Origin of the sequence: Micromonospora sp. NPDC005291 (assembly GCF_040607415.1) — a bacterium.
GTDB lineage: Bacteria > Actinomycetota > Actinomycetes > Mycobacteriales > Micromonosporaceae > Micromonospora.
The window spans coordinates 227,892-282,004 of sequence record NZ_JBEXGR010000003.1 but is presented as its reverse complement, the minus strand read 5'-3'; the positions used below and the strand labels follow the sequence as shown (position 1 = coordinate 282,004).

The window sequence follows — 54,113 nt, the reverse complement described above, 5'->3', positions numbered from 1 at the left end:
GGGCGGTCTGTGCCCGCTGGGCCCGGGCCAGCGCGAGCGGCCCGGCGCCCATCTCGGCGCTCAGCATCCGGTGCAGGTGCCGCTCCGTGTAGCCCAGGCGGGAGGCCAACCCCGGTACGCCGTCCCGGTCGACGACCCCGTCGGCGATCAGCCGGATCGCCCGGCCGACCACGTCGGCGCGGACGTCCCACTGGGGTGAGCCGGGCGTGGCGTCCGGCCGGCAGCGGCGGCAGGCGCGCAACCCGGCACCCTGTGCGGCGGCCGCCGACGGGAAGAACCGGACGTTCTGCCTCTTGGGGGTGGTCGCCGGGCAGGACGGCCGGCAGTAGATCCCGGTGGACGTCACGCCGGTGTAGAACCAGCCGTCGAACCGCTGGTCACGGCTGTCCACGGCCCGGTAACACCGCTCGAAGTCCATCTCCATGTCACCGATGATGCCCCGCGCAGCGGGCCTCCGGCTGGCGGGAATCGGACCTGGGCGTGCCGCCGGGTCAGCCGCTGGCCCGACGGCCCGACGATCAGCGGCGGCGTCGGTGGGGCTGCCCCGACCGCGTGGGCTGGCCGGACCGGGAAGGCTGCCCGGATCGGGCGGGCTGACCGGACCGCGTGGGCTGACCGGATCGGGAAGGCTGCCCGGGTCGGGCGGTCAGCAGGGCCGACCGGAACACGCCGTCCGGGTCGTACCGTCGCCACAGCCGCCGCACCCGGGCCCCGGTCTCGCCCGGGTAGATCCGGTCGAACGCCGCCGGGTCCGGCCGGCTCTCGAAGTTGACGTACATACCGTCGGCACGGGCGCCGGCGGCCCGCCAGGCGGCGTCCAGCGCCGGGCCACCCTGCGGTGGGAACACCGAGGCGATGACCATCGTGTCCTGATGCCGGTGCGGGTAGGCGGTCGCGTCGGGGGCGACATCGTTGACCGCTCCGCCCAGCGAACGGAGCTGGATCACCGCCCGCCCCGGCCCGGTCGCCGCCCGCGTCACCGCCCGCGCACCGGCCTCGTCCAACCCGCTGAACAGGCCGTTGGTGGTCGTGCCCCGCTGCTGCCCAACGTTCGGGTGCAGGTGCGCGGTCGGCACCAGGGTCGGGTACGGCATCAGGTCGGTCCGATGTTCGAGGACCTTCCCGATGGCCAGCAGCGGCTCCACCACGGGCCGAACCCGGCGCAGGCTCTCGGCGGCGACCACGGCGGTGATCGACATGAGTGCCGACCGGCCTTCCGCGTACAGCATGGCGGCCGCGGACAGCTCCCGCGGGGCCTGCGCCAGGTACGCCGCCCACTCCCGAACGGTTCGGCCATCCGGGTGCGCCTCGACGACCAGTTGTGCCACCCCGACGTTGCGCTGCTCGGTGGCCTCGATCTCGAACGCCACCACGATCCCCGCACCCGCGCCGGCACCCCGGACCAGCCAGAACAGCTCCGGCTCGTGCTCCGCGTCGGCGCGTACCTCCGTCCCGTCCGCGAGCACCACCTCCACCGCGCGAACGCGGTCGATGGTGAGGCCGTAGGAGCGGACCAGCCAGCCGACCCCGCCACCGGTGGCCAGGCCGCCGACGCCGACACCGCCGTGGTCACCCGAGCTGATCACCAGGCCGTACGGGGCCAGCGCCTTCGCGACATTCGCCCAGCGGGCACCCGCCTCGACCCGGACCAGCCCGGACCGCTCGTCGAGCACCTGCACCCGGTTGAGCATCGACAGGTCGATGACCAGCCCGCCGTTGTTGGACGAGACGCCGGAGAAGCCGTGCCCGCCGCTGCGGACGGCGATGGGCAGCCGCTGTTCCCGCGCGTAACGGATCGCCGCGACCACCTGGGCGGTGGTCTTCGGCAGCAGGACGGCGGCCGGTGACGCGGTCGTGGTGTACGTCGAGCGGAGTTGCGCGTACCGGCGATCTCCGGGTGTGACGATCTGCCCGGTGAGTGACCCAGGCACCCGGGCCAGGGCGGCGCTCACCCCTGCCCCCGCAGCTCGCGCGTCGTCGGGTGTCCGTGCTCGGTCATGGCTCAAGAGTGGGTCGGCCGCGCCGGCCTTGGCAAACCACGCCCTGTTCGCCGTGCTGGGCAGCGCATGCCGGTGCGGGAAATGCCGGGTGATGGTGACCGGGATCTCCGACGGCTCCTCGCTCGACAGCTCAGGGGGCGGTCGGACCGGGCGGGAGACCGCCCGGCCCGACCGGATCTGATCAGCTCGCCGGGGCGGGCCCCCCACCCGGCTCGGCGGGGACCCGGGTGACCGACGCCCGCATCGGGCTCGGCTCGCCGGGCGGGACGGGTGGGCTCAGCGATGCCGACGGTCGCATTGGGCTCGGCTTGCCCGGCACGCCGGGTTCGCCCGGCCTGCCAGGCATGCCGGGAGGTCCCGACGGGCTCGGCGTGCCTGGCAGCACCGGGCCGGGCTGGCTGGGCACGCCGGGCGGCCCGGACGGGTTGGGGACTGGCGCGCCCGCCGGGCCCGCCGGGCTGGGCGCGGCCGGTGGAGGTCCGTCCGAGCCGGTCGCGGCCAGGGCGATCGGAGTGGCGATCAGGATCGCCGCCAGGGTGCCCACCGCCCCCATCGTCACCGTGGTGCGGCGCCGGTTGCGCACCCGCCGTTCCGCTCGATTCAACTGGTCATGCACGATCGGTGCCTCCTCGGCCAGGTCGATGAGGGTGGTGCGGATGAGGTGCTCGACGGGGTCGCTCATCGCCGTACCTCCAGCAGTTCGATCTCCGGCAGGAGCGCCCGCAGTCGGCTGACCGCCCGGTGGGTGCGGCTGCGCACCGTGCCCACCGAGCAGCCCAGCAACTCGGCCACCTGGGCTTCGGGCAGGTCCTCGTAGTAGCGCAGGACCACCACCGTCCGCTGCGCCGGTGGCAGGTGGCCCAGCGCGGCACGCATCGCCAACCGCACGTCTGAGCCGCCGCTAGGGTCGGCGCCGACCGGTTCGTCGGCGGGGTTGAGCGGCGTCTCCCGCCACCGACGCAGTCGCCGCCACCAGCTGATCTGCTCGCGGTACATCACCACGCGCAGATACCCCTCCGGGTCGGCGTGCCGGATGCTTCCCCACCTGGGGATGGTCCGCGCCAACGCCGACTGGAACAGGTCCTCGGCGGCGCTGCGGTTCCCGGTCAGCAGGTACGCGACCCGCATCAGCGCCGGAGTCCGGCTGGCGACGAACTCGGCCAACCGGGCTCGCTCGTCCTCGTCCACCCACCACCCCATTTCGTTGTCACCCAGACAGACGCCCCAGGTCATCCTGGCTATCCACGGTGGAGGGCGGATTTTCCGCCCGAAAGTGTCGGTCGTGGCGGGTAACGTCCGGCCACCAACTCAAGAAGGGGTGCGGCGAATGGCGAGCGTGGCGGGTCGGGCGGCGGCATCGACACAGGGCGCGTTCCCGCCGTTGCCTCGCGCGGTGGCGCAGTCCTTCTACCGCCGGATGCGGGCCGTGGCGCCGGCCGCGGTCGGCGCCATCGAACGGGACCGGGCGGGCGATCCCGAGCAGATCTTCTCCGACACCGCCTGCGGCCGGTTGGCCGGCTCACTCGACGACGCGGGCCTGCGGGCGCTCGGCATGTGGACGCACCACTGGTGCATGCGCTTCTACGACGACGACACCCGGGCCGGCCGACGGTTGGTCCGGGAGATCGCGGCCCGGCCAGCGCTGGGCTGGACGGCCGACGAGGTGCGCTGGATGCTGCGCGAGTCGGTCGCAGCCGGCCCGGCCGCCGCCGAACGGTTCACCCTGCCCCGGGCCGCCGCCGCGCAACTGCCCCCGGCCGACCGGCCGCTCGACGAGCTGCCCCCGGGCCATTGGCCCGAGGTTCAGGTGCCCCGCCAGCGGCGGCCTGACTGACTGAGGTTGCGGTGACACATCGCGGCTCCCTGGCTGGGTCGGTCGTGTTGCGGGCGGACGACCGGCCGCCAGGTGGCTGCGGCAGGATGGACACCGCACCGCCCCAACGGAAGGACGCCCACAGTGCCCGCCAGCGAACCGACCATCGTCGCCACCAGCATGGGCTTCTTCCGGGGCGACCGGGGGCCTTACGACATGCGCCCCAGCCCGGTCTTCGAGCTGGCGGCCGAGCTGGCCGAGGCCGGTCCGCAGCCGCGGGTCTGCTACCTCGGGCAGGCCGTCGGCGACCAGCCCACCTCGCTGACCGCCGTCTACGGCGCGTTCGCCGACACCCGGTTCCGGCTGTCGCACCTCGCCCTGTTTCCCATGCCGAACGTCGAGGACGTCCGCGCCCACCTGCTCGCCCAGGACGTGATCTGGGTCGGCGGCGGCAGCGTGGCCAACCTGGTCGCGGTCTGGCGGGTGCACGGGCTCGACGAGATCCTGCACGAATGCTGGCAGGCCGGCGTAGTGCTGGCCGGCGTCTCCGCCGGCTCGATCTGCTGGCACGTCGGCGGTGCCACCGACAGCTTCGGCACGCGGCTGCGCGGCTTCACCGAGGGCCTGGCCTGGCTGCCGTACGGCAACGGGGTGCACTACGACAGCGAGGGTCAGCGGCGCCCGCTCATGCACGAGCTGGTCGGCAACAGGACGCTGCCGACCAGCCACTGCACCGACGACGGGGTCGGCCTGGTCTACCGAGGCACCCGGCTCGTCGAGGCAATCGCGGACCGCGAGGGCGTTTCGGCGTACGAGGTCAGCCGCGGCGCGGACGGCAGCGTCCGGGAGGCGGTCATCGCTCCGCGCCTGCTCGGCTGAGAGCGGGTCAGACCCGGTCCTCGAACGCGGCGCACACGGTCGCCCGAGCCTGCGGGCCCTCGATCGCCCGCAGCAGCTCTCGGGCCAGGCCGATCTGGTGCCCCTCGTCGACGGTGTTGTCCATCGGGGTCAGCTCCACCCGCCACCGGAAGTAGAGGTAGTCGTCCTCGTCCGTGGCAGCGAGCTGCGGGTCGGCGTCCTCGTTGGGGTTGATCTCCAACAGGTTGCCGCGTACGTCCACCGAGTCGCGCCGGTAGGGCACCGCGTCGGGCAGCCGGGTGCGGATCCGGTCCAGCAACTCCGCCGCCGTCAGCGGGCCGTCGACCATGATGAGGAACTGCAACGTCGTCTGCACGTCTGCCACCTTGCCAGATGCGGGTCCGCTCAATCGAGCGGGAGGAACGGGCCGTTGTCGAACTTGCCGCCGCGGCGCAGCACCGAGAACTGCACCTTGTGCGGCACGTGCGAGTCCATCAGCTCGCGGCGCAGATGGGTGAAGTCGGTGCCCAGGTCGAAGCTGGCGAGCTGACCGTTCACGTTGATCCGGCGCAACATGGTCTTGCGCAGCCGAGTCCCGTCCGGCGCCCGCGACAGGGAGCGTTCGGCGAGGTTGAAGAAGGTGTCGTCGTCGACGATCAGCGCCACGTCGATGTCCGAGTCGGGGCGGGCGGTGCCGCGTACCCGGCTGCCGTGGGCGACCAGGTCGCCGTCGGGAAGCCCGGCCTGCCGCTGGGTCTGCCGGGCGCCTCGGGCGAACCGGGTCCACTGTCGCTCGGTGAAGCCCTGCGGAACTCGCCGGGCGGCCCGGGTGGTCGCCTGCTCCGCCGCCTCGCCGGCCACGTCGTCGGCCTTGCGCATCATGCTCCGGGCGGCCTTCGCCACGATGCCCCGGGCGGCCGCTGTGGCCCCGTCCGGCAGGTCCCGGCGTCGCCCGGTCACGCCGGCTCGTCCGACTGCCGGCGGCGCAGCACCGCGTCGAAGACCTGCGCCAGCTCGGCGGCGTCCTCCCCGGCGTGGTGTGTGTGGGGCACGTCGTGCAGGCCCAGCTCGTGCTTGATTTTGCCTTTTCGGGTCTGGACCCACTCGCTGCCGGTCAGGCCCATCCAGTAGCTCCGCAGGTCGACGCCCGAGCCGGTCGCACCGAACGGGCTGTGCCCGACGAACCGGACGAAGTACCAGTGCACGAACATGCCGTCCCAGACGGCCGGTGCGGCGAGGAAGACCGGGCGCCCGACCCGGCGTAGCCCGTTGACCCAGGCCGCCGCCGCGGCCATCGCCTCCTGCGCCTGGGGTGCCTCCCGGAGCAGACGCTCCCGGTCCAGCCCGGACACGGCGAGGGCCGCCGGCACGAACTCGTCGGAGATGGGACGCAACTCGGTGTAGAAGGCCATGTCCGGGTGACCGGTCACGGCCATCCCCAGCGAGATCATGCTGTACGGCCCGGGGATCGGGCCGTCTGCCTCCACATCGACGGCGATGTAGAGCTCGGGCAGCGGAGAGGTCATCCCAGCACCACCCCGATGGCCTGGTCGATCAGCATGTTGAGGACGATGTCGGTGAGCTTCTTGAAGATGGGGATCTCCAGCAGAGAGGCACCGAACGTCGGCGCGGCCGTCGCGATCGCCTGGATGATCTGCACCAGCAGGATGATCAGCTGGACGATCACGTTGATCTTCAGGGCGAGGACGATGAGCGCGCACACGAAGAGCGTCGCGGCCACCATCTGCGCACCGGTGCCCCCGTCACGGAGCACCGAGATCGCCGACCCGCCGGCCTCCCAGCGCTGCTGGAACGCGGCCAGCGCGTCGCCCTGGTTGCCGTCCAACACCCGTTGCGCCGCCGCCGTGCCCTCTGCCGCCGCACTGTTCAGCGAGTCGGCCATCTCCATCCACATCTGCCCGAGCTCGAACATCTTCGTCTCGTCCGACTTGGGCCACGTGTAGCCCAGCTCGTTGAGCAGGCCGGCGAGTTCGCCCGGCAGCATGATGCCCATCGACCCGCCTACCAGCTCATCGTCGTGAACTGGGCGTCGTTGTCCTGCTCGACCAGGTCGTACTGGTCGGCCATCAGGCTCAGGCCGTCACCGAAGCCACGCAGCCCGTCGACGACCGACCCGAGGCACTCCGCCGCGATCTCCTCGGCCGCCTGGTACGACATGCCGATCAGGCCGCCCACGTCGTCGTCACCGAAGATGTCGCCCATCGAGGCCGTCCGCGCGCGCAGCGCCTCCCACTGCGCGGCGAGCTGCTCGGCCACCGTCGTCAGGTGGCCGCCGCCCTGGCGCAGCGCGGGTGGATGCACCTGTAGGCCGTCGCGCATGTCGTCACCTCGCTGACTGCTGGATGCGCCGCACCGCATCGGTGAGGGCGTCGGTCATCGCCGCCATGCTGCGCACCGACTCGTTCTGCAACTCGTCGAGCTTCTCGCCAAGGACCACCGGGTCCACCGGCGGCGCGTCCACGGCCGCCTCGCCGGCCTGGAGTCGCAGGTCGTCCAGTGCGGCATTGACCGCCAGGGTGATCTGCTCGCCGAGCAGTTCGGCACCCATCCGCAGAGCGCGAGGGTCCACCGTCACCGACTCGACCCGCTGGCCGACCATGACCACCTCGACCTGGCCGCCCGCTGCGGATCCCGTGCCCCGCGCCTGCTCGACGGCCAGATCGTCGCCGGGAACCTGACCTGTCGACCTCATCGACGCCAGTGCCTGTCGGGTCTGCTGGAACAGTCGGTCGAATTCCGTCACCTGGTCCACAACGCCCCCTAACGCCGCACGCGACATCGAAAAGGGTAGCAACGGGACCGCGCCGTCGGGGTCCGCCGACGCGGCGACCGGTGGTCCGGTGCGACCCGATCGGAGCCGCCTGGACCGGTCTGGACGCGACCGGCGTAAGCTGGCCCGTCGTGAGTCTCTCCATCGGCATCGTCGGCCTGCCCAACGTCGGCAAGAGCACGCTTTTCAACGCGTTGACCAAGAACGACGTGCTGGCGGCGAACTACCCGTTCGCCACCATCGAGCCCAACGTCGGCGTGGTCGGGCTGCCTGACGAGCGGCTGGGCAAGCTGGCCGAGATCTTCTCCTCGCAGAAGGTGCTGCCGGCCCCGGTGTCGTTCGTCGACATCGCCGGCCTGGTTCGCGGTGCGTCCAAGGGGCAGGGTCGGGGCAACGCCTTCCTGGCCAACATCCGGGACGCCTCGGCGATCTGCCAGGTCGTCCGGGCCTTCTCCGACCCGAACGTGGTCCACGTCGACGGCAAGATCTCCCCGGCCGACGACATCGAGACGATCAACACCGAGCTGATCCTCGCCGACCTGCAGACCCTGGACAAGGCGCTGCCCCGGTTGGAGAAGGAGGCCAAGCTCCGCAAGGACCGGGCCGCCGCGGTCGCCGCAGCGAAGGCGGCCATCGAGGTGCTCGACGGCGGCACCACCCTCTACTCCGGGGCCGCCGCCGCCAAGATCGAGCTGGAGCACCTGCGCGAGCTGCACCTGCTCACCACCAAGCCCTTCCTGTACGTCTTCAACGTCGACGAGGCCGAGCTGGCCAACGCCACGTTCCTCGACGAGCTGCGCGCCCTGGTCGCCCCCGCCGAGGCCGTCTTCATGGACGCGAAGATCGAATCCGAACTGGTGGACCTGCCCGACGATGAGGCCCGCGAGCTGCTGGAGTCGATCGGGCAGAACGAGCCCGGCCTCAACCAGCTCGTCCGCGTCGGCTTCCGCACCCTCGGCCTCCAGACGTACCTCACGGCCGGCCCCAAGGAAGCGCGCGCCTGGACCGTCCCGGTCGGCGCCACCGCGCCGGAAGCCGCGGGCGTCATCCACAGCGACTTCCAGCGCGGCTTCATCAAGGCCGAGGTGGTCTCCTACCACGACCTGGTCGAGTTTGGTTCGATGGCGGCGGCCAAGGCGGCGGGCAAGGTCCGCATCGAAGGCAAGGAGTACGTCATGCAGGACGGCGACGTGGTGGAGTTCCGCTTCAACGTCTGAATCGGGCCTGTTCCCGCAGGTCAGGCGGTTGAGCCGTGGCCCGGGGGCACGTCGGGGGCACAACCCCACGCGTCATCGACGGCGCGGCGGGTGCGTTCTTCCGAGTCCGGCATCAGGTGGCCGTACGTCGACAGGACCAAGGTCGCGTTCTCGTGCCCCAGCCGTTCAGCGACCACGATGACCGACTCGCCCTGCATCAGCAATACCGAGGCGTAGTGGTGCCGCAGGTCGTGACTCGTGGTGCCCTTGGGCAGCCCGGCCCGCTCGACGGCCGCCGAGAAGATCAGCGAACCGTAGTAGTCGTGCCGGTACGGGCCGGCGAAGCGGGTGGTGAAGATGGTGCCGTCAGCAGCCGGCGGGAACTGCGCCGAGTGCTCGCGGATGGCAGTCGCCACCACCTGGGGCAGTGGGACGGTTCGGCGGGAGCGGCGGGTCTTCGGCTCGGTGCGCACCTTGGACTGTGGCGCGAACTGCCATTCGATCCGAACCGTCCGGGCGACGTAGTCGACATCCTGGACGCGCAGTGCAAGCAGCTCGCCGAGGCGAAGTCCGAGGCCGGCTTGCGCGATCACCATGGCCTGATTGCGGGCGGGCATCGAGGCGGCGAGGTCGCGCACCTGGTCGACGGTGAGCGGCACGATGCGTTCTCGGTGGGCTGACGGCAGGCTAATTCTCACCACGGGAGAGCGGCCGACAAGCCGATCCAGCACCGCAGCCGCGTAGACCGACCGCAACAGGCCAACCAGGTTCCGCAGGGTCGATGGCGCGAGCATCTTGGACCGGTCAGCCGCCCACGCCTGGACCTCGGAGGGCACGACGGCCGCCAGGCGACGAGAGCCGAGCGGAGTGCCGGCGATGTGCGTTTCGATCAGCCCGGACACCCGGCGGGCGGTCGTCGGCCGGTGGGCGCGGCCAGCGGCCCAGCGTCGGGCGTACTCGACGACGGTCGTCTTATCGGACGGGTCGACGTACTGGCCGCGCAGGATGTCGCCTTCGACCTGAGCGAGGAACCGGTCAGCGTCGCCCTTGCGGGTAAAGGAGCGCTTCCGCTGCCGGCGAGCGTCATCCCGCCAGCGGGCAAGGTAGCTGACTTTGCCGTCGCGGAGGCGCTTCTCGACGCTGCCCATGTCAGGCCGCCTGTCCGGCGAGCCAAGTCCGGACGTCGACCGGGTCGTACCGCAGGTGCCGACCGACCTTGAAGGCACGTGGACCCGTCCGGCGATAGCGCCACTGATAAAGCGTTCCCACCGGCACCCGGAGGAACGCAGACACGTCCTCGATCGACCACAGATCATCAGTACTCATTGCTGCTCGGCTTGCCAACGTCAGTCCTCCTTGTCGGTGCTATCTAGGCGGCCGGCGACAGACCGGCGGGGGTGGCGCTGAGTTCGTGGGCGAGTTCTTCGCGGCCGGCGGCGTGTCGGGCGCGGGCCATGGCGGCGGCGGTGTTGGCGAGGAGTGCGTCTCCGGTGGTGTGCCAGCCGACGCCGGCGAAGGTGAGGGTGCCGACGATGAGCGGGGTGGTGTCGTCGAGGTGGTCGACGGCGCGGAGGGTGCCGGGTTTCTCGTCGGCCTGGTCCTGGTGCTCGTGGCGTCGGAAGCTGACGCGGGTGTTGCGCAGGAGTTGGAAGGTGACGGAGTAGCGGCGGGCTTTGGTGAGGAAGTGGCCGCCGTAGCCGAGCATGTGTGCCCATCGCCGCAGCCGGGCGTAGGGGTTGCCCGTCGTTGGTTTCGTCGGTTCGGCGTCAAGGGTGGCTTGACGGTGGGCGACGCAGACGGGGCAGGCGGCGTAGCGGGTGTGGGTGCCGCAGTCGGGGCATTCCCAGCGCTTCACGAAGCCGGGTGCGGGCCGGTGGTCCCGGGGCCGCTGTGAGAGCGGGACGGGTGTGCCGACCGGTCGGCCGATGCGCCAGCAGGCGTCTATGAGGCGGGCGATGTGGTCGCCGTCGGGGTCGGCGTAGTCGCCGATCGAATCGGCGTCGAGCCTGACGGAGCGGTGCCCGGTTACCTCGGTGCTTTTGGTGGCGTACTTGGCAAGGTAGCCGGCGACGAGGCTGTCGGTGACTTCTCCCGCGCCGCTGGTGGTGATGGGCTCCAGGTCGAGCTGCTCGCCCCAGATGATCGACCAGCCGCCGGCCCGGTCCGGGTGTGGTGGGGTGGTGTAGGCGATCTGCGTGGCGGCGTGGCGCAGCGCGTCGACCAGATCGTCGACGGTGAACCCGGGCGGCGGGGGGACGATCGCGTCTGGGTCGGCGGGGTTGACACCGTCGAGGCGGGCGATGGCGTGGAAGTGCACCGCTGCCCGAGCTTGAAGCTCAGCGACCTTCCCGGGTGAGAGCCGGACCGGGGCGACTTTGCGGGTGTTGCCGGAGGCAGTGACCACCTCGACCGGTGGGATGCCGCGTTGCCGGGCGAGGTGGGCGAGGTGGCGTTCCGCGGCTTGCTTGGTGCGGTGCCACAGCTTGCCGGAGAACACGTTCCACACGACCTGGTGGTCGTGGTCGTAGCAGTCCAGGCACAACGGCCGACCGATCACCAGGTCGCCGGACTCGTGGCGTGCCCAGCACACAGCCGGGCGACCATGGGTGCAGAGGCCGGCGGTGGGATCGGTGGTACGGCGGGCGTGGCACGGTTCGGCCCGGCAGTCGCAGCGTTTGCGGTTGGCGCAGGTGTGCCGCTTGGCCGACCGGTTGTGCACGGTGCCGAAGGACGGGGCGGTGAACGTGGCGAACACCGCCGGGTGCGCGGCGACCGTTTCGGGGATGCCTTTGCCGCCGACGAGGCCGGCGCGCAGAAGTTGGTAGGCGTCACGTTGGTAGGTCTGGGCGCAGGCGGGACAGACCGTCGCGCGGCGGTTGCCGCACGCCTTGTAGATCGCGGCGTCGGGCATGGCGTCGGTGTGCCGGGCGTGAAGGAGTCGGCCGGTGGTGGGTTCGACGGTGAGGAGTTGGCCGGCGAGGCGGATGGGTCGGGTGCAGGCGGCGGCAGCCCGGATGTGTTCCAGCCAACCGAAGTAGTCGGGGTGCTGGGCGCGGGTGAACGCGGAGCCGGCGGCGGTGTAGCCGACATAGGGACCGGTGGTGTCGGCGTTCGAGCCCACACCCCGGGCCGAAGCGCGGGGTGTGAGGTCCAGCGTCGAAACCATCAGGCAGCCTCACCGGGGAGGTGCCGGGTGGTGATGGTGTGTTGGGTGACGATGATGCGGCAGGCGCCGCACTGGCGGTCGGCCGGTTCGTGCCGGTGGCACGCGATCGTGGCGGTCGTTTCGCCGCAGCGGATGGTGACCGGAGTCCGGCATGCCCCCCCGGGGATGACGTGGATGACGGTGCGTCGGGTGTCGTAGGGGTGCGCCTGGGTGAAGGCCGGGCAGGTGTGGGTGACCTGCTCGATGTCGACGACGTGAATGGTCATCGGGTACCACCGACCGGGGTGCCGTTGACGGCCGGGGTGTGGCCGGTGATGGTGTGCAGCAGTTCCCGGGCGATGTCCGGGGTGACCGAGAGCAGGCCGCCGAGTTCATCGGTGGTGATGGGTCGGCCGGTGCTCTGCTCGTGGCGTCCGATGACGAACCGGGCGGTGGGCATCAGGTGCGCCGGAACCTCGGGCCGGGCGACCGAAATCGGGGTGAAGGCAGGGGCCTGGACGATAGCCGGCGTCGGTGCCTGCGGGGTGTCGACGACCGGCTCAGATGCCGGCGGGGTGTCGACGGCGGGCGGAGTAACCGAAGTGATTTCGGCAGTCCGGGTCGTCGCCGGAGCGAGGACGAGTTTGACCAGGGCCATGAACGCCAGGGCGGGGACAGCGGACAGGAGCCACCCGGATGGGCCGGGCTTGGCGACCGCGAGTTGCGCAGCGAGGGATAGGCCGGCGGAGCCGATGAGCAGAAGCATCGGGTAGGTGATGGATGCACCGACGCGTTGGCGTCGGCGGATCGTCAGCAGCGCGGCGACGGGGACGAGTTCGGAGATGACGGCGTTGGCCCAGCCGAACCACTCGCCGGTGCCGGTGGGGGAATTGGCGAGGGTCCAGTCTTTGACGTGGGTGAATGAGGCCGCTCCGGCGAAGCCGGCGACGGTGAGCAGGATGAGGACCAGGGCGACGCCCTCGATGCGAGGGCCGGCAGGTTGGCGGGTCATCGGACACCGCCCATGTAGGCCATGGCGATGCCGATGAGCAGGATGACGGCGAAGGTGATCAGGACAGCCATCAGTGGCCTCCGTGGCAGTCGAGGCAGCAGCCGTAGCGGCGGGGGATGTAGTAGGGCTTCACCTGGTCGCAGTAGCGACAGGTCCGGCGAGCCAGCAGGGCTTTGGCGATGGCCTCCCGCTGCGCGGGTGTAGCGGTGCGCTTCGGTGCGGCGAGGTCGGTGCGGTAGAGGTAGGCGACCCGGCGGTTTTTGCGGTGCCGCCAATAGATTTGGGCTACCGGGTCTTGTCCTCCGGGGCGAAGGCCGGCGGCGCGGAGCTGCCGCACGGTGGCCAGGCCGGACGGTGCCCCTTGGTAGGGAAAGGTGGGGAACCCGTAGCGGGTGCCGAGCGGGTCGTAAAACTCGACCCGAATGCCAGTGCGGTCGGCGAGGTTGTCGAGGTCGACGCTGCGAAGGTTGGTCATGGCTTGTCTCCCCAGCGCTGTTGGGCGGCTTGGCGGGAGATGCCGAGGCGGGAGCCGATTTCGGCCCAGGAGTAGCCGAAGGCCCGCAGGCCGATCACGGCTTCACCGATCGCGTCGTCGATGACGGATGAGAGGGCGACGAGGTCGCGGAGTGCTTCGACGTCTCCGGTGGCGACGCGGCGGCCGTGGGCGCGGATGATGCGTCGGGCGAAGCCGGCGAACTGGTCGTTTTCGACGACGTCCCGACGCTGCTGGCGCGGAATGGATGTCAAGGACTGCTTGACGGTGTTCATCGGATCTCGCCTCCCCCGTTGTGGAGGGAGTCCCATTCGGTGGCAGCCGTCTCAAGGGCGGTGATGACCTGCTCGGCGGTGCGGGTCGGGTCGTCGTTCCACGAGTACGGGGAGGTGTGCTCGTCGAGCAGGTAGCCGTCCTCGTCGATGAAGAACACGGGCGCGGTGGTGTCGAGGTAGTCGACGAGCACGCCCAGGGTGTTCAGGTAGTCGGCGAGGGCGTCGGGGTCGAGTTGGGAGAAGTGCTCGACGCGGTGTCCGGCGCAGGCGATGCCGATGGCCCCGGCGGCGCAGGCCGGCGGGGTGAGGGTGCCAACGCTCTTGGCGTAGTAGGTGCCCTGGTGCCAGCCGTGCCGGCGTAGGTAGAGGGCAGCCATCCGCAGCAGGTCAGCGGGTGTGACCGGTGCTGTGGTGGGTGGGTTGTGGGTAGCCTTCATGGCAACCACGTCCTTTCGGGGGCTGTCGGTTGGTGGTCGGCAGGACCAGCGGTTGCTGGCAGGCGTTGACTGGTCCTGTCGGCCGGTTAGCGGGCGCGTAGCCGCAGGTAGCGGCGGTGCCTGTTGTCGTCACCCGGCATCTGGGTAGGTGCGGAGACGTAGACGAGTCGTCCGCTGCGGGCGACGGCCTGGACCATGGCGGCGATGTCCTCGGGACTGCCGGTGATCCACAGTTCGGTGAACTGCGCGGCCCGCTGGTTGTTGGCCTTGGCGTAGGTACGTTCGCGGGTGGTCATGCCGCCATCTCCCACTCGGTGGGGTTGACCGCCGGGATGCTGGTGGCCGAGGTGGGGCGGCGGGTCCAGGCGGCGTAGTCGGCGATGTTGTAGATGTCGGTGTCGGTGAGGTAGGCGGCCTTGATGCGGCGGGGAACGCCGCCTTCGGCCAGGAGGTAAGCCGCGCCCTGGTTGGTGGGTGAGATGTCGGAGGCGGTGTAGCCCTGCTCGGCCCAGCCCTGACCGAGGATGATGTTCGAGCTGTTCAGCGACGTGCACCGGAACGCGGCCCGGTAGCCGAACAGGTCCCGCAACGAGGCGGGGATGATGTCCCAGCTCGGGCGTTGGGTGGCGGCAACCACGGGCATGCCGCAGGCGCGGCCGAGGGAGACGAGCCCGCGCAGGAGGGTGGAGAACTCTTCCTGTTGCTGCTTGGTGCCGAGGACGGTGGAGTACATGGCGAGTTCGTCGATGATGGTGACGATGACGGACATGCCGTCGCCGTCGGCGAGCTTGCGGCGCCGGTTGGCCAGCAGCCAGGCGTAGCGGTTGGTGGCGACGACCAGGAGGCGACGGAGGACGTCGATGGCTTGGTCGATGTCGGGGCCGATGAACGCGTCGGCGAGGTCGCGCCAGGGGCCGAGTTCGACGAGTTTGGCGTCGAAGAGCACGAGGCGGGTGTTGTCGGCCAGGGCGGCGTGGCCGCAGATGTTGTTGATGAGGCCGGATTTGCCGCCGCCGGGTTCGCCTGCGGTGAGCAGGTTGCGGTAGATGACGTCGAGGTAGACGGGTTGGCCGAACTCGTCGATGCCGATGAAGATCGGGTCGAACATCGACAGGCCAGGACCCACCGGCACCGCATCAGCAGTGGTGGGAATCGTGGTGCTCATCAGGTGCCCTCCTGGGCGTTGTGGGCGCGAGAAGCCACACGAACGAGCCGCCATGGCTCCTCGCGTCCTTGGTTGGGTTGGGTCAGATCCAGTCGGAGGTGTCGTCGTCTTCCACGGACGACGCAGACGAAGCCGCAGGCTTACTGCCGTTGGCCGTAGTAGCGGCCGGCTTCTTGCCGGCGGGCTTGCCCTGAGTGGGGAGGGTGACCGTCGGCATGTGAACGTCCGGCAGGTCCAGGGCGGTGGGGACCGTCAACGGCGAAGCCGAGACGGGGGCGGTCGGGTCGATCACGTCGACCAGCGGTGAACCGACGTGGGCGGTCAGCACCTCGCGGCGCTTGATGTCGAACCGCAGGTAGGCGGCGTTGTTCTCCGAGGCGCGCTCGATGAGCACGGTCGAGGCGTGGCAGGTGACCGCGATCTTGTCGAGGCGTCCCTCCAGGTCCTTTTCGGACAGGCCGGGGCGTAGGTAGACCCAGACCCGCTCGCCGACAGGGGTCGGCTTGGCCCAGAGGATCAGCGGCAGGCTGCCGGATTGGTTGGCGATGATGAACTGCGCGAAGCACACGCGCAGTCGATGCCGAACGATCAGGCACCAGGTCCAGGCTTTGACCTGGCGGCGAACCGGGCGGATGGCGGCGGGGACGCCGACGACCAGGGCGACCACGAGCAGGGTCACCACGGTTGGGGTGTGGTCAGCGAGCTGTACCCACGCGGTGAGCAGCAGGACACCGAGGATGGTTTCCGGGGTCCACCACCAGAGCAGCCGGATCACCGGCCAGATGCGGACGAGCACCCAGACGAGCCCGCCGGTCGGTACGCCGATCAGCGCGCCGACGAAGACGGCGAGAATCGGGTGGATGTAGGCAGCGGCCACCACGGCCGACAGGATGCCGACGATGACCGCCGTCAGGATGAACGCCATCCGGGCGTTGCGCGCGGAGGAACGGTGAACCTTGGCCTCGATGACCGTCACCGTTCCGGTTGACCTGCCAGCGAACCGGCGGGGGCTAGACTTGGACACGACGAGTCCTCCCAAGCACATTGGGTTGGATGAGTTGGAAGGCACGGGGTCGGGTGATGTAGGAGTCAGACCGACCCCGCGCCAGCTCTTACGGGGATGCCACCACCACAGGTGATGACCAGGCTCGGGAATGTAGGAGTCAGATTCACTCCCGGACCCATGGTGTGGATTGGTTCAGCGGACCATCAGGCCGCTTCGGCGAGCCACGGACACCTGCGGCTCACACAGCACAGCGTGCGAGGGACCTACTTGGCCGGAGAACCAGTCTTCGGCTTCAGCGAGACCGCCCGGAACGCGACGCCGTTGCGCCCGTTGGTCGCCCACGGAATGGCCTCCAACTGCTCGACAGCCAGGAAGTCGCCCACCTTCACGCTCGGCTTCTCTCCCGCCGTGGTGATGGTGATGACCTCCCCACCGTTCTCGTCGAGCACGAAGACCTGGGTAGACCACATGAGCCGGCCCGTGTTCTTCTCGGACTTCTGATTGCCGTTCTGGTCGTTCTTCGGCTCCGGGTCCTTCGACGCCGTCACCTGCTTGCTCGTGGTGTCCACGTACAGCTTCACGACAGACCTCCTGTGTCTGAGCGCATCCCTTGTTGGATGACTGCTCGGCGATGAGTCCACTCTCGCCAAACTCCGGGTCACGACGTCACTACTAGTGCTGTACGTCTTGGGACGTCCCCGTTATGCTCAAGTCGTCCCTCACGTCCAAGGGAGTAGACGATGGCAAATGAACGCCTCCGCGAAGCGATGCTCAAGACTGGTCTGTCCACGTACGAGCTGGCCGAGAAGCTCGATGTCAACCCGAAGACGGCGGAGCGATGGGTGACCTTCGATCGCGCCCCATATCCACGTCACCGGCATGCGATCGCCGCCATCGTCCAGGAGCGCGAGGCGTACTTGTGGCCGAAGGCCGTTTCAGCGGAGAGGGCCACGCGCATCGCAGACTCGGAGCTCGTCCACGTTTACCCGCGTCGCGCGGCCGTTCCGTTGGACCTCTGGGGCCGACTGATCACTCAGGCCACCAAAGAGATTGGGGTCTTGGTCTACGCCGGCTTGTTCCTGCCGGAACAGGTCCCAACCATCATCAAGGATCTGACTGCCAAGGCGCAGGCAGGAGTCCGGGTACGCATCCTGCTGGGTGACCCGGACTCGGAAGCGGTCGCGGCGCGAGGAGCGGAGGAGGGGATCGGGCACGCTATGGCAGGGAAGGTGCACAACGTCCTGGCGTTCTACAACCAGCTTCGCGGTGTTGAAGGCGTCTTCGCACGGTTCCATGGCACCACGCTCTACAACTCGATCTACCGGTTCGACAACGAGCTACTCGTCAACACGCACGCCTACGGATTTCCAGCGGCCCATGCTCCGGTGCTGCACCTTCGGCGACTCTCGGCAGGCGAGTTGTTCGATACCTACGCCGACAGCTTTGACCGCGTGTGGTCGAGCGGACACCCGATCTGGGCACCAACCGTGGCAGCCTAGAGGGATGGCGAGGATCGAGCACTACGACGACCCGGACGCGCCGAAGGCCAACAGCATCGTGGTAGCTGTGACGGTCTTCGTTCAGGACGAGCACGGGCGTGTCCTGCTCATTCGGCGCACCGACAACGGCCTGTGGGCGCTACCGGGCGGCGCCCAGGACTTCGGTGAGTCCATCGCCGAAACAGCCGCGCGTGAGACTCGGGAAGAAGCTGGTGTCGACGTTGAGGTCGTCGACGTCGTGGGAACCTACACGGACCCGAAGCATGTGGTGGAGTACAGCGATGGCGAGGTCAGGCAGCAGTTCTCCATCTGCTTCCGCGCCCGTTACGTCGGCGGCGAGCTGCGCACCAGCGAGGAGTCAGCCGAGGTGCGATGGGTGTCCCAGGACGAGCTGGATAGCCTGCCGATCCACCAGTCGATGCGGCTTAGGATCGATCACGGGTACGAGCATCGAGCCAAGCCCTACATTGGCTGAGCGGCGAGTGTGGCTTCGGTCCGTTTGACAGCTTCAAGAAGCGTCGGCGTTGCCCGAGCCCAGAAGCGAACCACGATGCTGTCTGGCTCGTAACGCTGGTGGATCTCGGCCAACCGATCCAGCACATCCAGGTCCTGACCGTCGGGACCGGTGGTCATGTCAGCGAACCAAAGGGCATCCGCGGTTGACGACTGCTCCTGGTCGAACTCCTCAGCAAGGACACTGCCGAGCCCTCGCTCGTCGGCCTCGAACTGAGCGCAGGAGTGATGGGCGACCAACGCAGCAATCCTGCGAGGCCAACCGTTGGCCAGTAGCCAACGACCACCATCGAGAGCGTGTAGGCCGGTGTCTGCAATGCCAGGGGCGTAGCCCAGGTCGTGTAGCCAGGCCGAAGCCACTAACGCCTGAGCATCAGTGTCGTCAAGAACATGAGCGATGCGGTCAGCCTTCAAAGCGACAGCCTGCACATGCTTCCACCTACGCGGCAGTCCACCAGCCAGGTGACGCCCTGCCAGCTCAGCGGCCTGCACTAGAAGGTCGTCCACGCATTCAGGCTACGCGTCCCGAGACGTCTCCGGCATCAGCCCATCGCTGCCTTGAGGGTGCCGGCTGGCTGCCGGACACCGACAGGGTCAAGCCTCAGTCGCCAACCTGGCGTCGCTGCGACTCACGGCGCAGTGGGTCGAGCAAGCTCCTCCATGTGCCGGCGGACAACGTCATCATGCGTTTGACCACGTCCCGTGCCCGGTCCTCGTTGTCGAACTGGTGCCTCACCTCCTGGCCCTCGTCACCTCCGAGGCGGCCCCGGACGATCCAGCGATCCCCGTCCGACATCAACCAGATGTCGCGCCGTCCCATCCGGCCCCACACGCCGTTCCACCAGCGGCCCTGCACGTCCACGGCGAGAGTCTATCGAACGCATGTACGAGCCGGCCGGCTGCCGGCGATGTTGTGCAAAGTTTCTGTACGTCTTCAAGGCGGCCCTGAACGGGCCGCACGCGCCGCCGCCTGGGCGCGCGTCCGTCGCTCCGCTGGCGCTCCGACTCCGGCCACGCAACACGCCCGGCGGCTGGCGCGGAAAGCGGAAAGCCCAAGGGGCCGCCGCAGAACGACAGGCTGGTGGGTGGTGGGTGTATGAGCCGGCAGCCGGCCGGGCCGCGCGGCCAGGACCCGCGCGGCGCAGGGGAGCGCACGTCGGCCGCGTCGGCGGGCTGGCGGCGGTCGTGGGACGCGGCTACTGCGCCTCTGGCGGGGGCGCTCCGGCTCCAGGATGGCCGGGGCTGCGTCGGCGGGGCGCGGTCCGTGGGTGGTTGCGGTAGGCCATCCCGCCTGCCATCGACCCGGGCAAGCCGAGCACACCACCGCCCGACCCGCCAGCGTCCGAACCTGCGTCAAGGCCCGCTTGACGTGGCGGGCCGGGCGGTGGCCCGCTCCCCAGGTGGGCGGGTCGATGGCAGACGGGATGGCAGGTGGGCGCTGCGGGACGTGCCCGATGAACGGGCGGCTGCGCATGGGGACGGCGGCGGAGGTGCGCGAGCGGTGACGGCCGGGTGTGCATCCGGTAGCTTGGCGGAAAGATCAGGCCCAGGTTCATCAGCGGGGGTAAGGGTGCCAGGGACAGCAGGGTGGTTGGACAGCGCTGTCCGCGACTTCAGCGCGGCGTGTGCTTCAAAGCTCGCCGGCCCTGGCGAGCGTGAGGCCGCGATTCGCAGCCCGATAGAGATGCTTCTCGGAGCCGCCGGCAAGCAGTTAGGCGTGACGGCCGTCTTTCACGATGAGGTCCGCGACACCGAGCGACAGGTCCGGCCGGACTACGGCGTCAGTGTCGGCGGGGCAATCACCGGATACGTGGAAATCAAGGCACCCGGCAAGAGCATCGATCCGGGCGGGCTGCGCGGCCATGACCGGGTGCAGTGGGAGCGCCAACGCGACTTACCGAACCTGCTCTATACCAACGGCACGGATTGGCGGCTCTACCGCGACCAGGAGTTGGTCGACGCGCCGGTACGGTTCACCGGCAGTCTCGACGGCGGCAGCATCACCGCCCCGCCGGCCTTCGAGAAGCTGCTCACCGAATTCCTGAAATGGCGGCCAGCGCCTATCAACAGCGTCGGTGCGCTGGTACGGGCGGTTGCCCCACTAACGCGGCTACTGCGCGGCGAGGTACTGGACCAGCTTGCCGCCGAGCGAAAGGCTGTCCGGGGAGGGGCCGAGCGGGAGGTTCAGCCTTTCCTGGGACTGGCGCAGGACTGGCGGCGAATGCTGTTCCCGCAGGCTGACGACGCCACCTTCGCCGACGGATACGCGCAGACGGTGACGTTTGCGCTGCTGCTGGCCCGCACCAACTCGATCACCGTCACGGGTCACTCACTGCACACCATCGGCGAACAGCTCCGTGCCGAGCACTCGCTCATGGGCCGGGCGTTGCAGCTACTCACCGACGACCTCGTCGCCGCCTTCAAGGTCACCCTCGATCTACTCGCCCGGGTCGTCGACGCCGTCGACTGGACGAGGGTACGGCGAGGCCGCCGCGACACCTACCTACACCTGTACGAGCACTTCCTCGACGAGTACGACGCCGACCTCCGAAGAGCATCCGGGTCGTACTACACCCCGCTCGAACTGGTCGAGCAGATGGTCCGGCTGACGGAGAACGTTCTCGTCTCCCGGCTGGACAAGCCGCGAGGCTTTGCCGACCCGGACGTGCTCACCGTTGACCCCGCGATGGGCACCGGCACATACCTGCAAACCGTTCTTGAACGCATCGCCAAGGTCGCCGAAGCTCACGACGGTCCGGGAGCCGTAGCCGGAGCGGTCAGTCTGGCCGCCGAGCGGATGATCGGCTTCGAGCTTCAGATGGGTCCCTACGCGGTTGCCGAGCTGCGCGCGGCAGACCTGCTCGCATCGCACGAGGCGTCTCCTCCACCAGGGGGGATGAAGCTGTTTGTCACCAACACGCTCGACGACCCCCACGCCAGTGACGTCCAGCTCGGCTCGGGAATGCAGCTCATCGCCCGCGCCCGGCGCAAAGCCAACGAGATCAAAGCCCGCGCCAACGTCACTGTGGTCATCGGGAACCCTCCATACGCGGAACTCGCCAACGGCGACGGCGGCTGGGTCGAGAACGGCACGACCGGCCTCGACAGCAAGCGACGCGCTCCAGCTCTCTTAGAGGATTGGTACAACCCGGGTATCGCACGGTTCAAGGCGAAGCTGAAGAACCTCTATATCTACTTCTGGCGCTGGGCCACCTGGAAGGTGTGGGAGTCGACGCCTGACCAGGTTGACGGAGACGCCGGGGTGATTTGCTTCGTCACCACCTCCGGCTACCTTTCCGGGCCAGCTTTCACGGGCATGCGCGAGTACCTACGCCGGCACGCCTCCGAGGGCTGGATCATCGACCTCACGCCCGAGGGACAGACCCCCGACATTCCAACCCGCATTTTTCCCGGCGTCCGGCAGCCGCTCGCCATTGGCATCTTCGTCCGAACCGCTGACGCCACCCGGGACAAGCCAGCGCTGATCCATCACCGGAGCCTGACCGGTCGCAGAGCGGACAAGCTAGCCGCGTTGGCAGAGGTGCAACTCGACGACGACGGCTGGCGAGATTGCCGGACCGAGTGGGAATCTTCGCTCACTCCGGCCGCCGCCAGCAGTTGGGACACCTACCCCGCGCTTGACGACCTAATGCCTTGGTACTCCCCAGGGCTGTTCCCCACTCGCACGTGGGTCTATGCGCCCAGCCGGGACGTGCTGAGGCGGCGTTGGGCGAAGCTCATTGGTGAGACAGACCGTGAGCGGAAGGCCGAACTGTTCAAGGAAGGCAGTGACGCCAACCTCGTGAAGGTGAAACCTCGCCTGCCGGGTAACGACACGCACCCGAACCCGAGGGTACCGGTGATTGACGAGGTTGAACCGAATGTGGCCTTTGTGCAGGTTGGCTACCGAGCCTTCGACCGGCAATGGGTGCTCGCCGACCCTCGCCTGATGGACAGACCCCGGCGAGAGCTCTGGTCAGCTCGGATGCCCGGCCAGGTCTTCGTCATCGAGCAGCACCGCAAGGCCATTCAGTCGGGTCCAGCGGTCGTCTTCACGTCCCTAATCCCAGACTTCGATCACTTCAAGGGATCGGAAGGCGGCCGGACGCTACCTCACCTGCACCCGGGCGGTACCCCGAATCTCGCCCCAGGGCTCCTGTCTGCACTGACTGAACGAATCGGCGTAGAGGCCCGCGGTGCAGACGTTCTCGCCTACGTCGCCGGGGTCACGGCTCACCCGGCCTTCACCGCTACCTTCGCCGACGAACTGACCACGCCCGGCGTCCGAGTACCCATCACCACCGATTCCGCGCTCTGGTGCACCGCAGTCGAGGTTGGCCGCCAGGTCCTCTGGCTGCACACCTACGGCGAAGGGTTTACAGCCCCGGAGCGGCCAGCCGGCTCGATCCGGTTCCCCTCCGGCGATGCGCGACAGCCGCTGTCGCTGACCCCGGTCACGCTGGTGCCTGAAACGATCAGTTACGACCCGCAACGGCAGGTCATCGCCGTCGGTGACGGCGAATTCGGGCCGGTCGGGTTGGACGCGTGGGACTACGCCGTCGGTGGTCGGAACATCATCAAATCCTGGTTCAACTACCGCAAGAAGGAGCCAGGCGGGCGGCGAGGGTCCCCGCTCGACGACATGCACGTCGACGCCTGGGAGCCGAGCTGGACCGGCGAGTTCATCGACCTGCTCACCGTCCTGACCCGGCTCGTTGAACTGGAACCCACACAGACCGAACTGCTCGCGGCAGTGCTGGCCGGCGAAGTCGTCGATCGTGACCAGTTGGCCACCGCCGGGGTCCGTTGGCCCGCTGGTTCGGCAGACCGAAAACCTCTGTACGGCCTCACCAGCGATCAACACGAGGCAGCGGCCGATGGCGTCGCGAGGCTGCTGTAGCCGAAATGATGTCGGCAGGCAACGCCCTGCCGACAGCAACGGTGACAGCAAAGGGTGGAAACGAGGAAAATCAGTGGCCGTCGGGCGCGACAGTGCAAGCGCGGCTGGGGTCTCAGAGCACCGGGTCAGACGTCGGCGGTTGAAATGAACCGACTGTCGGACTGCTTCCAGGACCACTCCGCCATGATCAACGGGCACACATCGGGCACAGCCGAGCACGAGAACGGCTGTGAAACGTCGAGAGCTCGCGAGGATCGCGGCGCACGTCGGAGCGTCGATCGGTCCCTTTACGGTCGATCCGCGGACGGCTTGCGGTTTAGGGGTTCAAGCCCTCTCCATGGCCTGGCGCTCGGGCTTGGGTAGCTGCTCTACTGATGCGATGCGCGCTCGCCTCCTTCTCTGCGTCACCTTGCTGGTTGCGGGTGTGATGACGGCAGGGACCGGACTGATGGTCGCGTTGGGACACGTCGAGCAGCCAGGGCCCTTCAACGAGGCGATACTGGGCGCGTTAGGCGGGAGCATGGCCGGGGCGGGTTTCCACCGTTGGAGGAAGTACCACTCCTCGGGCTTGGGGCACACACGGGGCACAAGACAGCGTGAAACGTCGGCAACCAGCCACCAATGACGTGAGGCCAAGACGGGACGTGACCAGCATGCCGGCCAGCCTGCCGCAGGTCACGCGAGGGCGGGTCTAAGTTCCGCTTCAACGTGTGATTCCCGGGCCGGCGTCGGCCGCCTAGGCTGCCCTCGTGGAGTGGGCTTTCGACGGTGAGATCATCGAGTGGCGTGGACCCGCGCCGTACTTCTTCGTGGCGATGCCTGAGTCCGACAGCGCCGAACTGAAGGAGGCGACGCGGTCGCTCGCCTACTGGGGCCAGGTGCCGGTGCACGTCGTCATCGGGGGCACGGAGTTCAGGACGGCGCTGTTTCCCAGGCAGGGCCGCTACCTGGTTCCGCTCAAGGACGCCGTCCGAAAGGCCCAGGGCATCAGCGAGGGTGACGTCGTGACGCTGCTGCTGCGGCCCGCTCCGAGGATCTGATGTCTGGTCCGGCCCGGGCCGGACAAGGCCCGCCATCGACGGCGACCCCTTCGAGTGCCTCAGCCGGCCAGCCGCAGCGGCACGGCGATGACCACGCCGGCCACGGCGACGGCGAGCAGGACACGCGGTACGCGTAGACCACGCCACCAGGGCACCAGCCAGAGCAGCAACCACATCCCGGCGGCGACCGCCAGGTGCGCGCCCAGCACGGTCAGCGTGGCCTCCTCGCAGCCGTTCTCGGAGCGGACCGCCTCGCACAGGGCCGGCGGCTGATCGGCTCCGAGCACGGTGACCATCGCGGTGCAGCCGGCCAGCACCGGAGTCACCACGAGTGTGACGAGCGGAGTCAGCACCCAGCCGGCCAGATCACGACGTCGGTCCAGCCAGTTGGCCCGGCCCGACCCGGCGTCGTCAGTTTCCGACATGGCGAGGACGGTACGGCCCCGCCCCGCCCACCGTTGCCCGGTACCCGGGACCGCCGGGGGCGACCCGGAGACGGCTCACCGCGTGTGTCTCTGCTGGGGCGGCGCGGCCATCGTGAATTCCGCCGGCCGGCTCGCACGCGACCCTAGCGGCCGTCAGCAACGCCTCCCGCTGTCAAGTGCGCACCCGGCAGAGCAGGCAGGTCTGCCGGGACGTGTTACCTCAGCCCGCCCAGGGATCCTCCCGACGCCACAGGGTCGGCAGGTGAAGCGCGACCCGGTCGTGTTCGGCCAACCGGCCGAGGACCCGCATCGTGAAGTCGAGGTCGTCGCCCGCGTACGGCAGGGCGCGCAGCGGCTGGTCGAGCGGGCGGAAGAAGTCGTCCCAGTGGACGAGGACCACGCGACGCGCCCCGACGGCTCGTACGGTCTGCGCCCAGTACGTGCGGAGGTAGGTTTCGTCCTGCCCGCCGAGCTGGCCGACACCGAGGTAAACGACGTCGGCCCGGTATCCGTCGAGCCCTCCTGGCCGGTAGCCGGCGCTGCCCTGGACCAATGCGGTCCGGCCGCTCGCGTGCGCGACGAGCACTGACCAGGCTTCACCGCACCGGTAAGCGGACGCCCTGGCCGGGGGCACCACGGGCGCGGTGATGGTGCCAGGGAAACGATCCGGTGGGCAGTGCTCAGACTCGACGAACGTGAGGGTGAAGGCACCCAGGGACATCGGCTCGTGGGGGGTGACGACGTGGATGCGTTCGTCGGTGAGCCCGGCCCCTCGGCCGACGTTGGCTGTGGAGTGGCCGCCGGCGAGCACCGCGCCGGTGCGCAGGGCGACGGTCGCGGAGTCCATGACGTGATCGAAGTGGGTGTGCACCGGGATCACGGCGGCCAGCCGGCGGCCCCCGTGGTCGAGGCCCAGTCGGGCGAGCGCGGAGTCGATGCGGGCCTCGTCGGGTGCGAGCCTGCCGAGGGCGACCCTGAGCAGGGACGGCCGGGAGAAGAACCCGTCGGTCAGCACCGCCGTGTCGCCGTCGTCGAACAGCAGGCTGGAGACGCCGAGGAACGTGACGTTGAAGCCCTCCGCAGCGGGCGGGACGTCGAACCGGTCGGCGTACGCGGCCAGGTCGGGCCGGCCGAGCTTCATGCGCATGGGGTGGCTACCTTCTGACGGGTGGTCGGCGGGTCGGTCGGCGTACCGTCGCGGTCTGCTCCACCTCGCCCACCGTCCGGGCGAGGTGGAGCAACAGGTTGGGTCATCATCCGCTGCGGTTCTGATCGTCAGCGAATACGACGGTGGGGAGAGTGCCTGTCATGGACGCAGAGGTCATCGTTGTCGGGGCCGGGCTGGCCGGGCTGGTCGCCGCCGCCGAACTCGCGGAGGCGGGCCGCCGGGTGATCCTGCTGGACCAGGAGCCCGAGACGAATCTGGGTGGGCAGGCGTTCTGGTCCTTCGGTGGCCTGTTCCTGGTCGACTCGCCGGAGCAGCGCCGGATGGGGATCCGGGACTCGCGCGAGCTCGCCCTGCAGGACTGGCTGGGCACGGCCGGGTTCGACCGGCCCGAGGACGAGTGGCCGCGCAGGTGGGCTGAGGCATACGTGGACTTCGCGGCCGGGGAGAAGCGGTCCTGGCTGCACGCCCAGGGCGTTCGGTTCTTCCCGGTGGTCGGCTGGGCCGAGCGCGGCGGGTACGGGGCCACCGGGCACGGCAACTCGGTTCCACGTTTCCACGTCACCTGGGGCACCGGACCTGCGGTCGTCGCGCCGTTCGCGCGTCGGGTCCGCGACGCCGCCGCGAAGGGACTGGTCACCTTCGCGTTCCGGCACCGGGTCGACGAACTCGTCGTGACCAACGGTGTGGTGACCGGCGTACGGGGTGCTGTCCTGGAGCCGAGCGACTCCGCTCGCGGGGTGGCCAGCAGCCGCACGGTGGTCGGTGACTTCGAGTTGACCGCCCAGGCCGTCCTGGTGGCCTCCGGCGGCATCGGTGCCGACCACGACCTGGTCCGCAGGAACTGGCCAGCCCGGCTCGGTACCGCACCCGAGCGCATGATCACCGGTGTCCCCGCCCACGTGGACGGGCGGATGCTGCGGATCACCCAGGACGCTGGCGGCACCGTCATCAACCCCGACCGGATGTGGCACTACGTCGAGGGCGTGCAGAACTGGAACCCCATCTGGGCGGGCCACGGCATCCGAATCCTGCCCGGGCCCTCCTCGCTGTGGTTCGACGCCACCGGCAAGCGGCTGCCCGGACCGCTCTACCCCGGTTTCGACACCCTCGGCACGCTGGCGCACCTGCGGACCACCGGGCACGACCACAGCTGGTTCGTACTCACCCAAAAGATCATTGAGAAGGAGTTCGCGCTCTCCGGGTCCGAGCAGAATCCCGACCTCACCAACAAGTCGGTCCGGCAGACCCTCGGCCGCATCCGCCCCGGCGCACCCGCACCCGTCGAGGCGTTCAAGCAGCACGGCGAGGACTTCGTCGTCGCCGACACTCTCGACGAGCTGGTCGCCGGCATGAACGCACTGACCGACACGCCCCTGCTCGACGTCGAGGACATCCGCCGCGAGGTCGTCGCCCGCGACCGGGAGTTGGACAACGCGTTCACCAAGGACGGCCAGATCTCCGCCATTCACAACGCCCGCCGGTACCGCGGCGACAAGCTGGTCCGTACGGCGACCCCGCACAAGATCCTCGACCCGAAGGCCGGTCCGCTCATCGCGGTCCGGTTGCACGTGATCACCCGCAAGACCCTCGGTGGCCTGCAGACCGATCTGTCGGGGCGGGTGCTCGGATCCGACGCGACCCCGATCCCCGGCCTGTACGCCGCCGGTGAGGCGAGCGGATTCGGCGGGGGCGGCGTGCACGGCTACCGCTCCCTGGAGGGCACCTTTCTCGGCGGCTGCATCTTCTCCGGCCGCCAGGCCGGCCGCGCGATCGCGCAGGCAACCGCGTGACGGGGGCGCGGCGGGCCGGGCGGGCGAGGGCTGGTCGACGTCCCGGCGCGGTTCCGACCAGGCCGGGATCGGCCGAGGGACGGGTTCAGCCGCTGCGCGGGGCGTACATGGATGAGGGCGACCCCGAGACGAGAAGTGCGGACTTCACCAGCATGGCAGCAATCACGGCTCGCCGTTCCGCTTCAACGTCTGAATCCGGCGCAGCAGCCCTGGGATGGCGATGGCTCTAGACCGGGTTTCCCCCGGTGTTCTCGATCATCCGTCGTAGGACCTTCAGTGCAGTAACATAATCGACGTCATCGATGCCCTGATGGATGCGCGCCCGGATGGCCGGGGCGTGGGTCTTCAAGTCGACGCGCACCTGCTCGCCGGTTTCGGTGATCCACAGTCGGCTCTCGCTGTCGCGGCTGATCCAGCCACGTTCCAGCAGCACCTGCGCCTCGGCGTGCAGGTCGTCCTCGGGCTTGATGTAGGTGGCCATGGCCTCTTCGAGTTCAGGAATGGTCATGCCGTGGCCGTCAGGCGAGATGTCGTTCTTGGACAGGTTGCGCAGCAGCCAGAACTGGGGCTGGCTGAAGCCGAGCTCGGCCTGCTGGGCGCGAACGAAGGCGATGAGGGCCTCGTAAGCCAGGCGGGTCCAGTAGGCCGCCGGCTGGGCTGCCAGTTCGGCGTCGGTCATCCGATCGGTCGTCATGGTGCCCGCCCTCGTCGAGTGAGATCGTTAGTCGCATGACCGTAGAACCTCAAGCATGGTTGAGGTCAACAGGCCGGAGGTTTGACCGCTCCCGGTAGGGCGTGCCTGGGCAGTACAGCTAGCCCCGCTACGCGGGCTGCTTCGCGTACGGGCGCGTCCGTTCCGCCCACCGCACGAAGTGCGGCGTCACCAGACCCGCCACGACGAACACCCCGCCGAGCAGGAGCCAACCAGGGGCTCCCCAGGCGATGCAGAGGAGCGCCAGTACGGTGGGAGCAACCACGTTCGCCAGGCCGGCTCCGAACCCGAACAGTCCCATGTACTGCCCCTGAGCGTGAGCGGGAGCGAGGCTGAATCGGAGTTCCAGCGAGCCGGCTGTGTGCCAGAGTTCACCGACCGTGTGGACGATGACGCCGATGACGATGCCTATGAGCGCAAGCCACGAGGGAAGTCCCGCCGCTGCGGCCATCGCCGCCATTCCGACGAAGAACGCCGCACCCGAACGCCGCATGGCTTTCCCGGCGCTGACACTGTCGTCGACCCCTCGGCTGGCCCGGACTTGCAGTAGTACCACCAGAGCGGTATTGACGAGTGCTGCCCCGCCAATCAGCCACCGGGGTGCGTCGGTGTGCCCGATTATCCAGAGTGGCAGCGCGAAGAGCAGCACCTGGTGGTGAATTGACATGATGCCGTCGAGCACGGTGACGGCAACGTATGCCCGGTCCTTCATTGCATCCCAGGGGTTGGCCGTTTGCGGTGCGGGCACGGGCGGTATCGGCGGCAGCGCCGCAACGATTGCGGCGCTGGCGACGAAACTGAGCGCATTGCCCAGCACCAGCGCCAGGTACGCCGGACGCGTGTCGTACTGCACTGCGAAGCCGGCAGCCACGGCGGCACAGCTGCCGGCAAGATTCGCGACCGAGCGTAGGTAGGCGCGGTATCTGGTGAGGTCGGCGCCGCCGATTCCGCGAACCAGCGGGCCACGCGCCGCTCCTCCCGCCGAACGAGCGAGTTCACCCACGCAGAGCGCCACCAGGACCAGCCAGAACGACTGCACGAGTACCAGTGCCGCCATCGCCACACCCTGAATGACGAGCATCCAGAGATAGACCCCTCGCGACCCTCGTCGGTCAGCGAGATGCCCGACCGGTACGCCGGCAAAAAGACCAACCGCAGCCGCGACGCCCAACCCGAGACCGACTTGACCCAATGGAAGTCCGACGACACGGGTGAAGAAGAGCGCGGCACTGACCATGAAGACGCCGCTGCCCATCATGTTGACGAACGTCGCTAGAGCGAGAATCCGCTGCGGGCGCGTCTCCGGAATGAGCCCTCGACGGACCAGCGTTGATGGCTTTTGCTTTTCATCGTCGGCCGAGTCTCGTCCGGAAGGGTGGTTTTCTTTCTGACCCTGTAGAGCCTGCACAGACTTGGGATCCCTCCCGTTGATTAGCTCGGCGAATCTAGCGAGATCGCAGTGAGCGTGTAATCAGTCTGTCGGCCGATACCGAGAGTCAGCAGCCCGTGTTAGCTTTATTAGCGTCGGAAGAAGGCGTGAAGCCCCGCCACCCCAACGCTTACGACGCCACCGCAGCGGCGAGGATCAGCCGGACGTCATATGCGATCGTGCCTCCCGTCGGAGCGCTCCGGCGTCCGCGGCCACGGCGGCCGAGCCCTCATCCGCTCGGACGGCCAATTGGAGTGACGCCGCTCAGTGCCGGTGCCGTGCCGCCTTCTCGACTTCGCGTAACACGAGTCCGAGGGTTTGTGAACGTCGGTCTGCTGGCAATGCCGCCCACGCGCGTCGTGCGTGTCCCAGTCCTCCGGAGCTGTCCCCGGCTTTGGTCATCATGAGTGCACGATGTAGCTCGATGTGGGTGGCGAAACGGGTCAGTGATGCGGGGCGGAGCCGGTCGGCGTCCGCTTGGGCTTGTTCGCCGGGGTGGATCATGCCGAGTCGGGCGTAGAGCATCGAGCGGAAGGTGGCCATGCGCCAGACAGGTACGGCGGCGTCGGAGATCTCGCTGTCGGGTGAGGCCGTGTGGTCGAAGACCCGTTGTGCTTCCTCGTCGGCGGCGATGGCTCCGGCGGTGTCGCCTCGCCCAGCGGCGACATGTGCACGAGCCATCAGCGCCTGGACGCGGCCCAGTGAGGGTCGGTCCGACATGGCGATCGCCTCGTCCGCGTAGCGCTGAGCGATAGGGAGAGCGGCGCCTTCGTAGGCCAGCGCGATAGCGGCCCGGCCGCGTACCCAGATCCGGACTGCGAGGTCGTCGCTGCGGTCGGCAGCGATCCGAGCCGTGTCGTACCAGCCGATCGCCTCGGTGGGGTCCTTGGTCGTCTTGCCATAGGTCGTCAGGGCGCGGGCTGCGGTGGCCCACATCGTCGGGCTGTCGAGCTGCTGTTGCATGACGACGAGGTCGTTGGCGAGTCTGGTTTGGAGGGAGTCCGCGCCGATTTCCATGTAGTCGTGGCCGTACTGGTCGACGCGGTCGCGCCAGCGGTCGACGCTGTCGCGGTGGTCGGCAAGTGCGGCGGTAAAACCGTTGCGAATGAGTTCGTTGGCGGCAATCGGGCCGATGGCGGCGGCGGCGAAGAGGTCTCTGCGTCTCACGTCCGCTTCTCCCAACGCTCGCGCGTAGGCGAGCACAATGTCCGGCGTCGCGGTCCGGCGTCCCGCTTCGACGTTGCTGAGGTGCGAGGCCGAGTAGCAGGTGCGAACCGCGATGGAGGCCAGCGTCACGCCTGCCTCAAAACGAGCGTGCCTCAGTTGAGCACCGAGGTCATCCATCGGATCCCCTGTGAAAGGTCCTGAAAGCATCGAGGTGCTTCCGAGCGTAGTCACGCGGTCACCAGAGTAGATCCCAAGCGCGGCAGAAGCGGAAGCACTACGGAGGTAGGGATGGGCGACGACGTTCCGGTCGACGGCGCAGGTGAGCGGGGGCAGACCGCGGAGCGAGAGGCGGCCAAGCAGCGACTCCTCGCCCAGGCCGAGGCGGAGCGAATACCGGTCGAGGAGACGACTCGGGCTGTTCCGGAGCGGCGGTGGCGTCGTGAGTAGTGACCACCTGCCGATCGGGCGGCGGGTCGCGTATCTGCGTGCCCGGCGGAAGCTGTCGCAACAGTCCTTCGCTGATCGCCTCGGCAAGTCGAAGAGCTGGGTGGACAAGATCGAGCGCGGGGTCCGATCGTTGGAGCGGGTGTCGACCATCCGAGATATCGCGACCGTCCTGCGGGTCGACACCGCAGCACTACTCGGGCGCGATGCGCAGCCCGTGGACGCGACCGAGCAGATCGAGGGCGTCGCGCGAATTCGGGCAGCGCTGTCCACGTATGAGATGGCGCTTGGCCGGCCGGCAGCACGCCGACCGACGGTTTCGGCTGACCGTCTCGCCCGGGATGTCGGGCATGCGTGGACCAGCTACCAGCACGCCCGGTATCCGCAGCTCATTGAGCTGTTGCCACAGCTGTTGACCGAGGTCCAGCGCACTCACGCATCGGATCCGGCGGCTTGCCACGTCGCACTGGTGGAGTCGTACCGGGTGACGGCGTCGTTGCTGGTGAAGCTGGACGAGGCCAACCTCGCCTGGCTGGCCGCCGACCGGGCCATGTCCGCCGCGACCGGCGATCGGGTGTTGGTGGCTGCCGCGGCGGTGCAGCTCGGCCAGGTGCTTCGGCCATCGGCGCGGGCGAGGTCGGTGATGCTCGCCGCCGCGTACCTGATCGGTCCGCGCGACCTTGATGAGGGCACGCCGCAGGAGCTGTCGCTGTGCGGGTCACTCCTGGTCCAGGCCGCACTGATGGCGGCACGAGCCGGAGATGAGCGCGTCACCGTCGACCTGTTCGACGAAGCCACCGACATGGCCGCTCGGGTGGGCGACGGGCACGACCATTGCCGGACCGCCTTCGGGCCGACCGCCGTCGAACTGGCCCGGGTCGCCGCCGCCGTCGATCTGGGTGACGGGCGGAACGCGGTCGCCCGGCACGAGAAGGCGACCCAGCGAGAAGGGTGGCGATGGTTGCCCGTCGAACACCGAGCGGCACACCTGGTCGACGCGGCTCGCGCCTACCTTCAGATCGGCGACCCCGGCAATGCGGCTCGGGTCCTGGTGCAGGCCGACAGCATCGCACCCGCGGAGGTACGGCACCGGCCGGCATCGCGGGAGGTGGTCGCGCAGGTGGCGCGTGACCCTGACGCCCCGGCGATGATCACCCAGCTCGCCTTCAGCCTCGGGGTGGTCTGAGCACTCATCGGTATGCAACAAAAGGTTGCGCGTGGACCGGCGCGTGTCGTAGGTTCAGTGCAACCAAAGGTTGCGAAAGGTTGATACGCATGGAGCAGGGAACGATCGAGCGCGACATCCAGGTCGACGCTTCACCCGAGGTGGTCTTCGAGGTCGTCAGTCAACCTGAACACATGCGGGAGTGGTGGCCCGACGACGCGCGGTTCGAACCGGTAGCGGGCGCCCCCGGCGAGTTGGTGTGGCGCGACGCGAAAACCGGCGAGACGACGACCGTCGCGCTCGCCGTCGTCGAGGTCGACCCTCCGAAGCGATTCTCCTTCCGGTGGTGTTTCACCGACCCGGACCGCAGTGGGCAGGCGCTGCTCGTCACCTTCGACCTGGTCCCGAGCGGCGCGGGGACCCGGGTCCGGATGACCGAGACCGGGTTCCGCGAGATGGGCTGGGAGGTCGCCGTCCTTGAGGAGCAGTACCGCGACCACGAGAACGGGTGGGACCTCTACATTCCCAAGCTGGGCACGTACGTCGCGCGGCTGGTTGCCACCCCATGAGTACGGCGGTCGACGATGAGCTCTGGTCGGCGATCGGCGACCCCACTCGACGTACGATGATCGATTTTCTTCTGTCCGACGGGCCGGGCACGGCCACCTCGCTGAGCAGGCGGCTGCCCGTCACCCGCCAGGCCGTCTCGAAGCACCTGGCCGTCCTGGACCGGGTCGGGTTGATCCACGCCGAGCCGGCCGGGCGCGAACGTCATTACCAGGTCGACGAGGTGCAGCTTGCCCGTGCCGTCGCCCAACTGTCGGCGGTGGGCGCCTCCTGGGACGCCCGACTCCGTCGGATCAAGCGGATCGCCGAGGCGATCGAACGCAGCCGCACCAACAACGAGGGAGACTGAGAATGGTCGACATTCTGCACCGCGTGGGCGTCGTCGCTCCGCTCGACGACGTCTACCGAGCGGTGGCAACTCCAGAGGGCCTCGCCGGCTGGTGGACGACCGACACGGTGGGCAAGAGCGAGGTCGGCGGGCAGTTGGCCTTCCGGTTCGGCGAAGCGGGCGGGTTCGACATGGAGGTCCTTGAGCTGGACCCCGCCGGCCGGGTGCGGTGGCGTGTCGTCGAAGGCCCCGAGGAGTGGATCGGCACCGAGGTCAACTGGCGTCTCGACCAGCGCGGCGAGTACACGATCGTCCAGTTCACGCACGAGGGCTGGCGAGAGCCGGTCGAGTTTATGCACCACTGCAGCACCAAGTGGGCGACGTTCCTGATGAGTCTCAAGGAGCTGGTGGAGACCGGGCGCGGCAGGCCGGCGCCGGACGACGTCCGCATCAGCGACTGGCACTGATCTCCGTAACGGCTGAATCGCCGGGGGATCGCGCGCTCCGCCGCGAGATCGCGATTCCCCCGGCGATCAGGCCGAGGGTCACGATCGCCGTGGCGCAGAACAGCAGCGTCGGGCGTGCGCCGATGGCCCCCACCAGCGACCCGCCGAGCATGGTGCCCAATGGCACCGCCAGCACGAGGATGGCACCGTTCGCGGCGAGCACCGCAGGTAACTGCACGGTCGACGTGCTGCGCTGGAACAGCGCCATCGACGTGGACATGTAGGGGGCCCAGATCAGGCCCGCGAGGGCGAAGGCCGGCAGCGACAGGCCGACAGGTACGCCCAGGCCGAGTGGCAGCATGGCGACGCCGAACGCGACGACGATGCCGATGGTGGTGGCCCGCAGCGGCAGGTGGCGAAGGTGGCCGGCGACCAGACCTCCGACGAGGCCGCCGACGCCGAAGGCGGTGTAGTAGACGCCGAGCAGCGTCGCGGAGGCGTGCAGGTCGTCGGTGATGTGGACCGGCATGGCCACGTACACCGGTCCGAAGAGGAAGAAGAACCCGAGGCTCAGCGTCAGAAGGCCCAGCAGGGCGGGGTTGTGGCGGATGACGGCGAAGCCGTCAGTCCGCGAAGCGCCGCGCTCGTGCCGTGTGGCTCTGCCGGTCGCGGGAAGGGCGAAGCGGTACGTGAGGGCCAGCGCGGCGAAGGTGGCGGCGTCGACGGCGATGACCCACACAGGCCCCGCCCAGCCGATCAGGATGCCCGCCAGCGGCGGGCCGACGATGGTGGCGAACCCTCCGATGGTGCTGAGCACCGCGTTGGCCGGCAGGTGGTGTCGCTGCGGCAGCAGTTCGGCGATCAGGGTGAACCGGCCGGCGGAACCCCACGAGTGCAGCAACGCCGACGCGGCCAACAGGATCACGTACAGCCCGATGGTGAGCACGCCGGCGAGATGCGCGAGGGGGATCGCCGCGAGCGCGGAGGCCCGCAGGATCGCGTCCCACCCGGCGAGCTGGGCGCCGCCGCGCCCGCGCAGCAGCCTGCCGAAGACGACCGTCCCGGCCGCGCTGGGCAGGGTGTACGCCGCCATGGCCACCGCGATCCATGTGCCGCGCTGACCGTGCGGAGCGAGCTGGATGGCGAGCCAGGTCACCGCGACCACCGCCATACCGTCGCCCAGTGCCGATACGGCCAGCCCGGGCAGGACGCGCCGGAGCAGTGGGTGACTGACCACCGGCCAGTACGGCGACGAGCGCGGGAAACGGGCGGCGTCCGAGGGCATGCTGCCAGCTCACCCGGCGGGAGCCCTGCGAATCAACAAAGAATGCCAGCAGCAGAATCCGCTCTGAGCACAAGGCCCTCCCGTCGGCTGACCTGACGACCTCCGCTTCGCGCTACCGCTCGGCCCAGACGCCCAGCTCGTTGCCGCTGGGGTCGGTGAACTGGAACCTACGGCCACCGGGGAACTCGTACGGCCCGTTCACCACCTGGCCGCCGGCACCCTGCACCGCCTGCACGGACTTGTCCAGGTCGCTTGAGTAGAGCAACACGAGCGGGCCGCCCGCCCGGACTTCCTGGTCCACACGGAGGCCGCCAACCTCGGGTGCGGACTCACCCTGCGGGCTCCGAATGCCGGCGTACTCCGGCCCGTAGTCGTTGAACTGCCAGCCGAAAGCTTCGGCGTAGAAGCGCTTGGCCTGCTGAAGGTCGGTGACCGTGAATTCCACGTAGTCGATGGCGTGGTGTCGCTGGGGAGAAGACTCAGGCATGCGTCGCATTGTGCGCCCCGGGTCTGACGTGCTGGCGGAGGTCGGTCGAGCCCATCTGAACCAGGGAGGCGATTCTAGGAGCGTGTAGCGGCGTGCGTGGTCCCGTGTCGGTATCCCGACTGCCGGATCGGTCAACGCCATTGGCTCGTTCCTCGCACCCGACGCGGAGGAACGAGCCAAGGCGGTGCGTCGACCAACCGTCGCTACTCCGCGCGGTAGACGGAGATGTGCGCCGTGCTCTCGGCGTCGAACGGGTGCCGGTGCCAGTCGGCGTACCGCTCGGTGAGCCGGAGCCCCGCCTGCTGCGCCATCTCATCGATCTGGTGCGGCCAGGCGTACCGCATGGCGAACGGCTTCAGGTGTACGCCGTCACCGTCGAACGTGATGGTCTGCCGGATGAACCGCTGCGCCGCCCGGTCGTACCGGTGCAGCCGGATCGTCGCGGAGTCCTCGGTCACGGCACGGACCTGCACCTGCTCGTCGGCATCGAAGTCGCGCGGGTCGGGCACGAACGTCTCGATGACGAACGCCCCGCCGGGCGACAGCACCCGGGCGACGTTGCGGAAGCAGTCCGCCTGCCGCTCGGCGTCGACCAGGTTGAACAGCGTGTTGAAGACGAGGTACGCGAGCCGGAACTCACCCGCCACTCCTACGTCCGCCATGTCGGCGACGACCACCGGGATCTGCTCGCCGCCAGGCTTGGCCCGCAGTTGCGCCACCATCTCCTCGGACGCTTCGACGCCGTGCACGGTGAGGCCGCGCTCGGCCAGCGGCAGGGCGATCCGGCCAGTGCCGATCGCTAGTTCAAGTACCGGCCCGCCGTCGGCCAGGTCGGCCAGGAAGTCGACGGCCGGAGCCGGGTCCGGGTTGGTTCCGTCGTCATAGCCGGCGGCCCACAGCCGGCCGAAGAGGCCGGGATCGTCGAAGACCGACATCAGCGGCCTCCGGTGTTGGTGTCAGTGGCGCACAACCGCGCCGTTGCCAGGGGAGCTGATCTGCTCACGAAGTCTCGATTCCTCAGGTCGGATGACGTTCGGTCGGGGGGACTTCGTTGAGTCGGGCATGGCGGTTGCTCCCTTCGCGCGGCTGTCGGGGTGAGGACACCAGAGGCCGCCGGGGCCCGGCAAGGCATTTACCTCTGCCGGGCCTGCGGCAGGCCGGATCCGTCAGGAGATGTGGTGCAGGATCACGTTGTGCACGTGGTGGCTCTTCTGCGCGCCACGGAACTCCACCTCGTACGTGTGCGTCCCGACGTGGATGGCGATCGCCCCGGTGGAGAAGAACGTGCCACCCCAGGACTTGTTGCTGACCACGCTCACGCTGGTGATCTTCGAGTACGGGATGCTGGTGATCGCATGCCGCTTCCCGACGAAGGAGCGGTCCTGGATGATCACGCGCCGGTCGGTCAGCCCGATGAACCCGGTGCCGGTGCCGACGGCGTCGTAGACGGCGATGATCTGCTCACCGTCGAGGAGCCCACTCTCGATCTGCTGGACCTGCTCCTTGCGGTCGTACGCGATGTTCGCCATGCCAACCAGGCTAGGCAACCGGTGCCAGTATCAAGTGATCATGGAGCTGTCGGTCGCGGCGCGGACGAACTCCCGCACCCGGGCGGTGCTGTTGCTGGCCAGCCAGACCGGCCCCCGCTGGATCGGCGGCGCGTCATGGATCGGCACGTACGCCACGTCGGGCCGCGGGTAGTAGCGCCGGGTGTGCTCGCCCACCGGCAGCACGCCACGGCCCAGCGCCACCTGGGACAGCATCTCGGAGAAGGTGTTTCCGGTGGGGCCCTTCGGCACGGGCCGGCCGGACGGGGTGCGCTCCGGCGTTCGGTCCCGCTTGAACTCCGCCGAGGTCACCGTCGGGTACTGCACCACCGGATGCTCGGCGAGCACCTCGAGCGACACGGACGGCTCCCGGGTGAGCGGGTGACCAGCGGCCACCGCCAGCACCCGTTCCTCGGTGAGCAGCGCCGGGCCGTTGGCCATCCCGTCGAAGGGGTACGAGGCGATCAGCACGTCGGTGGAACCGTCGAGCAGACCCGAGCGGGTGGTGGCCAGCTGTGCCTCGTGCACCTCCACCTGGCAGTCGGGGTGCCGCTCGGTGAACAGGCCAACCGCTCGGAGTAGCACCGGTGCGGTCCACTCACCCAGGAACGCCACCCGCAGCGTCCCGGTGACACCCCGCCCGGCGTCGACCGCGCGACGGACTGCTTCATCCATCTCAGCCACCAGCGGAGACAGTTCGGCGGCGAGCTGCCGCCCGATCGGGGTGAGCTGGACGACCCGACTCGTTCGGGCGAACAGGGGTGCCCCGATCCGGCGTTCCAGCTTCTTGACCACGTGGCTGACCCGGCCGGTGCTGACCAACAGCCGCTCTGCGGTCCGGCCGAAGTGCAGCTCCTCTGCGAGGGTCAGGAACGTCTCGACCTCGTACCGCTCCAGCACACCGCTCCCACCGTTGACCTGTGGGCAACGATCGTAGCGGCAACGGCTCTTGGTCGGCATCGCCCGTCAGCGGATCGTGAACGCGGCAAGGGAACCACTCGATTGAAGGGCTTCGCGATGAGCATCGACGACTACCTGGCCGGCCTTCCGGGCCCGCTGCGCGAGATCGGGGAGAAGCTGACGCCCATCATCGCGGCCGCTCTGCCCGGGGCGACCGGTGCGATGTGGCACGGCCACCCGGTCTGGAGCCTGGGCGATCGGCCCGGCCTGCGTCCGGTCTGCCTGCTCAAGGCGTACCGGACGGAGGTCACCTTCGGGCTGTGGCGTGGGCAGGAGATCACCGATCCGTCGGGGCGACTGGTGCCCGGAGCGCGGGCGATGGCGGCGGTGAAGCTGCGCGGCGTCGCCGACATCGACCCGGCGCTGTTCACCGACTGGCTGCGCGCGGCGGCCACGCTGGAGGAGGTGTGAGCACGGTGCGGGTGACGGGATTCGACCACCTGGTGCTGACCGTCGCCGACGTGGAGCGGGCATTGGACTTCTACTGCGGCCGGCTCGGACTGGAGCCGGTGCGGGTCGACGAGTGGCGGGCCGGCGCCGTTCCGTTCCCGTCGGCGCGGATCAGCCCAGAGAGCATCATCGACCTCGTTCGCGGCGACCGGCAGGGCGCGAACGTGGATCATTTCTGCCTGGTGGTGGCACCGCTGGACTGGGCGCAGGTGATCGACGCGGGGGCCTTCACGGTGCTGACCGGCCCGGTCAGCCGGTTCGGTGCTCGCGGCTCGGCGACCTCGATCTACGTGCGGGACCCGGACGGAAACTCCGTGGAGCTGCGCTGGTACCCGCAGGACTCGGGTGCCGATCGGTGAGCCGACCGGTTGGCGACAGGTGAAAGCCCCGCGCTACCCGCCCGGGGGCGGGAAGCGCGGGGCCTCGGGGGAGCGGGTACGTCAGTGGTCGCTGCGCGGGTCGTGGCTCGCGCTGCGGCTGCCGGACTTGGCCAGACCCCGGCTCACCAGGTAGCCGATGGTCAGCAGGGTGATGTACCACCAGGCCTTGTCGGCGGCGAAGTAGTCGGCACCGTTGTCCGCGGCGCCGTCGCCGACGGCGTTCGAGGCGATCAGCACGCCGATCACGGCCAGCACGTAGACGGCCAGCTCGGTGGTCTTCCAGGACGGCTTGGTCTCGTCGCCGTGCCGGTGCACGCGGCGGCCGTCGTGGTCGGCGTGCTCGACGTGGTCGGTGGCGCGGTTCTGCGTGGGAGTGCTCATGTCAGCTCCTGAAAAAGCGCGATATCAGAGGTTTCGGTCCGTTGCGGGGCCGTTGTCTGCTCCCGCACCGGATTGATACCCCCGCGTCTTTCGCGAAAACATCAGATCTCAGGAACCACTCAGGAAACTCAGGACTCGGTGACCGTCCGGTAGACGTCCTCGATCCGGGCGGCCAGCAGGACCTCGCCCTCGGTCAACGGTTCACCGTTGCCGTGCCCCACCCGGATCTGGGTGCTGTCTGCGTAACGGCTGATCTCGGGGCGCAGGTGCAGCGCGTCGGCGATCACCTTCACCCGTTCGGTCAGCGCCGCGTGTTGGGTATCGTCGATCACGAGCGTGCGTCGGATCTGCTCGTCTTCCCGCGTCCAACCCGATAGCAAGGTCAACGCGTCGGAAAGGTAGTCGTGCTTGGCTCGGCTGTTGAACAGCACGCGCATCACCGCACCCCCCAAGCGCCGTTGCCGGCTTGTGGCCAAATCGTCGCCATCCCGTGCCTTGTCGGTGCCCTCTAGTCTCTCGCCGCTCGGAAGAGGTGTCCACGCCCACACTTCCGGGTTCTGTTGGCCTAGCGGCCGGTTACGGTACCCAAACCGCCGATTGATCTGGCACCCTGGACGCCCGTGCAGACCGAACGGGCGAATGGTGGCGGGCAGGCCGAACGACGGGACCTGAAGGTGATCGTCGGTGCGGCGATCATTCAGGACGGGCGGGTGCTCGCCTGTGCGCGCTCCGCCCCGCCGGAGGTGGCGGGGATGTGGGAGTTTCCCGGTGGGAAGGTCGAGCCGGGGGAGGCCGAGACCGACGCGCTGATCCGGGAGTGCGCCGAGGAGTTGGCCGTACGCGTGGAGATCGGCGACCGGGTCGGCCGCGACGTGCGGATGGCGCACGGCCGCTCGGTGCTCAAGGTGTACGCCGCCCGCCTGCTCGACGGCGAAGAGCCGCAGGCGCTGGAACACGAGGCGCTCCGCTGGCTCGCGGCCCACGAACTGGACTCGGTCACCTGGCTTCCCGCCGACGCCCCCATCGTCGCGGCCCTGCGCCCCCTGCTAACCACCCCCTGAACCCACCTCCCCTGGCTCCCCTGGCCCCCTGGCCCCCTGACCCCTGTTGATCATGAAGTTATTGCCACGCTGTCCGGCGTGTTGCAGCAATAACTTCATGATCAACAGGGTGGGGCGAGGGGGGTGGGGCGAGCGGGGTGGGGGTATGGGACGGGGGCTACCGGCAGTGCCGGTAGCCCCCGTTTTGGTGGTCTTGTCAGTGCTTCTTGTCCTGGTCCGGGTGCGCGAAGTTGAGGTGCTCCGGAGGCAGCGGGAAGGTCACGTCGTCGCCGAACGGCGACGGCGCGGCAGCCCGGTCGAAGGTGAGCTCGGTCAGTGGCAACCTGCCCCGGTCGTCGACCGCCGGAGCGGTCGGGTGGGGCACCTCCCGGTCCCAGTTGACGCCGCTCTGCGCCTGCGCCTCGGCCCGCGGGTCGTGAGAGCCACCCGCGTGCGAGTGCACCCCGCCCCTGGCCGCGCCCGGCGACGTCGCCGAGCCCTGACGGGCGGTGGTCACGCTGGTCTGGGGCGTCTCGCCCCGACGGAAGATCTTGCTACCAAGCCACACAAGGGGATCGTACCTGCGGTCGACGACCCGTTCCTTCATGGGGATGATCCCGTTGTCAGTGATCTTGATGTGCTCGGGGCAGACCTCGGTGCAGCACTTGGTGATGTTGCAGAGGCCGAGGCCCTGTTCGGCCTGCGCGTACTCCTTGCGGTCGGTCCGGGCATCCAGCGGGTGCATGTCCAGCTCGGCCGCCCGGATGAAGTACCGCGGGCCGGAGAACGCCTGCTTGTTCTCGTCGTGATCGCGGATCACGTGGCAGACGGTCTGGCACAGGAAGCACTCGATGCACTTGCGGAACTCCTGCGAGCGCTCGACGTCGACCTGCTGCATCCGGTAGTCGCCCGGGGCCACGTCCGCCGGCGGCGCGAACGCTGGCGTCTCCCGTGCCTTCTCGTAGTTGAACGAGACATCGGTGACCAGGTCCCGGATGATCGGGAAGGTACGCAGCGGGGTGACCGTGACGGTCTCCTCGTCGCCGAAGGTCGACATCCGGGTCATGCAGCCCAGCCGCGGCTTGCCGTTGATCTCCATGGAGCAGGAGCCGCACTTGCCGGCCTTGCAGTTCCACCGGCAGGCCAGGTCGGGCGCGTCGGTGGCCTGCAAGCGGTGGATGACGTCGAGGACGACCTCGCCCTCGTTCACCTCGACCATGTAGTCCTGCAGGTCACCGCCGGTCTCGTCACCCCGCCAGATCCGGAACTGACGCTTCGCGCTCATCGGTTGTCCGCCTCTCCAGCGTCGGAGACGAGAGCGTCGAAGTCGGCGAGCTCCTCGTCGGTGAGGTACTTGCCCAGCTCCACCCGGTCGAAGAGGCCGATCAGCTCCGGCCGCATCTTCGGCAACGGCTTCCGGGTCAGCTGCACGGTGTGGCCGTCCAGCGAGCAGACCAGGTTCACCTGCCGCCACTTCGGCTCCATTGCCGGGTAGTCCTCCCGGGTGTGCCCGCCGCGCGACTCCTGCCGCTCCAGCGCCGCCTTCGCGGTGCACTCCGAGACCACCAGCATGTTGCGCAGGTCCAGGGCCAGGTGCCAGCCCGGGTTGTAGCGTCGGCCGCCAGCCGCGCTGACCTTCGCCACCCGCTCGCGCAGCTCGGCCAGCCTGACGAGCGCGTCGGCCAGCTCGCCCTCCCGCCGGATGATTCCGACCAGGTCACCCATGACCGCCTGAAGGTCCTGCTGCAGGGTGTACGGGTTCTCGCCGGTGTCCCGTTGCAGCGGGGCGAGCGCGGTTTCCACGGCTGCCTCGACCGCGTCCACGGCCACCTTCGGCCGGGCGGCCAGCCCGTCGGCGTAGCTGGCCGCGTGCCCGCCCGCCCGCTTGCCGAAGACCAGCAGGTCGGACAGGGAGTTGCCGCCGAGTCGGTTGGAACCGTGCATGCCGCCGGAGACCTCACCGGCGGCGAACAGGCCGCGTACGTGGCCGAAGGCGGCACCCGAATCCGGGTCCACCTCGACGCCGCCCATCACGTAGTGGCAGGTCGGCCCGACCTCCATCGGCTCGGCGGTGATGTCGACGTCGGCCAGCTCCTTGAACTGGTGGTACATCGACGGCAGCCGTCGGCGGATCTCGTCGGCCGAGCGCCGGCTCGCGATGTCCAGGAAGACGCCACCGGCGGGGGAGCCCCGGCCGGCCTTGACCTCGCTGTTGATCGCGCGGGCCACCTCGTCACGGGGCAGCAGCTCCGGGGGACGCCGGTTGTTGTCCGGGTCGGTGTACCAGCGGTCCGCCTCCTCCTCGGTCTCCGCGTACTGCTTGCGGAAGACGTCGGGGACGTAGTCGAACATGAACCGCTTGCCGTCGGAGTTCTTCAGGACGCCACCGTCGCCGCGTACCGATTCGGTGACCAGGATGCCCTTCACCGAGGGCGGCCAGACCATGCCGGTCGGGTGGAACTGGAGGAACTCCATGTTGATCAGAGTTGCCCCGGCGCGCAGCGCCAACGCGTGCCCGTCCCCGGTGTACTCCCAGGAGTTCGAGGTGACCTTGTAGGAGCGTCCGACGCCACCGGTTGCCAGCACGACGGCCGGCGCCTCGAAGAGAACGAACTCCCCGGACTCGCGGTAGTAGCCGAACGCGCCGGCGACCCGGTCACCGTCGAGCAGCAGCTCGGTGATGGTGGTCTCGGAGAACACCTTGATCCGGGCGTCGTACGAGCCGAACTCCCGGTGATCCTCCTGCTGGAGCGAGACGATCTTCTGCTGGAGGGTGCGGATCAGCTCCAGGCCGGTCCGGTCGCCCACGTGCGCCAGGCGCGGGTACTCGTGGCCGCCGAAGTTGCGCTGCGAGATCTTGCCGTCCTTGGTGCGGTCGAAGAGCGCACCGTACGTCTCCAGCTCCCAGATCCGCTGCGGCGACTCCTTCGCGTGCAGCTCGGCCATCCGGAAGTTGTTGAGGAACTTGCCGCCGCGCATGGTGTCGCGGAAGTGCACCTGCCAGTTGTCCCGGCTGTTCACGTTGCCCATCGCGGCGGCGGCGCCGCCCTCGGCCATCACCGTGTGCGCCTTGCCGAAGAGCGACTTGGAGATGATCGCGGTCTTCTTGCCGGCGAGCCGGGCCTCGATCGCCGCGCGCAGACCGGCGCCGCCGGCTCCGATGACGACGACGTCGTAGTGGTGTCGTTCGATGCGAGTGGTTGTGGTCATGTCAGGGGCCCTTTAGTTGATGAACCGCAGGTCGGAGAACCAGCCGGCCGCGAGCGCCATGATGTAGAAGTCGGCCAGCGCCAGGGTGCCGAGGGTGATCCAGGCGAGCTGCATGTGCCGGACGTTCAAGGCGGAGACGAACGTCCAGGCCTTGTACCGCACCGGGTGCTTGGAGAAGTGCTTGAGCCGGCCACCGATGATGTGCCGGCAGGAGTGGCAGGAAATGGTGTACGCCCAGAGCATGACCACGTTGAGCAGCAGGATGATGTTGCCGAGCCCGAAGCCGAAGCCCTCCGGCGAATGGAAGGCGAGGATCGCGTCCCAAGTGTTGATCAACGAGATGATCGCGGCGGCGTAGAAGAAGTAGCGGTGCAGGTTCTGGCCGAGCAGCGGGAAGCGGGTCTCACCGCTGTACTCCTTGTGACCGTCCGGCACGGCGCAGGCCGGCGGCGACAGCCAGAACGACCGGTAGTAGGCCTTGCGGTAGTAGTAGCAGGTGAGCCGGAACAGCAGCAGGAACGGCAGGGTCAGCGCGGCGTCCGGGATGATCCACCAGTCGGGCAGGAACCGGCCGAAGTGCGAGGCTGACTCGACGCACCGGTCGGTCACGCACGGGGAGTAGAACGGGGTCAGGTAGTGGTACTGCTCCACCCAGTACCACTTGTGCATGAACACCCGGACCGTCGCGTACGCGACCCAGGCGCTGAGCCCGATCACGGTGATCAGCGGGGCGAACCACCATCGGTCGGTACGCAACGTCTTCGCCGCGATGGCGGCGCGCGCCCGCGCTCCCCGCGGCTTCGTTGCCGTTGAAGTCATTCGAGTCGTCTCCTCGACGGGCCCGTACGGGCGGGCTGATCTTTCTCCGGTCGGCACGCGGACCGGCGAACCCGCACCCGCTGCCACGTCCATGCGCACACCAACGACCACGCCGGATCGACCGACGCAGCTAAGTGACACACGTTACGCCGATCTCTGCGAGCCGTCCGCGCAAGGGAGTGTCCCGTGTGTCTGGCCTGCGGAGAAGCCCTGGCGCGCAGATCGATGGCCGTTGTTAAGAACATCACTGCGCGTCCAGCCGGCTCAGCCCGAGGCGCCCCCGGTGAAGTGCCAGGACGCCAGTCGCAGCGAGGGTGCCGCCCACCATGCACCGTCCACCCGGTCCGGTATGCGCACCGCCCCCGCGCCCAGCCCGAGCACGGCCCCGGGCCCGAGCGCCCGCGGGTACGACTCGGTGAACCGCAGGTCGCGGACGGCTCGCACGACCGTGCCGTCCTCGATCAGCCAGACGCCGTTGCGGGTCAACCCGGTGACGACGAGGCTCTTCGGGTCGAGCACCCGGGTGTACCAGAGGTCGGTGACCAGCAGCCCGCGGCGTACGCCGGCGACCAGCGCCGCGGTGTCCGTGTCGACCACCGCACCGGCGGCCCCGCCGGTGGTGCTGCGGCCCACCGCACTGGCCGGCCCGGCCGCCGCGCCGGACAGGCGCAGGTTGCGTGCCATCGGACCCCAGGTGGCACCACCCGCGATCGCGTGGCCGGTGGACTCCGCGCCGGCCTCGGCGGCGGTACGCCGATCGTGCGCCACCGCTCGGGTGGTGCCCGCCTCGACCAGGGTCAGCGCCCGTCGACCGGTGCCCTCGGCGTCGAACGGCAGCCCCGACGCGCTCAGCGGATCGTCCACCAGGGTCACCGCCGAGTCGAACTGGGCCACCCCTGGCTGGGCGAACGACTGCCGCTCGGCGTACCGCTTGCCGTTGAAGCCGTACCAGGCGAGGTTCTGCAACAGGTCCGCCACGGCGGACGGCTCGAACACCACCTCGTAGCGTCCCGGCGGCAGCTCGACCGGGTCGGCCGCCGCCTGCGCCTTCGCTGCCGCCTGCGCGCCCAACTCGGCACCGTCGAGGTCGGAGAGCCGGTCGGCGCAATGCCGGGCCACCCCGTCCGCGCCGTCGCGGCGGGCGATGCCGTCCATCGCCGCCTCCGCGGAGCGGCCGTACGCGGTGTGCCCGGCCGAGTTGGCGAACGCCGACGAGCGGTGCGCGGTGCGGCAGTAGCCGGCGGTGCTGAGGCCCCCGGCGGCGGCCACGAACGCGCCGACCCGATCGGCCCGCTGATCCGGCTCGGCGTGCGCGGTGGCCTCGTCGACGGGCGGCGCGGCCGGCGCGGGTGTGGGCGGAGCCAGCCCCGGCCAGCCCGGGTCGGGCGGGCAGAGCCGAGCAGCGGCCAGGGTGCGCTCGACCAGCGCGCGCAGCCCGTCGGCGGTGACCACGCTGCCGCTTCCGGCGGTGGTCCGACCGTCGACGTGCAGCCGCAGCCGAACCCCGACGGTCGACTCCGCGACGTTCTGGTGGATGGCCGAGTTGGCGAACCGGGTCAGCGCCAGGTCCGCCCGCGTCACTACCGCCTCAGCCTGGGCGGTCGGGCCACCGAGCCGCCGGACCAGCTCAATGACCTGCCCCGCCAGCTCTGGCTCACTCCTCGTGTTCACTGAGCCTCCTTTGTTCGCGACTGCGGGGCTCGCAAACCCGGCTCACTCCTCGCGCTCACGCCGACACCCCTACCCGGACGTTGCGGAAGCGGGCCGGCGCGGCCGGGTGGCCGGTGTGCCCGATCTGGCCGGGTTGGCCCTTGCCGCAGTTGGGCGTCCCCCAGGAGACCGTCTCACCGGAGAGCATGTCCATCGAGCGCCAGAAGAGCGGGCCGATCCCGGTGTAGGTGGGATTGCGCAGCATCCGCCCCCGCCGACCCTTCTTGATCTCCCAGCCGACCTCACAGCCGAACTGAAAGTTGAGGCGCTTGTCGTCGATCGACCAGGAACGGTTGAGGTCCATCAGCACCCCGTCGTCGGTGGCCGCGATGATCTCCTCCAGGGTGTGCGGGCCGGGTTCCAGGCCGACGTTGGTCATCCGCACCATCGGCAGCCGGGCCCACCCGTCGGCCCGTACGCTGCCGGCGTAGTCGAGGCTGGCCATGGCTGCGGAGTCCCGGCCGGCGAGCACGCCCACCCACCGTCCATCGCGGACCGCGTCCCGCTTGACCGCGGGGGAGCCCTCGTCGTCGAAGCCGAAGCTGCCCAGCGCGCCCGGGATGGTCGGGTCGATGGTGATGTTCATCAGCTCCGAGCCGTAGCGCAGCGAGCCGAGTTGGGCCAGGTCCAGCCAGGACGTGCCGGCGAACGCGGCCTCCCAACCGAGGATCCGGTCCAGCTCGATGGCATGGCCGACCGACTCGTGGATCTGCAGGGCGAGCTGTTCGCCGCCGAGGATCAGATCCGTCTCGCCGGCCGGGCAGGGCGGCGCGGTGAGCAGTGCCCGCGACTCCTCGGCGATCTGCGCGGCGTGCGCGGCCAGGTCGAGTGACTCGACCAGCTCCCAGCCGGTGGTGCCGTACTGCCCCCGGTAGCTCGGCCAGGACCGGCGCTGCGTCTCGCCGTCGCCGATCGAGGTGGCCGAGATGCCGCCGCCGCACTCGCGGATCCGCTGGTCGATCCGGTGGCCCTCGCTGGAGACGAACCACTTCGCGGTGTCCCAGATCTGGTACAGGCCCTCGGCCAGGTCGGCGCCGTGCTCGGCCATCGTCCGGGTCGCGCCGACCAGGAGGTCGCCCTTGTCCGACAGCGGCACCCCGAGCGGGTCGATCTGACAACCGGAGGCCCAGCTCGCGGTGACCGCTTCGACCGGCACCAGGTCGACCGGCGGGCCGGGCACCCGCGCGCTCGCCATGGCGGTCCGGGTCGCACGTCGGCCGGCGTCGCGGGCGGCGGCGTCCGAGAGGTCGGGTACGGCGTGGAAGCCCCAACTCGCCCCGACCAGCGCCCGGACGCCGAGCCCGATGCTCTCGTCCTGGGTCAGCTCCTCCACGTCGCCGTTGCGCGCGGTCATCGACTCGTAACGGCGGTGCATCACCCGGGCGTCGGCGTACCGGGCGCCCGCGTCGAGAGCGGCCTGGACAGCGGCGGTGGCCGCGTCGAACTCGGTCATGTGACCGACCCTAGGCCAGCCGACCGACACCCGTCAGGGGACGAGATCCTCCGGCCGGATAGTGGCCTTCACCGGCTCCGTCAGCTCCAACGCCCCGCCGGCCCTGGTCGTCGACCGCTCCACGTAGTGGGCGCCCTGTAGCTGGAAGAGGCTCACGGTCAGGCTTTCCTGCTCGACGAGCAGATACCACCCGACTCCGGCTGCGGCGTACAGGTGCGGCTTCAGCACCCGATCGATGGTGCTGGTGTGCGGTGCGCTGACCTCACCGACCAGCAGGACCGCGTCCGCCGGCACGCAGGCCGCCGTGAGATCCAGCTCCGCCGTCACCACGAGGTCGGGGTTGAGGATCCGCGTGGGGTTCAGCCGCAGATTGATTACCGGGAGCAGAGTGCGATTCGCCGCTGCGCAGCCGGGTTTCAACGCGGCCGCCAGGCTACCGACGATGACCTGGTGCCGGACGGACGGCGGTGGTCCGCTGAGCAGACTGCCGTCGAGGAGTTCGATGCGCTGGGCCGTCTCACCGAGGGCGAGGTAGTCCGACTCGGTCCATGGCAGCGTGTGGCCAAGAGTGCCGGCGGGAATCACCCGCCCAGTGCAGCTCATTCCGGATTGCCGAGGTCGCACCCGACGTGCGAGCACTAAATGAAATGGCCGCTCAGACGGTGGAATCCTCAAGGTTCAGTTGCCAAGATCGCGCTCGATCGTAAATGTGGTTTCCCGGCGCTTCGTGGCCACAACATCCTGGTTCGATCATGATTTGACGCCCGCTGGCGTCGCCCGCTCCCAGCCCCGCCGCTCCGCCGGCCACAAGATCGCGCAACATCCTGGTTGTAGTGGTATCGGCGCATCGGCGATGCCACTAGATCCTGGTTTGAGCGTGACCTTGGTGGCGGCAGGCGCACCAAAGCCTGCTCCTGCTCTCGGGCTCGGTGTTCGTCGTCAAGATCCGCGCAGTATCGGAGATGTTGCTGTCTCCTCGCGTGTCGGAGGGCGCAACTTCGGGGAAGTTGCGGCGATCTTGGCGCGGTGCGCGGTGCGCGGTGCGCGGTGCGCGGTGCGCGGTGCGATCAGGAGATGAACGGGCGTGGATGGCGAGGTGAGGGGTGTTCAGGGCGATGCCGACTCGTTACGCTCTGGCCCGCTGACAGGTCCGACTTTGTAGCTTATTTTCACCCTCGGGACTTTCCTGTAAGTTCTCTTCGTCACTGAGGGAGGCGGTCGTGGACAGTTCTGATCCGACGCCGTCCGGGGAACCGGACGACCGCCCCGCCGTGCCGGCGCAGCGCTCCGACCAGGACGCCTACCTGCGGGTGACCGACCTGCGGGTCCGGTTCGACACCGAGGACGGCGTGGTGCGCGCGGTCGACGGGGTGTCGTTCGCCGTCGAGCGGGGCCGCACGCTCGGCATCGTTGGCGAGTCGGGCTCTGGCAAGAGCGTCACCTCGCTGGCCATCCTCGGCCTGCACGACGCCAAACGGACCACCATCAGCGGGGAGATCTCCGTCGGCGGCCGGCAGTTGGTGGGCCTCGGAGACGAGGAGGTACGCCGGCTGCGTGGCCGTGACATGGCGATGATCTTCCAGGACCCGCTGTCGGCGCTGCACCCGTACTACACGGTGGGCCGGCAGATCGCCGAGGCGTACCGGGTGCACCACCCGAAGGCCAACCGGCGGGAGGCCCGCCAACGGGCGGTGGACATGCTGGACCGGGTCGGCATCCCGCAGGCGGCACGCCGCTTCGACCAGTACCCGCACGAGTTCTCCGGCGGCATGCGCCAACGGGCGATGATCGCGATGTCCCTGGTCAACGATCCGGCGCTGCTGATCGCCGACGAGCCGACCACCGCGCTGGACGTCACCGTGCAGGCGCAGATCCTGGACCTGCTCGCCGACCTGCAGGCCGAGTTCCACTCCGCGATCATCCTGATCACCCACGACCTCGGCGTGGTCGGCCAGGTCGCCGACGAGGTGCTGGTGATGTACGGCGGTCGGGCCGTCGAGCGGGGCAGCGTCGAGCAGGTGCTCCGCTCGCCGCAGCACCCGTACACCTGGGGTTTGCTCTCCAGCGTGCCGTCGCTGCACGGCGACGCGGACGCGGACCTGCTGCCCATCCGTGGCAACCCGCCCAGCCTGATCAACCTGCCGCCCGGCTGCGCGTTCCACCCACGCTGCCGGTACGCGGACCGCACCGGCGGCCGGTCCCGCACCGAGGTGCCGGAGCTGCGCCCAGCGGGCGCGGGCGGTCACCTGGCGGCCTGTCACCTGAGCGCCGAGGAGCGCGCCGCGCTCTATGCCGAGGACATCGCATCCGTGGGGGTGGCCCGATGACGGACGAGCCGTTGCTGCGGGTACGCGGTCTGACCAAGCACTTTCCGGTACGCCAGGGGCTGCGTTCCACGGGTCTGGTGCAGGCGGTCGACGGCCTCGACTTCGACGTGCGTCCGGGCGAGACGCTCGGGCTGGTGGGGGAGTCGGGCTGCGGCAAGACGACCACCGGCCGAATGCTCGTGCGGCTGCTGGAGCCGACCAGCGGCAGCATCGAGTTCGCCGGGCGGGACATCACGCACGCCGGTCGTCGGGAGTTGCGCCCGCTGCGCCAGGAGTTCCAGATCATCTTCCAGGACCCGTACGCGTCCCTGAACCCCCGGCACACCGTCGGACGGATCGTGGCGATGCCGTTGCAGGTCAACGGGATCAAGCCGCCGGGCGGGGTCAAGGCCCGCGTGCAGGAGCTGCTGGAGCTGGTCGGGTTGAACCCGGAGCACTACAACCGGTACCCGCACGAGTTCTCCGGCGGCCAGCGTCAGCGCATCGGCATCGCCCGTGCGCTGGCCCTGCGGCCCAAGCTGATCGTCGCCGACGAGCCGGTCTCCGCGCTGGACGTCTCGATCCAGGCGCAGGTGGTCAACCTGCTGCGCGACCTGCAACGGGACCTCGGCCTGGCGTTCGTGTTCATCGCGCACGACCTGGCCGTGGTGCGGCACTTCTGCCAGCGGGTCGCGGTGATGTACCTGGGCCGGATCGTCGAGATCGGTGACCGTGCGGATATCTACGAGCGCCCGCAGCACCCGTACACCCGGGCGTTGCTCTCGGCGATCCCAGATGTCACCCAGCTCGGCCCGGTCGGCCGGATCCGGTTGACCGGTGACGTGCCCACGCCGCTCGACCCGCCGTCGGGATGCCGGTTCCGTACCCGGTGCTGGAAGGCGCAGGACATCTGCGCCACCGAGGAGCCGGCGCTGGTCCCGCGCGACGGTGGCAGACAGGCCACCGCCTGTCACTTCCCGGAACCGGCGAACGCGGGCCGGGAGGCCGACGTGATCGTCGAGGAGGTGTCGCCGTGAGCCTGTCCCCGGTGGAGGGTGTGGCGCTGGCCGAGATCGAGTCCGGCGCGGGCGCGGGTGCGGGTGGCCCGGCCACGAAGGGCGTCGTCGGCCGCTCGCCCGGTCAGCTCGCCTGGCTGCGGCTGCGCCGCGATCGGACGGCCGTGGTCAGCGGCGTACTGCTGATCTTCTTCATGCTGCTGGGGTTGGCCGCACCGCTGATCGAGATGGCCTACGGGATCGGGCCGCGGGAGCAGTTCCAGAACCTGCTGGACGGCTTCGGCATGCCACTGGGCTATGCCGGTGGGGTCACCGGGGAGCACTGGTTCGGCCTGGAGCCGGGGCTGGGCCGGGACATCTTCATCCGGTTGATCTACGGGTTGCGGACCTCGCTGTTCATCGCGTTCGCCGCGGCCCTGATCACCGCGACGATCGGTGTCATGCTCGGTGCGCTCGCCGGCTACCTCGGCGGCTGGCTCGACGCGGTGATCACCTGGATCACCGACCTGACCCTGGCCATGCCTTTCCTGATCATCGCGCTGGCGCTGACCCCCACGCTGACGCTGCGCTTCTACGGCGAGCGGGGGCAGGTGTCGTCGGCCTTCGGGGTGGGCGTGCTGATCGCCGTCTTCGCCGTCTTCGGCTGGACCGGCACGGCCAGGCTGGTGCGCGGGCAGGTGATCGCGCTGCGCGAGCGGGAGTTCGTGGAGGCGGCCAAGGCCAGTGGCGCCGGGCTGGGGCACATGCTCTTCCGGCAGTTGCTGCCGAACATCTGGGCACCGATCCTGGTGTCGTTCTCCCTGGCGGTGCCGCAGTTCATCACCAGCGAAGCCGCGCTCTCGTTCATCGGCGTCGGTCTCAGCGACGAGACGCCGAGCTTCGGTCGGATGATCTACCGCAGTCTGGACTTCCTCCAGACCGACCCGGCGTACGTGTTCTTCCCGGGCATCACGATCTTCGGGCTCGTGTTCGCCTTCAACCTCTTCGGCGACGCGTTGCGCGACGCGCTCGACCCGAAGTCGTCCCGGTAGGGGTGGACTCATGGCGCGGTTTCTGATCAAGCGGATCCTCTCCGCCCTGCTGACCCTCTTCGCGGTGAGCGTGCTGACCTTCCTGATGTTCTTCGCCCTGCCGCGCGACCCGGTCACCGGCATGTGCCCGAAGAACTGCAACCCGGAGCGGTTGGAGCGGGTCCGTACCGAGCTGGGCCTGAACGACCCGCTCATCAGCCAGTACGCCGGCTACATGAAGGGCATCGTCACCGGCCGGGACCTGGGTAGCGCCCAGGGTGGCCGGTGTGACGCACCCTGCCTGGGCTGGTCGTACGTCACCAACGAGGCCGTCTCGGACACCATCGCCCGGGTCCTGCCGGTGACGCTGAGCATCGTGATCCCGGCGGCCATCCTCTGGTTGCTGCTGGGTGTGGGTCTCGGCATGGTCTCCGCGTTGCGCCGGGGCACCTGGTTGGACCGCGTGGCCATCGGGTTCTCCCTGACCGGCGCCTCGTTGCAGCTCTACTTCGTGGGCGCGGTGCTGCTGCTGGTCTTCGTCTACAACCTGCGGGTGCTGCCGGTGCCCAGCTACACCTCCCTCTTCGACAATCCGGCGAAGTGGGCCAGTGGGCTGGTGCTGGCCTGGGTGGCGTTGGCCTTCCTCTTCTCGGCCATCTACGCCCGGCTGTCGAGGGCACAGATGCTGGAGACGCTGTCGGAGGACTTCGTCCGTACCGCGCGGGCCAAGGGCCTGGCCAAACCCAAGGTGTACGGGCGGCACGCGCTGCGCGCGGCGATCACCCCGGTGGTGACCATCGCCGGCCTGGACGTCGGCGGAGCGCTCGGCGGCACGGTGATCACCGAGACCACCTTCGGCATCCAGGGGCTGGGGCGTACGGCGGTGGACGCGGTGCGCTCGGGCGACCTGCCCACCATCATGGCCACCGTGTTGATCGCGGCCGTCTTCGTGGTGCTGGCGAACGTGCTGGTGGACCTGCTCTACGCGGCCATCGACCCCCGGGTCCGGCTGCGCTGAGCCGGGCGGTCGGCCGAGGTGTCCACCACTCGGCCGACGGCGAAATTTATCGACAACTGTTACACAATCCGTAGGTTTTCTTCCTTACGATCCTCGGGACGTCGGCGGTTCTCGCCCCGACGGACCGCACAGCACATTGGTGAAGGAGGTACTTCATGCGACCACGCGTAGCGGCTGCCGCAGGCGGCGCGATTGCTCTGGTTGTGGCATTGGGTGCGTGCTCGGAGAACACGGGCGAGGGCACCACGGTGGACACCGAGCGGCAGCAGACCGGGGTCATCGCGACCGACCCCAAGGACTCCAAGGGGCCGGCCGCCGAGGTGAGTGGGGCCGCGAAGGGTGGCATCTTCACCATCATCCGGGAGACGCCCATCTCCCACCTGGACCCGCAGCGGACGTACTCGTTCGCCGGTCTGATGACCAACCCGCTCTTCGCTCGCTACCTGACCACCTGGAAGGACGACGGCAAGGGTGGCCTGGTCCTGGTGGGCGACCTGGCCGAAACGCCGGGCACGAACGTGAACAAGGACTGCAAGGTCTGGGAATTCAAGGTCAAGGACGGGGTGAAGTTCGAGGACGGTCGGCCGATCACCTCCAAGGAGATCGCGTACGGCATCGCCCGTTCCTTCGACCCGGACCTCTCCGGCGGCCCGACCTACATCCAGGAGTGGCTGGCCGACAGCCCGGAGTTCGACACCAAGTGGGACTTCAAGAAGAACAAGACGTCGCTGCCGCCGGGCCTGAGCACGCCGGACGCCAAGACGCTGCGCTTCGAGTTCGCCAAGCCCCGCTGCGACCTGCCGTTCGCGGTCTCCCTGCCGACCACGGCGCCGTTGCCGCCCGACAAGGACACCGGCGTCAACCTGGACAAGCAGCCGTTCTCGTCCGGTCCGTACAAGGTCGCCAAGAACCAGGTCGGCGTGCAGCTCACCCTGGACCGCAACACGAACTGGGACCCGAACACCGACCCGGTCCGGCACCAGTACCCCGACCAGTTCGTCTGGGCCTTCGGCCCCACCGCGGACGCTGCCAACAACCGGGTGATCGCCGACAACGGCGCCGACCAGAGCGCGCTCGCCTTCAACGCCGTGCCGGCCTCGCTGGTCGCCCGGGTGGCCGGCGATGCCGCGCTGAAGTCGCGCAGCATCCTCTCCCCGACGCCGAGCGCCAACCAGCTCGTGATCAACAACCAGCGCGTCAAGGACCTGAAGATCCGTCAGGCGCTCAACTACGCCATCGACCGCGAGGGTCTGATCA

Annotated in this window: 63 protein-coding genes (2 of these 63 cut by a window edge); 21 read left to right on the top strand and 42 right to left on the bottom strand. The window is 69.2% G+C overall.

Going from position 1 to position 54,113, the window contains the following annotated elements; translation table 11 throughout:
- The 4 genes from ABZT18_RS05785 to ABZT18_RS05770 all read right to left on the bottom strand — a co-directional run.
- Window positions 1-424: the start of an AlkA N-terminal domain-containing protein gene (locus ABZT18_RS05785; RefSeq protein ID WP_355250636.1), read on the bottom strand. Its footprint begins 1,109 nt before the window's first position; the window shows 424 of its 1,533 coding nt (coding positions 1-424); the start codon lies at window positions 422-424; its stop codon lies beyond the left edge, outside the window.
- Window positions 425-518: 94 nt separating this feature from the next.
- Window positions 519-1,952, bottom strand: a complete 1,434-nt coding sequence (locus ABZT18_RS05780) for an FAD-binding oxidoreductase (RefSeq protein ID WP_355250633.1) — start codon at window positions 1,950-1,952, stop codon at window positions 519-521.
- 229 nt (window positions 1,953-2,181) lie between these two features.
- Window positions 2,182-2,682 (bottom strand): hypothetical protein, encoded by a 501-nt coding sequence (locus tag ABZT18_RS05775; RefSeq protein WP_355250630.1) that lies wholly within the window; start codon window positions 2,680-2,682, stop codon window positions 2,182-2,184.
- On the bottom strand, window positions 2,679-3,188 hold the full coding sequence (locus ABZT18_RS05770; RefSeq protein WP_355250627.1) for a SigE family RNA polymerase sigma factor: 510 nt from the start codon (window positions 3,186-3,188) through the stop codon (window positions 2,679-2,681). The genes ABZT18_RS05775 and ABZT18_RS05770 overlap by 4 nt, the downstream gene beginning before the upstream one ends.
- A gap of 139 nt (window positions 3,189-3,327) precedes the next feature.
- Here ABZT18_RS05770 and ABZT18_RS05765 point away from each other — a divergent pair, with 139 nt between their 5' ends.
- Together ABZT18_RS05765 and ABZT18_RS05760 are read left to right on the top strand one after the other, a co-directional pair.
- Entirely contained in the window at window positions 3,328-3,834 is a 507-nt protein-coding gene (locus tag ABZT18_RS05765) for a hypothetical protein (RefSeq protein WP_355165627.1), read from the top strand.
- A 123-nt stretch (window positions 3,835-3,957) separates the two neighbouring features.
- Window positions 3,958-4,692, top strand: a complete 735-nt coding sequence (locus ABZT18_RS05760) for a peptidase E (protein ID WP_355250624.1) — start codon at window positions 3,958-3,960, stop codon at window positions 4,690-4,692.
- Window positions 4,693-4,699: 7 nt separating this feature from the next.
- Here ABZT18_RS05760 and ABZT18_RS05755 read toward each other — a convergent pair whose 3' ends face one another.
- From ABZT18_RS05755 to ABZT18_RS05730, 6 genes are read right to left on the bottom strand one after another with little or no spacing between them, the layout of a single operon-like run.
- On the bottom strand, window positions 4,700-5,047 hold the full coding sequence (locus tag ABZT18_RS05755) for a hypothetical protein (RefSeq protein WP_354995150.1): 348 nt from the start codon (window positions 5,045-5,047) through the stop codon (window positions 4,700-4,702).
- 29 nt (window positions 5,048-5,076) lie between these two features.
- The gene (locus ABZT18_RS05750) at window positions 5,077-5,631 is read right to left on the bottom strand and encodes a nucleotidyltransferase domain-containing protein (RefSeq protein ID WP_355250622.1); all 555 of its coding nucleotides are present in this window, start codon (window positions 5,629-5,631) and stop codon (window positions 5,077-5,079) included.
- A complete protein-coding gene (locus ABZT18_RS05745) occupies window positions 5,628-6,197 on the bottom strand; it encodes an exonuclease (protein WP_354995152.1) in 570 nt (189 codons plus the stop codon). Before ABZT18_RS05745 ends, ABZT18_RS05750 begins: the two co-directional genes overlap by 4 nt.
- Entirely contained in the window at window positions 6,194-6,685 is a 492-nt protein-coding gene (locus tag ABZT18_RS05740) for a hypothetical protein (RefSeq protein ID WP_354995153.1), read from the bottom strand. Before ABZT18_RS05740 ends, ABZT18_RS05745 begins: the two co-directional genes overlap by 4 nt.
- An 8-nt stretch (window positions 6,686-6,693) precedes the next feature.
- Complete coding sequence (locus ABZT18_RS05735; RefSeq protein WP_355250619.1) at window positions 6,694-7,011, bottom strand: hypothetical protein; 318 nt, start codon at window positions 7,009-7,011, stop codon at window positions 6,694-6,696.
- 4 nt (window positions 7,012-7,015) lie between these two features.
- Window positions 7,016-7,435: a YbaB/EbfC family nucleoid-associated protein gene (locus tag ABZT18_RS05730; protein ID WP_354995155.1), complete on the bottom strand. Its 420-nt coding sequence runs from the start codon at window positions 7,433-7,435 to the stop codon at window positions 7,016-7,018.
- Window positions 7,436-7,593: 158 nt separating this feature from the next.
- Between ABZT18_RS05730 and ychF the strand changes: the two genes are divergently transcribed.
- On the top strand, window positions 7,594-8,679 hold the full coding sequence (ychF, locus tag ABZT18_RS05725; protein WP_354995156.1) for a redox-regulated ATPase YchF: 1,086 nt from the start codon (window positions 7,594-7,596) through the stop codon (window positions 8,677-8,679).
- 20 nt (window positions 8,680-8,699) lie between these two features.
- Here the strand turns inward: ychF and ABZT18_RS05720 are convergent, their stop codons facing one another.
- From ABZT18_RS05720 to ABZT18_RS05665, 12 genes are all read right to left on the bottom strand, one after another.
- Window positions 8,700-9,806: a site-specific integrase gene (locus ABZT18_RS05720; protein ID WP_355250616.1), complete on the bottom strand. Its 1,107-nt coding sequence runs from the start codon at window positions 9,804-9,806 to the stop codon at window positions 8,700-8,702.
- A gap of 1 nt (window position 9,807) precedes the next feature.
- Window positions 9,808-9,984, bottom strand: a complete 177-nt coding sequence (locus ABZT18_RS05715) for a helix-turn-helix domain-containing protein (protein ID WP_355250613.1) — start codon at window positions 9,982-9,984, stop codon at window positions 9,808-9,810.
- A gap of 43 nt (window positions 9,985-10,027) precedes the next feature.
- The gene (locus ABZT18_RS05710; protein WP_355250610.1) at window positions 10,028-11,824 is read right to left on the bottom strand and encodes a replication initiator; all 1,797 of its coding nucleotides are present in this window, start codon (window positions 11,822-11,824) and stop codon (window positions 10,028-10,030) included.
- Complete coding sequence (locus ABZT18_RS05705) at window positions 11,824-12,090, bottom strand: hypothetical protein (protein WP_355250607.1); 267 nt, start codon at window positions 12,088-12,090, stop codon at window positions 11,824-11,826. Before ABZT18_RS05705 ends, ABZT18_RS05710 begins: the two co-directional genes overlap by 1 nt.
- Window positions 12,087-12,815 (bottom strand): hypothetical protein, encoded by a 729-nt coding sequence (locus ABZT18_RS05700; protein WP_355250604.1) that lies wholly within the window; start codon window positions 12,813-12,815, stop codon window positions 12,087-12,089. The genes ABZT18_RS05705 and ABZT18_RS05700 overlap by 4 nt, the downstream gene beginning before the upstream one ends.
- Window positions 12,816-12,885: 70 nt before the next feature.
- Window positions 12,886-13,290, bottom strand: a complete 405-nt coding sequence (locus ABZT18_RS05695; protein WP_355250601.1) for an RRQRL motif-containing zinc-binding protein — start codon at window positions 13,288-13,290, stop codon at window positions 12,886-12,888.
- Window positions 13,287-13,583 (bottom strand): hypothetical protein, encoded by a 297-nt coding sequence (locus ABZT18_RS05690; protein WP_355250598.1) that lies wholly within the window; start codon window positions 13,581-13,583, stop codon window positions 13,287-13,289. The genes ABZT18_RS05695 and ABZT18_RS05690 overlap by 4 nt, the downstream gene beginning before the upstream one ends.
- Complete coding sequence (locus tag ABZT18_RS05685; RefSeq protein ID WP_355250595.1) at window positions 13,580-14,020, bottom strand: DUF6197 family protein; 441 nt, start codon at window positions 14,018-14,020, stop codon at window positions 13,580-13,582. Before ABZT18_RS05685 ends, ABZT18_RS05690 begins: the two co-directional genes overlap by 4 nt.
- 86 nt (window positions 14,021-14,106) lie before the next feature.
- Window positions 14,107-14,316 carry a hypothetical protein gene (locus tag ABZT18_RS05680; protein ID WP_355250592.1) on the bottom strand — a complete coding sequence of 70 codons (210 nt, stop codon included), beginning with the start codon at window positions 14,314-14,316 and terminating at the stop codon, window positions 14,107-14,109.
- On the bottom strand, window positions 14,313-15,185 hold the full coding sequence (locus ABZT18_RS05675; RefSeq protein WP_355250589.1) for an FtsK/SpoIIIE domain-containing protein: 873 nt from the start codon (window positions 15,183-15,185) through the stop codon (window positions 14,313-14,315). The genes ABZT18_RS05680 and ABZT18_RS05675 overlap by 4 nt, the downstream gene beginning before the upstream one ends.
- Window positions 15,186-15,267: 82 nt before the next feature.
- On the bottom strand, window positions 15,268-16,161 hold the full coding sequence (locus ABZT18_RS05670) for a hypothetical protein (RefSeq protein WP_355250738.1): 894 nt from the start codon (window positions 16,159-16,161) through the stop codon (window positions 15,268-15,270).
- 293 nt (window positions 16,162-16,454) lie between these two features.
- Window positions 16,455-16,772: a hypothetical protein gene (locus tag ABZT18_RS05665; RefSeq protein ID WP_088951025.1), complete on the bottom strand. Its 318-nt coding sequence runs from the start codon at window positions 16,770-16,772 to the stop codon at window positions 16,455-16,457.
- A 159-nt stretch (window positions 16,773-16,931) separates the two neighbouring features.
- Here ABZT18_RS05665 and ABZT18_RS05660 point away from each other — a divergent pair, with 159 nt between their 5' ends.
- Both ABZT18_RS05660 and ABZT18_RS05655 read left to right on the top strand, forming a co-directional pair.
- Window positions 16,932-17,690 (top strand): XRE family transcriptional regulator, encoded by a 759-nt coding sequence (locus ABZT18_RS05660; protein WP_355250585.1) that lies wholly within the window; start codon window positions 16,932-16,934, stop codon window positions 17,688-17,690.
- A 4-nt stretch (window positions 17,691-17,694) separates the two neighbouring features.
- Window positions 17,695-18,165, top strand: coding sequence for an NUDIX domain-containing protein (locus ABZT18_RS05655; RefSeq protein ID WP_355250582.1), 471 nt, complete (start codon window positions 17,695-17,697; stop codon window positions 18,163-18,165).
- Here the strand turns inward: ABZT18_RS05655 and ABZT18_RS05650 are convergent.
- Window positions 18,153-18,710 (bottom strand): phosphohydrolase, encoded by a 558-nt coding sequence (locus tag ABZT18_RS05650; protein WP_355250579.1) that lies wholly within the window; start codon window positions 18,708-18,710, stop codon window positions 18,153-18,155. The genes ABZT18_RS05655 and ABZT18_RS05650 overlap by 13 nt on opposite strands.
- Window positions 18,711-18,804: 94 nt before the next feature.
- Window positions 18,805-19,065: a hypothetical protein gene (locus ABZT18_RS05645; RefSeq protein ID WP_355250576.1), complete on the bottom strand. Its 261-nt coding sequence runs from the start codon at window positions 19,063-19,065 to the stop codon at window positions 18,805-18,807.
- 729 nt (window positions 19,066-19,794) lie between these two features.
- On the opposite strand from ABZT18_RS05645, the gene ABZT18_RS05640 reads away from it, so the two are divergent.
- The gene (locus ABZT18_RS05640; protein ID WP_355250573.1) at window positions 19,795-23,103 is read left to right on the top strand and encodes a type ISP restriction/modification enzyme; all 3,309 of its coding nucleotides are present in this window, start codon (window positions 19,795-19,797) and stop codon (window positions 23,101-23,103) included.
- A gap of 749 nt (window positions 23,104-23,852) precedes the next feature.
- The gene (locus ABZT18_RS05635; protein WP_354995157.1) at window positions 23,853-24,143 is read left to right on the top strand and encodes a DUF1905 domain-containing protein; all 291 of its coding nucleotides are present in this window, start codon (window positions 23,853-23,855) and stop codon (window positions 24,141-24,143) included.
- 59 nt (window positions 24,144-24,202) lie between these two features.
- On the opposite strand, the gene ABZT18_RS05630 is transcribed toward ABZT18_RS05635, so the two are convergent.
- Window positions 24,203-24,568: a hypothetical protein gene (locus ABZT18_RS05630; protein ID WP_355250570.1), complete on the bottom strand. Its 366-nt coding sequence runs from the start codon at window positions 24,566-24,568 to the stop codon at window positions 24,203-24,205.
- A gap of 220 nt (window positions 24,569-24,788) precedes the next feature.
- A complete protein-coding gene (locus ABZT18_RS05625; RefSeq protein WP_355250567.1) occupies window positions 24,789-25,715 on the bottom strand; it encodes an MBL fold metallo-hydrolase in 927 nt (308 codons plus the stop codon).
- 143 nt (window positions 25,716-25,858) lie between these two features.
- Between ABZT18_RS05625 and ABZT18_RS05620 the strand changes: the two genes are divergently transcribed.
- Window positions 25,859-27,526, top strand: coding sequence for an FAD-binding dehydrogenase (locus ABZT18_RS05620; protein WP_355250564.1), 1,668 nt, complete (start codon window positions 25,859-25,861; stop codon window positions 27,524-27,526).
- A gap of 226 nt (window positions 27,527-27,752) precedes the next feature.
- On the opposite strand, the gene ABZT18_RS05615 is transcribed toward ABZT18_RS05620, so the two are convergent.
- The 3 genes from ABZT18_RS05615 to ABZT18_RS05605 all read right to left on the bottom strand — a co-directional run bounded on the left by ABZT18_RS05615 (window position 27,753) and on the right by ABZT18_RS05605 (window position 31,011).
- Complete coding sequence (locus tag ABZT18_RS05615) at window positions 27,753-28,220, bottom strand: MarR family transcriptional regulator (RefSeq protein ID WP_355250561.1); 468 nt, start codon at window positions 28,218-28,220, stop codon at window positions 27,753-27,755.
- A 127-nt stretch (window positions 28,221-28,347) separates the two neighbouring features.
- A complete protein-coding gene (locus ABZT18_RS05610) occupies window positions 28,348-29,646 on the bottom strand; it encodes an MFS transporter (RefSeq protein ID WP_355250558.1) in 1,299 nt (432 codons plus the stop codon).
- Between the two features lie 285 nt (window positions 29,647-29,931).
- Window positions 29,932-31,011, bottom strand: coding sequence for a helix-turn-helix transcriptional regulator (locus ABZT18_RS05605; protein WP_355250555.1), 1,080 nt, complete (start codon window positions 31,009-31,011; stop codon window positions 29,932-29,934).
- Between the two features lie 111 nt (window positions 31,012-31,122).
- Between ABZT18_RS05605 and ABZT18_RS05600 the strand changes: the two genes are divergently transcribed.
- The 5 genes from ABZT18_RS05600 to ABZT18_RS05580 all read left to right on the top strand — a co-directional run bounded on the left by ABZT18_RS05600 (window position 31,123) and on the right by ABZT18_RS05580 (window position 33,805).
- Complete coding sequence (locus ABZT18_RS05600) at window positions 31,123-31,281, top strand: hypothetical protein (protein ID WP_354995164.1); 159 nt, start codon at window positions 31,123-31,125, stop codon at window positions 31,279-31,281.
- Window positions 31,274-32,464 (top strand): helix-turn-helix domain-containing protein, encoded by a 1,191-nt coding sequence (locus ABZT18_RS05595; RefSeq protein ID WP_355250552.1) that lies wholly within the window; start codon window positions 31,274-31,276, stop codon window positions 32,462-32,464. The genes ABZT18_RS05600 and ABZT18_RS05595 overlap by 8 nt, the downstream gene beginning before the upstream one ends.
- Window positions 32,465-32,553: 89 nt before the next feature.
- Complete coding sequence (locus ABZT18_RS05590; RefSeq protein WP_354995166.1) at window positions 32,554-33,012, top strand: SRPBCC domain-containing protein; 459 nt, start codon at window positions 32,554-32,556, stop codon at window positions 33,010-33,012.
- Window positions 33,009-33,359, top strand: a complete 351-nt coding sequence (locus ABZT18_RS05585) for a metalloregulator ArsR/SmtB family transcription factor (protein WP_354995167.1) — start codon at window positions 33,009-33,011, stop codon at window positions 33,357-33,359. The genes ABZT18_RS05590 and ABZT18_RS05585 overlap by 4 nt, the downstream gene beginning before the upstream one ends.
- 2 nt (window positions 33,360-33,361) lie before the next feature.
- Window positions 33,362-33,805: an SRPBCC domain-containing protein gene (locus ABZT18_RS05580; RefSeq protein WP_354995168.1), complete on the top strand. Its 444-nt coding sequence runs from the start codon at window positions 33,362-33,364 to the stop codon at window positions 33,803-33,805.
- Here the strand turns inward: ABZT18_RS05580 and ABZT18_RS05575 are convergent.
- The 5 genes from ABZT18_RS05575 to ABZT18_RS05555 all read right to left on the bottom strand — a co-directional run bounded on the left by ABZT18_RS05575 (window position 33,789) and on the right by ABZT18_RS05555 (window position 38,003).
- Complete coding sequence (locus tag ABZT18_RS05575) at window positions 33,789-35,069, bottom strand: MFS transporter (RefSeq protein ID WP_354995169.1); 1,281 nt, start codon at window positions 35,067-35,069, stop codon at window positions 33,789-33,791. The genes ABZT18_RS05580 and ABZT18_RS05575 overlap by 17 nt on opposite strands.
- A gap of 112 nt (window positions 35,070-35,181) precedes the next feature.
- On the bottom strand, window positions 35,182-35,556 hold the full coding sequence (locus tag ABZT18_RS05570; protein ID WP_354995170.1) for a VOC family protein: 375 nt from the start codon (window positions 35,554-35,556) through the stop codon (window positions 35,182-35,184).
- 203 nt (window positions 35,557-35,759) lie between these two features.
- Complete coding sequence (locus tag ABZT18_RS05565; protein WP_354995171.1) at window positions 35,760-36,491, bottom strand: class I SAM-dependent methyltransferase; 732 nt, start codon at window positions 36,489-36,491, stop codon at window positions 35,760-35,762.
- A 231-nt stretch (window positions 36,492-36,722) separates the two neighbouring features.
- Window positions 36,723-37,085, bottom strand: coding sequence for a PH domain-containing protein (locus ABZT18_RS05560; RefSeq protein ID WP_007464929.1), 363 nt, complete (start codon window positions 37,083-37,085; stop codon window positions 36,723-36,725).
- Window positions 37,086-37,115: 30 nt separating this feature from the next.
- Window positions 37,116-38,003 carry a LysR family transcriptional regulator gene (locus tag ABZT18_RS05555; RefSeq protein ID WP_354995212.1) on the bottom strand — a complete coding sequence of 296 codons (888 nt, stop codon included), beginning with the start codon at window positions 38,001-38,003 and terminating at the stop codon, window positions 37,116-37,118.
- Window positions 38,004-38,120: 117 nt separating this feature from the next.
- On the opposite strand from ABZT18_RS05555, the gene ABZT18_RS05550 reads away from it, so the two are divergent.
- Window positions 38,121-38,474 (top strand): DUF1801 domain-containing protein, encoded by a 354-nt coding sequence (locus ABZT18_RS05550; RefSeq protein WP_354995172.1) that lies wholly within the window; start codon window positions 38,121-38,123, stop codon window positions 38,472-38,474.
- Between the two features lie 5 nt (window positions 38,475-38,479).
- On the top strand, window positions 38,480-38,872 hold the full coding sequence (locus ABZT18_RS05545) for a VOC family protein (protein ID WP_354995173.1): 393 nt from the start codon (window positions 38,480-38,482) through the stop codon (window positions 38,870-38,872).
- Between the two features lie 81 nt (window positions 38,873-38,953).
- Here ABZT18_RS05545 and ABZT18_RS05540 read toward each other — a convergent pair whose 3' ends face one another.
- Both ABZT18_RS05540 and ABZT18_RS05535 read right to left on the bottom strand, forming a co-directional pair.
- Entirely contained in the window at window positions 38,954-39,274 is a 321-nt protein-coding gene (locus ABZT18_RS05540) for a hypothetical protein (protein ID WP_354995174.1), read from the bottom strand.
- A 128-nt stretch (window positions 39,275-39,402) separates the two neighbouring features.
- Window positions 39,403-39,711: a 4a-hydroxytetrahydrobiopterin dehydratase gene (locus ABZT18_RS05535; RefSeq protein WP_354995175.1), complete on the bottom strand. Its 309-nt coding sequence runs from the start codon at window positions 39,709-39,711 to the stop codon at window positions 39,403-39,405.
- 183 nt (window positions 39,712-39,894) lie between these two features.
- Here ABZT18_RS05535 and ABZT18_RS05530 point away from each other — a divergent pair, with 183 nt between their 5' ends.
- Window positions 39,895-40,335 carry a (deoxy)nucleoside triphosphate pyrophosphohydrolase gene (locus ABZT18_RS05530; RefSeq protein WP_354995176.1) on the top strand — a complete coding sequence of 147 codons (441 nt, stop codon included), beginning with the start codon at window positions 39,895-39,897 and terminating at the stop codon, window positions 40,333-40,335.
- Window positions 40,336-40,531: 196 nt separating this feature from the next.
- Here ABZT18_RS05530 and ABZT18_RS05525 read toward each other — a convergent pair whose 3' ends face one another.
- The 6 genes from ABZT18_RS05525 to ABZT18_RS05500 form a co-directional block, all read right to left on the bottom strand.
- A complete protein-coding gene (locus tag ABZT18_RS05525; RefSeq protein WP_354995177.1) occupies window positions 40,532-41,599 on the bottom strand; it encodes a succinate dehydrogenase/fumarate reductase iron-sulfur subunit in 1,068 nt (355 codons plus the stop codon).
- The gene (locus ABZT18_RS05520; RefSeq protein WP_354995178.1) at window positions 41,596-43,524 is read right to left on the bottom strand and encodes a fumarate reductase/succinate dehydrogenase flavoprotein subunit; all 1,929 of its coding nucleotides are present in this window, start codon (window positions 43,522-43,524) and stop codon (window positions 41,596-41,598) included. Before ABZT18_RS05520 ends, ABZT18_RS05525 begins: the two co-directional genes overlap by 4 nt.
- A gap of 12 nt (window positions 43,525-43,536) precedes the next feature.
- Window positions 43,537-44,343: a hypothetical protein gene (locus ABZT18_RS05515; protein ID WP_354995179.1), complete on the bottom strand. Its 807-nt coding sequence runs from the start codon at window positions 44,341-44,343 to the stop codon at window positions 43,537-43,539.
- Window positions 44,344-44,607: 264 nt separating this feature from the next.
- Window positions 44,608-46,014, bottom strand: coding sequence for a metallopeptidase TldD-related protein (locus tag ABZT18_RS05510; RefSeq protein WP_355250549.1), 1,407 nt, complete (start codon window positions 46,012-46,014; stop codon window positions 44,608-44,610).
- Between the two features lie 55 nt (window positions 46,015-46,069).
- Entirely contained in the window at window positions 46,070-47,506 is a 1,437-nt protein-coding gene (locus ABZT18_RS05505) for a TldD/PmbA family protein (protein ID WP_355250546.1), read from the bottom strand.
- Window positions 47,507-47,539: 33 nt separating this feature from the next.
- The gene (locus ABZT18_RS05500; protein WP_355250543.1) at window positions 47,540-48,109 is read right to left on the bottom strand and encodes a Uma2 family endonuclease; all 570 of its coding nucleotides are present in this window, start codon (window positions 48,107-48,109) and stop codon (window positions 47,540-47,542) included.
- 668 nt (window positions 48,110-48,777) lie between these two features.
- On the opposite strand from ABZT18_RS05500, the gene ABZT18_RS05495 reads away from it, so the two are divergent.
- The 5 genes from ABZT18_RS05495 to ABZT18_RS05475 all read left to right on the top strand — a co-directional run.
- Entirely contained in the window at window positions 48,778-49,833 is a 1,056-nt protein-coding gene (locus tag ABZT18_RS05495) for an ABC transporter ATP-binding protein (RefSeq protein ID WP_355250735.1), read from the top strand.
- Window positions 49,830-50,849 (top strand): dipeptide ABC transporter ATP-binding protein, encoded by a 1,020-nt coding sequence (locus ABZT18_RS05490; RefSeq protein ID WP_354995183.1) that lies wholly within the window; start codon window positions 49,830-49,832, stop codon window positions 50,847-50,849. Before ABZT18_RS05495 ends, ABZT18_RS05490 begins: the two co-directional genes overlap by 4 nt.
- Window positions 50,846-51,859 carry an ABC transporter permease gene (locus tag ABZT18_RS05485; protein ID WP_355250540.1) on the top strand — a complete coding sequence of 338 codons (1,014 nt, stop codon included), beginning with the start codon at window positions 50,846-50,848 and terminating at the stop codon, window positions 51,857-51,859. Before ABZT18_RS05490 ends, ABZT18_RS05485 begins: the two co-directional genes overlap by 4 nt.
- 10 nt (window positions 51,860-51,869) lie before the next feature.
- Entirely contained in the window at window positions 51,870-52,856 is a 987-nt protein-coding gene (locus tag ABZT18_RS05480; protein WP_355250537.1) for an ABC transporter permease, read from the top strand.
- Between the two features lie 155 nt (window positions 52,857-53,011).
- Window positions 53,012-54,113, top strand: partial view of an ABC transporter substrate-binding protein gene (locus ABZT18_RS05475; protein WP_355250534.1) — the 5' portion only. Its footprint extends 641 nt past the window's final position; the window shows 1,102 of its 1,743 coding nt (coding positions 1-1,102); its start codon is at window positions 53,012-53,014; its stop codon lies off the right edge, out of view.

What these genes read in the sequence shown, in the direction of transcription:
- ABZT18_RS05775 (WP_355250630.1), bottom strand. Translation starts at nt 2,682, where the DNA reads ATGAGCGACCCCGTCGAGCACCTCATCCGCACCACCCTCATCGACCTG.
- ABZT18_RS05765 (WP_355165627.1), top strand. Translation starts at nt 3,328, where the DNA reads ATGGCGAGCGTGGCGGGTCGGGCGGCGGCATCGACACAGGGCGCGTTC.
- ABZT18_RS05745 (WP_354995152.1), bottom strand. Translation starts at nt 6,197, where the DNA reads ATGACCTCTCCGCTGCCCGAGCTCTACATCGCCGTCGATGTGGAGGCA.
- ABZT18_RS05740 (WP_354995153.1), bottom strand. Translation starts at nt 6,685, where the DNA reads ATGGGCATCATGCTGCCGGGCGAACTCGCCGGCCTGCTCAACGAGCTG.
- ABZT18_RS05735 (WP_355250619.1), bottom strand. Translation starts at nt 7,011, where the DNA reads ATGCGCGACGGCCTACAGGTGCATCCACCCGCGCTGCGCCAGGGCGGC.
- ABZT18_RS05720 (WP_355250616.1), bottom strand. Translation starts at nt 9,806, where the DNA reads ATGGGCAGCGTCGAGAAGCGCCTCCGCGACGGCAAAGTCAGCTACCTT.
- ABZT18_RS05715 (WP_355250613.1), bottom strand. Translation starts at nt 9,984, where the DNA reads ATGAGTACTGATGATCTGTGGTCGATCGAGGACGTGTCTGCGTTCCTC.
- ABZT18_RS05710 (WP_355250610.1), bottom strand. Translation starts at nt 11,824, where the DNA reads ATGGTTTCGACGCTGGACCTCACACCCCGCGCTTCGGCCCGGGGTGTG.
- ABZT18_RS05705 (WP_355250607.1), bottom strand. Translation starts at nt 12,090, where the DNA reads ATGACCATTCACGTCGTCGACATCGAGCAGGTCACCCACACCTGCCCG.
- ABZT18_RS05700 (WP_355250604.1), bottom strand. Translation starts at nt 12,815, where the DNA reads ATGACCCGCCAACCTGCCGGCCCTCGCATCGAGGGCGTCGCCCTGGTC.
- ABZT18_RS05695 (WP_355250601.1), bottom strand. Translation starts at nt 13,290, where the DNA reads ATGACCAACCTTCGCAGCGTCGACCTCGACAACCTCGCCGACCGCACT.
- ABZT18_RS05690 (WP_355250598.1), bottom strand. Translation starts at nt 13,583, where the DNA reads ATGAACACCGTCAAGCAGTCCTTGACATCCATTCCGCGCCAGCAGCGT.
- ABZT18_RS05685 (WP_355250595.1), bottom strand. Translation starts at nt 14,020, where the DNA reads ATGAAGGCTACCCACAACCCACCCACCACAGCACCGGTCACACCCGCT.
- ABZT18_RS05680 (WP_355250592.1), bottom strand. Translation starts at nt 14,316, where the DNA reads ATGACCACCCGCGAACGTACCTACGCCAAGGCCAACAACCAGCGGGCC.
- ABZT18_RS05675 (WP_355250589.1), bottom strand. Translation starts at nt 15,185, where the DNA reads ATGAGCACCACGATTCCCACCACTGCTGATGCGGTGCCGGTGGGTCCT.
- ABZT18_RS05660 (WP_355250585.1), top strand. Translation starts at nt 16,932, where the DNA reads ATGGCAAATGAACGCCTCCGCGAAGCGATGCTCAAGACTGGTCTGTCC.
- ABZT18_RS05655 (WP_355250582.1), top strand. Translation starts at nt 17,695, where the DNA reads ATGGCGAGGATCGAGCACTACGACGACCCGGACGCGCCGAAGGCCAAC.
- ABZT18_RS05630 (WP_355250570.1), bottom strand. Translation starts at nt 24,568, where the DNA reads ATGTCGGAAACTGACGACGCCGGGTCGGGCCGGGCCAACTGGCTGGAC.
- ABZT18_RS05625 (WP_355250567.1), bottom strand. Translation starts at nt 25,715, where the DNA reads ATGCGCATGAAGCTCGGCCGGCCCGACCTGGCCGCGTACGCCGACCGG.
- ABZT18_RS05615 (WP_355250561.1), bottom strand. Translation starts at nt 28,220, where the DNA reads ATGACGACCGATCGGATGACCGACGCCGAACTGGCAGCCCAGCCGGCG.
- ABZT18_RS05605 (WP_355250555.1), bottom strand. Translation starts at nt 31,011, where the DNA reads ATGGATGACCTCGGTGCTCAACTGAGGCACGCTCGTTTTGAGGCAGGC.
- ABZT18_RS05600 (WP_354995164.1), top strand. Translation starts at nt 31,123, where the DNA reads ATGGGCGACGACGTTCCGGTCGACGGCGCAGGTGAGCGGGGGCAGACC.
- ABZT18_RS05590 (WP_354995166.1), top strand. Translation starts at nt 32,554, where the DNA reads ATGGAGCAGGGAACGATCGAGCGCGACATCCAGGTCGACGCTTCACCC.
- ABZT18_RS05585 (WP_354995167.1), top strand. Translation starts at nt 33,009, where the DNA reads ATGAGTACGGCGGTCGACGATGAGCTCTGGTCGGCGATCGGCGACCCC.
- ABZT18_RS05580 (WP_354995168.1), top strand. Translation starts at nt 33,362, where the DNA reads ATGGTCGACATTCTGCACCGCGTGGGCGTCGTCGCTCCGCTCGACGAC.
- ABZT18_RS05575 (WP_354995169.1), bottom strand. Translation starts at nt 35,069, where the DNA reads ATGCCCTCGGACGCCGCCCGTTTCCCGCGCTCGTCGCCGTACTGGCCG.
- ABZT18_RS05570 (WP_354995170.1), bottom strand. Translation starts at nt 35,556, where the DNA reads ATGCCTGAGTCTTCTCCCCAGCGACACCACGCCATCGACTACGTGGAA.
- ABZT18_RS05565 (WP_354995171.1), bottom strand. Translation starts at nt 36,491, where the DNA reads ATGTCGGTCTTCGACGATCCCGGCCTCTTCGGCCGGCTGTGGGCCGCC.
- ABZT18_RS05560 (WP_007464929.1), bottom strand. Translation starts at nt 37,085, where the DNA reads ATGGCGAACATCGCGTACGACCGCAAGGAGCAGGTCCAGCAGATCGAG.
- ABZT18_RS05550 (WP_354995172.1), top strand. Translation starts at nt 38,121, where the DNA reads ATGAGCATCGACGACTACCTGGCCGGCCTTCCGGGCCCGCTGCGCGAG.
- ABZT18_RS05540 (WP_354995174.1), bottom strand. Translation starts at nt 39,274, where the DNA reads ATGAGCACTCCCACGCAGAACCGCGCCACCGACCACGTCGAGCACGCC.
- ABZT18_RS05535 (WP_354995175.1), bottom strand. Translation starts at nt 39,711, where the DNA reads ATGCGCGTGCTGTTCAACAGCCGAGCCAAGCACGACTACCTTTCCGAC.
- ABZT18_RS05525 (WP_354995177.1), bottom strand. Translation starts at nt 41,599, where the DNA reads ATGAGCGCGAAGCGTCAGTTCCGGATCTGGCGGGGTGACGAGACCGGC.
- ABZT18_RS05520 (WP_354995178.1), bottom strand. Translation starts at nt 43,524, where the DNA reads ATGACCACAACCACTCGCATCGAACGACACCACTACGACGTCGTCGTC.
- ABZT18_RS05515 (WP_354995179.1), bottom strand. Translation starts at nt 44,343, where the DNA reads ATGACTTCAACGGCAACGAAGCCGCGGGGAGCGCGGGCGCGCGCCGCC.
- ABZT18_RS05505 (WP_355250546.1), bottom strand. Translation starts at nt 47,506, where the DNA reads ATGACCGAGTTCGACGCGGCCACCGCCGCTGTCCAGGCCGCTCTCGAC.
- ABZT18_RS05500 (WP_355250543.1), bottom strand. Translation starts at nt 48,109, where the DNA reads ATGAGCTGCACTGGGCGGGTGATTCCCGCCGGCACTCTTGGCCACACG.
- ABZT18_RS05490 (WP_354995183.1), top strand. Translation starts at nt 49,830, where the DNA reads ATGACGGACGAGCCGTTGCTGCGGGTACGCGGTCTGACCAAGCACTTT.
- ABZT18_RS05480 (WP_355250537.1), top strand. Translation starts at nt 51,870, where the DNA reads ATGGCGCGGTTTCTGATCAAGCGGATCCTCTCCGCCCTGCTGACCCTC.